The organism is Isobaculum melis, assembly GCF_900111355.1.
Taxonomy (GTDB): Bacteria; Bacillota; Bacilli; order Lactobacillales; family Carnobacteriaceae; genus Isobaculum; species Isobaculum melis.
Genome location: NZ_FOHA01000006.1, coordinates 115,343 through 157,789 on the forward strand (window position 1 = coordinate 115,343; position 42,447 = coordinate 157,789).

General features: G+C 34.9%; 42 protein-coding genes. 34 read left to right on the top strand and 8 right to left on the bottom strand.

What is annotated here, in order from left to right:
• Nucleotides 1–81 precede the first annotated feature (81 nt).
• Nucleotides 82–696 carry a DapH/DapD/GlmU-related protein gene (locus tag BMW29_RS06450; RefSeq protein WP_092651600.1) on the top strand — a complete coding sequence of 205 codons (615 nt, stop codon included), beginning with the start codon at nucleotides 82–84 and terminating at the stop codon, nucleotides 694–696.
• A gap of 78 nt (nucleotides 697–774) precedes the next feature.
• Nucleotides 775–1,755, top strand: coding sequence for an aldo/keto reductase (locus BMW29_RS06455; protein WP_092651602.1), 981 nt, complete (start codon nucleotides 775–777; stop codon nucleotides 1,753–1,755).
• 41 nt (nucleotides 1,756–1,796) lie between these two features.
• On the opposite strand, the gene BMW29_RS06460 is transcribed toward BMW29_RS06455, so the two are convergent.
• The gene (locus BMW29_RS06460; protein ID WP_218139652.1) at nucleotides 1,797–2,597 is read right to left on the bottom strand and encodes an MBL fold metallo-hydrolase; all 801 of its coding nucleotides are present in this window, start codon (nucleotides 2,595–2,597) and stop codon (nucleotides 1,797–1,799) included.
• Nucleotides 2,598–2,619: 22 nt separating this feature from the next.
• Entirely contained in the window at nucleotides 2,620–2,937 is a 318-nt protein-coding gene (locus tag BMW29_RS06465) for a carboxymuconolactone decarboxylase family protein (RefSeq protein WP_092651604.1), read from the bottom strand.
• A 124-nt stretch (nucleotides 2,938–3,061) separates the two neighbouring features.
• On the opposite strand from BMW29_RS06465, the gene BMW29_RS06470 reads away from it, so the two are divergent.
• Both BMW29_RS06470 and BMW29_RS06475 read left to right on the top strand, forming a co-directional pair.
• Nucleotides 3,062–3,454 carry a MerR family transcriptional regulator gene (locus BMW29_RS06470; protein WP_092651606.1) on the top strand — a complete coding sequence of 131 codons (393 nt, stop codon included), beginning with the start codon at nucleotides 3,062–3,064 and terminating at the stop codon, nucleotides 3,452–3,454.
• A gap of 22 nt (nucleotides 3,455–3,476) precedes the next feature.
• On the top strand, nucleotides 3,477–4,370 hold the full coding sequence (locus BMW29_RS06475; protein ID WP_092651608.1) for a MurR/RpiR family transcriptional regulator: 894 nt from the start codon (nucleotides 3,477–3,479) through the stop codon (nucleotides 4,368–4,370).
• Nucleotides 4,371–4,429: 59 nt separating this feature from the next.
• Here BMW29_RS06475 and BMW29_RS06480 read toward each other — a convergent pair whose 3' ends face one another.
• On the bottom strand, nucleotides 4,430–5,026 hold the full coding sequence (locus BMW29_RS06480) for a histidine phosphatase family protein (protein WP_092651610.1): 597 nt from the start codon (nucleotides 5,024–5,026) through the stop codon (nucleotides 4,430–4,432).
• 250 nt (nucleotides 5,027–5,276) lie between these two features.
• Between BMW29_RS06480 and BMW29_RS06485 the strand changes: the two genes are divergently transcribed.
• The 3 genes from BMW29_RS06485 (at nucleotide 5,277) to BMW29_RS06495 (ending at nucleotide 9,650) form a co-directional block, all read left to right on the top strand.
• Entirely contained in the window at nucleotides 5,277–7,124 is a 1,848-nt protein-coding gene (locus BMW29_RS06485) for a beta-glucoside-specific PTS transporter subunit IIABC (protein WP_092651612.1), read from the top strand.
• Between the two features lie 68 nt (nucleotides 7,125–7,192).
• Nucleotides 7,193–8,644 (top strand): 6-phospho-beta-glucosidase, encoded by a 1,452-nt coding sequence (locus tag BMW29_RS06490; RefSeq protein ID WP_092651614.1) that lies wholly within the window; start codon nucleotides 7,193–7,195, stop codon nucleotides 8,642–8,644.
• Between the two features lie 277 nt (nucleotides 8,645–8,921).
• A complete protein-coding gene (locus BMW29_RS06495; protein WP_092651616.1) occupies nucleotides 8,922–9,650 on the top strand; it encodes a glucosamine-6-phosphate deaminase in 729 nt (242 codons plus the stop codon).
• 48 nt (nucleotides 9,651–9,698) lie between these two features.
• On the opposite strand, the gene BMW29_RS06500 is transcribed toward BMW29_RS06495, so the two are convergent.
• Nucleotides 9,699–10,229: a helix-turn-helix domain-containing protein gene (locus BMW29_RS06500; RefSeq protein WP_092651618.1), complete on the bottom strand. Its 531-nt coding sequence runs from the start codon at nucleotides 10,227–10,229 to the stop codon at nucleotides 9,699–9,701.
• 479 nt (nucleotides 10,230–10,708) lie between these two features.
• Here BMW29_RS06500 and BMW29_RS06505 point away from each other — a divergent pair, with 479 nt between their 5' ends.
• The gene (locus BMW29_RS06505; protein ID WP_092651620.1) at nucleotides 10,709–12,247 is read left to right on the top strand and encodes an ABC-F family ATP-binding cassette domain-containing protein; all 1,539 of its coding nucleotides are present in this window, start codon (nucleotides 10,709–10,711) and stop codon (nucleotides 12,245–12,247) included.
• Nucleotides 12,248–12,270: 23 nt separating this feature from the next.
• Here BMW29_RS06505 and BMW29_RS06510 read toward each other — a convergent pair whose 3' ends face one another.
• The gene (locus tag BMW29_RS06510; RefSeq protein ID WP_092651622.1) at nucleotides 12,271–12,975 is read right to left on the bottom strand and encodes a YjjG family noncanonical pyrimidine nucleotidase; all 705 of its coding nucleotides are present in this window, start codon (nucleotides 12,973–12,975) and stop codon (nucleotides 12,271–12,273) included.
• Between the two features lie 238 nt (nucleotides 12,976–13,213).
• Here BMW29_RS06510 and BMW29_RS06515 point away from each other — a divergent pair, with 238 nt between their 5' ends.
• The 8 genes from BMW29_RS06515 to BMW29_RS06550 all read left to right on the top strand — a co-directional run bounded on the left by BMW29_RS06515 (nucleotide 13,214) and on the right by BMW29_RS06550 (nucleotide 19,990).
• A complete protein-coding gene (locus BMW29_RS06515; protein ID WP_177165699.1) occupies nucleotides 13,214–13,861 on the top strand; it encodes a TetR/AcrR family transcriptional regulator in 648 nt (215 codons plus the stop codon).
• 126 nt (nucleotides 13,862–13,987) lie between these two features.
• On the top strand, nucleotides 13,988–14,608 hold the full coding sequence (locus tag BMW29_RS06520) for a TetR/AcrR family transcriptional regulator (RefSeq protein ID WP_092651626.1): 621 nt from the start codon (nucleotides 13,988–13,990) through the stop codon (nucleotides 14,606–14,608).
• A gap of 19 nt (nucleotides 14,609–14,627) precedes the next feature.
• Nucleotides 14,628–15,041 carry a DUF2871 domain-containing protein gene (locus BMW29_RS06525; RefSeq protein ID WP_092651628.1) on the top strand — a complete coding sequence of 138 codons (414 nt, stop codon included), beginning with the start codon at nucleotides 14,628–14,630 and terminating at the stop codon, nucleotides 15,039–15,041.
• Nucleotides 15,042–15,471: 430 nt separating this feature from the next.
• The gene (locus tag BMW29_RS06530) at nucleotides 15,472–15,975 is read left to right on the top strand and encodes an HTH-type transcriptional regulator Hpr (protein ID WP_177165700.1); all 504 of its coding nucleotides are present in this window, start codon (nucleotides 15,472–15,474) and stop codon (nucleotides 15,973–15,975) included.
• A 160-nt stretch (nucleotides 15,976–16,135) separates the two neighbouring features.
• Nucleotides 16,136–16,996 (top strand): D-amino-acid transaminase, encoded by an 861-nt coding sequence (gene dat, locus BMW29_RS06535; protein WP_092651633.1) that lies wholly within the window; start codon nucleotides 16,136–16,138, stop codon nucleotides 16,994–16,996.
• Between the two features lie 185 nt (nucleotides 16,997–17,181).
• Nucleotides 17,182–17,991 carry a phosphotransferase family protein gene (locus tag BMW29_RS06540; protein WP_092651635.1) on the top strand — a complete coding sequence of 270 codons (810 nt, stop codon included), beginning with the start codon at nucleotides 17,182–17,184 and terminating at the stop codon, nucleotides 17,989–17,991.
• A gap of 103 nt (nucleotides 17,992–18,094) precedes the next feature.
• Nucleotides 18,095–18,739: a tRNA (guanosine(46)-N7)-methyltransferase TrmB gene (trmB, locus tag BMW29_RS06545; protein WP_092651637.1), complete on the top strand. Its 645-nt coding sequence runs from the start codon at nucleotides 18,095–18,097 to the stop codon at nucleotides 18,737–18,739.
• Between the two features lie 129 nt (nucleotides 18,740–18,868).
• A complete protein-coding gene (locus tag BMW29_RS06550) occupies nucleotides 18,869–19,990 on the top strand; it encodes a low temperature requirement protein A (RefSeq protein WP_092651639.1) in 1,122 nt (373 codons plus the stop codon).
• Nucleotides 19,991–20,010: 20 nt separating this feature from the next.
• On the opposite strand, the gene BMW29_RS06555 is transcribed toward BMW29_RS06550, so the two are convergent.
• Nucleotides 20,011–20,337 carry a PepSY domain-containing protein gene (locus BMW29_RS06555; RefSeq protein WP_092651641.1) on the bottom strand — a complete coding sequence of 109 codons (327 nt, stop codon included), beginning with the start codon at nucleotides 20,335–20,337 and terminating at the stop codon, nucleotides 20,011–20,013.
• Between the two features lie 229 nt (nucleotides 20,338–20,566).
• Here BMW29_RS06555 and pepA point away from each other — a divergent pair, with 229 nt between their 5' ends.
• Nucleotides 20,567–21,643 (top strand): glutamyl aminopeptidase, encoded by a 1,077-nt coding sequence (gene pepA, locus BMW29_RS06560; protein ID WP_092651643.1) that lies wholly within the window; start codon nucleotides 20,567–20,569, stop codon nucleotides 21,641–21,643.
• A gap of 12 nt (nucleotides 21,644–21,655) precedes the next feature.
• The gene (locus BMW29_RS06565) at nucleotides 21,656–21,976 is read left to right on the top strand and encodes a thioredoxin family protein (RefSeq protein WP_092651645.1); all 321 of its coding nucleotides are present in this window, start codon (nucleotides 21,656–21,658) and stop codon (nucleotides 21,974–21,976) included.
• Between the two features lie 88 nt (nucleotides 21,977–22,064).
• Here BMW29_RS06565 and BMW29_RS06570 read toward each other — a convergent pair whose 3' ends face one another.
• On the bottom strand, nucleotides 22,065–22,250 hold the full coding sequence (locus tag BMW29_RS06570; RefSeq protein WP_143047340.1) for a hypothetical protein: 186 nt from the start codon (nucleotides 22,248–22,250) through the stop codon (nucleotides 22,065–22,067).
• Between the two features lie 195 nt (nucleotides 22,251–22,445).
• On the opposite strand from BMW29_RS06570, the gene BMW29_RS06575 reads away from it, so the two are divergent.
• The 8 genes from BMW29_RS06575 to BMW29_RS06610 all read left to right on the top strand — a co-directional run bounded on the left by BMW29_RS06575 (nucleotide 22,446) and on the right by BMW29_RS06610 (nucleotide 31,607).
• Entirely contained in the window at nucleotides 22,446–22,904 is a 459-nt protein-coding gene (locus BMW29_RS06575) for a universal stress protein (protein WP_092651649.1), read from the top strand.
• Between the two features lie 23 nt (nucleotides 22,905–22,927).
• Nucleotides 22,928–23,554, top strand: a complete 627-nt coding sequence (gene ytpR, locus BMW29_RS06580) for a YtpR family tRNA-binding protein (RefSeq protein ID WP_092651651.1) — start codon at nucleotides 22,928–22,930, stop codon at nucleotides 23,552–23,554.
• Nucleotides 23,555–23,760: 206 nt separating this feature from the next.
• On the top strand, nucleotides 23,761–24,618 hold the full coding sequence (locus BMW29_RS06585) for a transporter substrate-binding domain-containing protein (RefSeq protein ID WP_245706244.1): 858 nt from the start codon (nucleotides 23,761–23,763) through the stop codon (nucleotides 24,616–24,618).
• Between the two features lie 10 nt (nucleotides 24,619–24,628).
• The gene (locus BMW29_RS06590) at nucleotides 24,629–25,321 is read left to right on the top strand and encodes an amino acid ABC transporter permease (RefSeq protein WP_092651653.1); all 693 of its coding nucleotides are present in this window, start codon (nucleotides 24,629–24,631) and stop codon (nucleotides 25,319–25,321) included.
• Between the two features lie 155 nt (nucleotides 25,322–25,476).
• Nucleotides 25,477–25,923 (top strand): flavodoxin, encoded by a 447-nt coding sequence (locus tag BMW29_RS06595; protein WP_092651655.1) that lies wholly within the window; start codon nucleotides 25,477–25,479, stop codon nucleotides 25,921–25,923.
• Between the two features lie 97 nt (nucleotides 25,924–26,020).
• Nucleotides 26,021–28,387, top strand: a complete 2,367-nt coding sequence (locus BMW29_RS06600; protein ID WP_092651657.1) for a DNA translocase FtsK — start codon at nucleotides 26,021–26,023, stop codon at nucleotides 28,385–28,387.
• Between the two features lie 137 nt (nucleotides 28,388–28,524).
• A complete protein-coding gene (gene murC, locus BMW29_RS06605) occupies nucleotides 28,525–29,856 on the top strand; it encodes a UDP-N-acetylmuramate--L-alanine ligase (protein WP_143047341.1) in 1,332 nt (443 codons plus the stop codon).
• A 254-nt stretch (nucleotides 29,857–30,110) separates the two neighbouring features.
• Entirely contained in the window at nucleotides 30,111–31,607 is a 1,497-nt protein-coding gene (locus BMW29_RS06610) for an aldehyde dehydrogenase family protein (protein WP_092651661.1), read from the top strand.
• Between the two features lie 93 nt (nucleotides 31,608–31,700).
• Here BMW29_RS06610 and BMW29_RS06615 read toward each other — a convergent pair whose 3' ends face one another.
• A complete protein-coding gene (locus BMW29_RS06615) occupies nucleotides 31,701–34,079 on the bottom strand; it encodes a LysM peptidoglycan-binding domain-containing protein (RefSeq protein WP_245706245.1) in 2,379 nt (792 codons plus the stop codon).
• A gap of 382 nt (nucleotides 34,080–34,461) precedes the next feature.
• On the opposite strand from BMW29_RS06615, the gene polA reads away from it, so the two are divergent.
• The 8 genes from polA to tnpA all read left to right on the top strand — a co-directional run.
• On the top strand, nucleotides 34,462–37,122 hold the full coding sequence (gene polA / locus BMW29_RS06620) for a DNA polymerase I (protein ID WP_092651663.1): 2,661 nt from the start codon (nucleotides 34,462–34,464) through the stop codon (nucleotides 37,120–37,122).
• Between the two features lie 23 nt (nucleotides 37,123–37,145).
• On the top strand, nucleotides 37,146–37,988 hold the full coding sequence (gene mutM, locus BMW29_RS06625; protein ID WP_092651665.1) for a DNA-formamidopyrimidine glycosylase: 843 nt from the start codon (nucleotides 37,146–37,148) through the stop codon (nucleotides 37,986–37,988).
• Nucleotides 37,989–38,002: 14 nt separating this feature from the next.
• On the top strand, nucleotides 38,003–38,596 hold the full coding sequence (coaE, locus tag BMW29_RS06630) for a dephospho-CoA kinase (protein WP_092651667.1): 594 nt from the start codon (nucleotides 38,003–38,005) through the stop codon (nucleotides 38,594–38,596).
• 277 nt (nucleotides 38,597–38,873) lie between these two features.
• The gene (nrdR, locus tag BMW29_RS06635; RefSeq protein WP_092651669.1) at nucleotides 38,874–39,335 is read left to right on the top strand and encodes a transcriptional regulator NrdR; all 462 of its coding nucleotides are present in this window, start codon (nucleotides 38,874–38,876) and stop codon (nucleotides 39,333–39,335) included.
• Between the two features lie 21 nt (nucleotides 39,336–39,356).
• On the top strand, nucleotides 39,357–40,799 hold the full coding sequence (locus tag BMW29_RS06640; protein ID WP_092651671.1) for a replication initiation and membrane attachment family protein: 1,443 nt from the start codon (nucleotides 39,357–39,359) through the stop codon (nucleotides 40,797–40,799).
• The gene (dnaI, locus tag BMW29_RS06645) at nucleotides 40,799–41,728 is read left to right on the top strand and encodes a primosomal protein DnaI (protein ID WP_092651673.1); all 930 of its coding nucleotides are present in this window, start codon (nucleotides 40,799–40,801) and stop codon (nucleotides 41,726–41,728) included. Before BMW29_RS06640 ends, dnaI begins: the two co-directional genes overlap by 1 nt.
• 35 nt (nucleotides 41,729–41,763) lie before the next feature.
• A complete protein-coding gene (locus tag BMW29_RS06650; RefSeq protein WP_092651674.1) occupies nucleotides 41,764–42,024 on the top strand; it encodes a TfoX/Sxy family protein in 261 nt (86 codons plus the stop codon).
• A gap of 215 nt (nucleotides 42,025–42,239) precedes the next feature.
• The coding region (gene tnpA / locus BMW29_RS06655) for an IS200/IS605 family transposase (RefSeq protein WP_143047342.1) at nucleotides 42,240–42,447 on the top strand (208 nt) is incomplete at its 3' end.

The window sequence follows — 42,447 nt, forward strand, 5'->3', positions numbered from 1 at the left end:
TATTGGTATTAGTTAAGTATAACTGATTCAGGTATAATTTGGATAGTGAAAAGTTAATGAATAGGTAAGGAGGGAAAGCAAATGTCAAACATAAATTTGCAGCAGAAAATTGTAGGAAAAGAGATATTAAAAGATTCGTCTTTGTTTGAAGAAATCCATTTGGTTAAACAGGATAATGAGCGATTGGTGATGTTGTTGAATGCACAGTATTATCCTAATGAGGAGGTCTTACAGTATTTAGAGAAAATTACTGGACAAACAATTGATTCATCGGTAAAAATTTCTCAACCTTTCTATAGTGATTTTGGTAGGCATATCACATTTGGCAAAGATATTTTTATTAATCAAAATGTAACGTTTGTTGATTTGGGTGGAATATCAATTGAGGATCAAGTGTTGATTGGTCCAGGCTCTAGATTAATTACAGTGAATCATTTAATTTCCCCTAAAAATAGGCGCGGAATTAAAGTAGAGCCAATTTGGATTAAGAAGAATGCATGGCTTGGGGCAAATGTGACGGTTTTACCTGGAATTACCATTGGGGAAAATTCGATTGTTGCAGCGGATTCAACAGTAACAAAGGATGTTCCTGATAATGTGGTTGTAGTAGGAAGTCCGGCCAAAGTGATTCGGAAAATTGAAGAAGATGTGAATGTTAACGAATTTACAGTGAGTCCAACTAGTCAGCCATGGTGATATAAACTTGTTAAAAAAATACTGTTTAAGTTGTATAATGAAGGATAGAACAAGGACAAAACTGAAAGGATGATAAGAATGGAGTATGCAAAATTAGGAAATACTGGACTAGATGTTTCAAGGATTTGTTTAGGTGCAATGAGCTTTGGCGATCCTAAAAATTGGATTCATAAATGGGTACTTGAAGAGGAAGAGAGTAGACCGCTAATCAAAAGAGCACTAGAATTGGGTATCAACTTTTTTGACACTGCAAATGTTTATTCTTTAGGTAGAAGTGAAGAAATTCTAGGTAAAGCCTTGAAGGACTATGCAAATCGAGATGAAATTGTGCTAGCAACAAAGGTTCACCAAAAAATGTTTGATGGCCCAAATGGACAAGGATTATCAAGAAAAGCGATTATGTCTCAAATTGATCAGAGTTTGAAACGTTTACAAACAGATTATGTGGATTTGTATATCATCCATCGTTGGGATCCATTTACCCCCATTGAAGAAACAATGGAAGCGTTAAATGACGTTGTCAAAGCTGGAAAAGCAAGATACATTGGAGCTTCTGCAATGTACACTTATCAATTTCAACAAGCAAATCATATAGCCGAAAAAAATGGTTGGGCAAAATTTGTCTCAATGCAAAACCACTTAAATTTGATTTATCGTGAAGAAGAACGCGAAATGATTCCTTACTGTCTTTCTGAGAAAATTGCACTTACACCCTATAGTCCAATGGCATCCGGCCGATTAATTCGAAGTACCACAGAGGCAACTAAACGAAGCACTACTGACGAAGCACAAAAGTCTAAATATGATGAAACAGCTGATAAAGATCAGATCATTATAGATAGAGTTGCTGAATTGGCTGCCAAATATGAGACGAATAAAGTAAATATTGCCTTAGGATGGTTACTACAAAAAAATCCAGTAGTTGCACCTGTCATTGGGGCAACTAAAATGAATCATATTGAAACAGCAGTGGGCGCTGTAGATTTTAAATTAAGCCAAGCAGATATTCTTTATTTAGAAGAACCTTATATCCCGCATAAAGTAGTAGGTCATGTTTAAAAAATACTTCCCGTTCTTCAGTGAATGGGAAGTGTTTTTAACTATTTTTCTAAAATAAAACTTTCTCCAGCAGCCATGATCTGGATTCTTTCCGGATTATCTACTCTATCCAGTAGGTCAGCTGGATTTCCATTAAAAACATTCATATGAGGTGCATCAACTGTACCCCAATGAGATAACAGCAAAGCACTATTTGGATAAGTATTTGCAAGTTTAATTGCATTGTCTAAGCCTATATGCCATTCGTTATCAGAAAAATCAAAGAGAATCGCATTTGGTTCAGGCATTTCTAAATGAGAGGGTAACAACTTGGAATCGCCAGGAATCCACAAGGTTCCATCTGGTGTTTCAATCCAAAAGCCACAAAAGTCATCTAATTTAAAGAGACGATCGTATTTTTTGCTCTCGTTTTGCCATAAATGATCAGCAGGGGTTAAAGTTATTTTTAAAGGTCCCTCCTCAAAAGAAGCGTGTATGTCATGACCAAGTGCTTCAAACATCATTTTTTCTTTGACTAACCCAGCTACATATTTTGGTGCGTGTAAAGCAGTTGTCAGCGGGAGCAATTTTCTTAAGGTTGGTATACTAAAATGGTCATTGTCAGAGTGGGTGATAAGAATGCTATCTAAATGTTGTACTTCGTCTGTTTTGATTGGCATTTCAATTAACAAAGGCAAATCAAAGCCTTCTAAAACTGGATCAACCATCATGCAATAGCCTCTACTATTTAATAATATGCCGGAATTTCCTAGCCATCTGATTTCAGTATGATGATTCTTTTGAAAAGCTTCTGCGCCAAATGGCATCGTTTTAGGTGGTGTTGCTTGCGGTAGTTCGTTCATCATTTTCTCCTTTCCAGCATAATTATTTTTCATAAATCTCTTTAGCAATCGTAAAAGCTGACCAGGATTTAGGCCATCCAATATAAAAAGCAAGATGAGTAATGATTTCTGCCATTTCTTCTTGAGTAACCCCATTTTCCTTTGCTTTACCCATATGAAAGACTAACTGTTCAAAATTACCACCAGAAATTAAGGCTGTAATCGTAACAATTGAGCGATCACGTGGATTTAATTCGTCTTCTCTCGACCAAACTTGACCAAATAAAACATCATCATTTAGTTCAGCGAATTTAGGTGCAAATTCACCGAGTTGATCACGTCCTGCTGTAATTTTTTGCATATTGATAACCTCCTAATTTAACATCTACTTAAAGTATACACCTTAAAGTACACTTTAAATCAAGAGAAACTATTGGTAAGATAGAAGGGGAAATACTTAAACTATAAAAGAGGGATTGATTACGATGAATATTTCAGAAGTTGCAGCAAAATATGATATGACACCCGCTACGATTCGATACTATGAAAGTCAAGGATTAATGCCGGCAATTACCCGTAACGAATCAGGAAATAGAGATTTTCAAGAAGAAGATTTAAACTGGGTTGAATTTATTAAATGTATGCGAGATTCAGGATTATCCATTCATTCTCTTTCAAAATATTCAGAATTATATCAAATGGGGGAACAAACATTATTGGAAAGAAAAGAAATCTTGGTGGATGAATATCAAAAACTTTTAAAGAAACAAGCATCGATTAATGCAACTGTAGCTAAATTAGAAAAGAAAATCGAGAATTATGATGTTAAAATCAGACAGTATGAGGAAGCAATAGTGACAGAAAAAGAACTAGGCTAGTTTAAAATGGAGGTAAATAAAAATGTATCTTTTTCAAAGAATTGAAGAAGCAGTCTTTAAACAAAATGATGCACGTCGAGTGATTGGCGAGTTTATTCTTGAAAATCGTGATGAACTAAAATCTTACTCAATGGAAGAGATTGCCAAACAAACGTTTACGTCTAAGCCAACCTTAGTCCGATTTGCAAAATATTTTGGCTATTCTGGTTGGAAGGAGTTTATGTATGCTTTTGCTCATGAAGTGGCATCTCATAATGACAATGCTTATTTAGATGTTGATCCTAATTTTCCTTTTTCAGCTGAGCATGATACGTTAGAAATCATTGAAAGTATTGCTACCTTAAAAATTCAGAGTATCAAAGATACTATTTCTTTGATTGCGGCAGAGGATTTTAATAAAGCCGCAAAACTTATTCATGGTGCAAACAGCGTTGCAATTTATGGGACGAGTCCAAATTATTATTACGGTGAACTGCTTAAGAGAAACTTGTTATCTATTCAAAAGAAAGCAATCATGGCTAATGCAGGTGAAAGTGGTCTTATTACGCAAACACTGAATCATAAAGATTGTGCCATTATGATTTCTTATTCAGGGAATAGCGTTGATGATAATCCAACCAGTCATGTAAAATTGTTAATGAAAAAATCTGTACCAATTATTAGTATCACAAGTGGCGGTGAAAACTATTTAAGAGATTACTCAGATGTCATACTCAATATTTCTAGTAAAGAAAAGCTATATTCTAAGATTGCCAATTTTGCGACACAGGAATCCATTCTATTTATTCTTGATGCCCTATTTGCAAAAGTATTTTCACTTGATTATGAAGTCAATAGAAAGAATAAAATTTCAAATTCAAAATTATTGGAGTCTAAAAGACAAGCTACTTTCAAAGAGCTGTCTGAAAAATTCTAATGACGAAAAGCACTTGGATAGTTTGAACCAAGTGCTTTTTAAACGATTTCATAACGATACTAAAGCATACTTTTTTTACTTGTTGGGTCAATGATATCAATGAGTTCAAAGTGATGTTTTTCATAAGTATAAATGAAAATGGCACAGTTAGGAAAATGAGTAGGGATTTTTTGATCAGAATGATGACAAATAGATTTTAAAAAATAAAAACACGCGCCATTGTGTGATACTGCCAAAACCTTTTGATGATCTTCCTGATCCATCATCGAATGAAGTGTATGGCTCATTCGATTTTGAACATCAGAAGCTGTTTCACCACCAAATTGTTCATAGAAAGTTTCAAAATTTTGAAATCCTTTTGGCTGTAGCTCCGTACTTTCACCTTCAAATCGTCCGAAATTCATTTCTTTCAAGCCTTTTTTTCGTTGATAGAAATGATTACTGTTGGTAATGATTTCCAATGTATCACAAGCACGCTCTTGGGTTGATGAGTAGTAATGATCAAAGTCAATGTGATTTTCTTGAAAAAAGGTTGCGGCTTGTTGTGCTTGTTTTTTTCCTTTAGTTGTTAATGGAGAATCACATGCACCTTGAACTTTTCCCAGCTGATTAAAAAGCGTTTCTCCATGACGCATGAGATATAATTGTTTTTTCATTTCTAGACCTCCTTATGCTCATTATAAGACTTAAAGCAGGCTTTAAGTCAATCATTTCTATTAAAAATTCAAGTAAACATGAAACAGATTTCAATAAATGCGATTTTTTTCTCTTTTTTTCGGAATATGTTTCGAGATGTTTTGAAACTATTGGAAACGCTATCACTAAATGGTAAAGTTCGATTATAAACAAGAATTGAATAACCGGTTCATTCAAAATAGAAACTTGTTACATTGAAGGGAGAAATCCATGAGTAAAAAATATGGGAAATTGGCTCAAGACATTGTTGAGAAGTTAGGTGGAAAGGAAAACATAACAGATGCTTATCATTGTCAAACACGCCTTCGTTTTAAAATAGTAGATGAACAAAAAGTAGACAAGGAAGGTCTTGGTGAATTAGAAGGAGTCGCAACGTATTTGGTAAATGCAGGTGTTCATCAGGTTGTCATAGGGACACATGTGAAAGAGGTCTTTGAAGAGATTGAGAAAAAAGTTAATGTGACTGCAAAGAATGAACCATCATCAGAGAAAAAAAGCATATTTAATCTCATTATTGAGTTTGTAGCGGGTACATTCCAGCCAATTATTCCTGCGTTATCTGGAGCTGGAATGGTAAAAGCTGTTCTAGCGTTGTTGGTTGTTTTTAATGTTGTTTCTGTAGAATCGCAAACCTATTATTTATTGAACTTATTTGCAGATGGCGTATTTTTCTTCCTACCTATGATGTTAGCTTTCACAGTTGCTCAAAAGTTGAGATGCAATCCTATCTTAGCAGCTTCTGTTGCAGCGATGATGATGCATCCAAATTGGGGAGCATTAGTTGCAGCAGGGGACCCAGTTAATTTTTTTGATATTATTCCTTTTACCTTAACTACTTATACTGGGTCTGTGATTCCGATTCTTTTAATTATTTTGGTTCAATCCTATGTGGAGAAATTACTCAATCGTGTGATACCAAAATCAGTTGAATTAGTCTTTGTACCGATGCTGACTTTCTTAATTATGGGAACTTTGGCATTTTCAGTGCTAGGGCCAATCGGCAGTATTATTGGCGGTTACCTTGCGGCGTTTTTTACGTTTTTAAGTGTGAATGCAAGTTGGGTACCAGCCGTCTTGATTGGTGGCTTTTTACCGATTATGGTAATGTTTGGTCTTCATAATGGTGTGGCTCCTTTAGGTGTCATGCAAATGGCAGAGCTTGGTTATGATAGTATTTTTGGTCCAGGCTGTGTTTGTTCAAATATTGCTCAAGCAACTGCTTCTGCAGTAGTCGCATTTAGAACAAAAGATAAAAAATTGAAGCAATTAGCTATTTCGGGTTCAATTACTGCTTATATGGGAATCACTGAACCAACTTTATATGGTGTGAATCTACCGAAAAAATACCCATTAATTGCTGCTATGATTGGTGGTGGAGCAGGTGGTTTATATGCTGGACTAACCAATACACACCGCTTTGCAACAGGATCATCTGGTTTGCCTGCAATTTTACTATATATTGGTGATAACTCGATGACTTTTTTCTGGAATATCGTGATTGCCTTGATCATTTCAGCAGTAGTTTCAGCAGTGTTAACTTATATTTTAAGTTTCAAATTTGAAAAAGAGGTAGAAATTCCATCATTTAAAGAAGTCATTCTAGAAGATACAACAATCACTAACCCTATTAAAGGAAATGTTATTCCCTTGAGTGAAGTACAGGATGGTGCCTTTGCATCAGGTGCTCTAGGAATGGGCTTTGCTATTGAGCCAATAGAAGGAAAAGTGATTGCGCCATTCAATGGGAAAGTTGAGGCTGTTTTTCCAACAAAACATGCGATTGGGCTTGTGTCAGATACAGGAATAGAGCTTTTAATTCATATAGGCTTGAATACTGTAGCATTAAAAGGTCAATATTTTGATACTTTGGTAGAGTCGGGGCAAACCGTTAAAAAAGGACAGGCAATCCTAAATTTTGATTTGGAAAAAATTAAAGAGGCTGGTTATGAAACGCAAGTGCCAGTTGTGATAACAAACAGTCTTCAATATTCTTCAATTGAATTAACAAATAAAGGACAATTAGTAAATAATGAAGAAGTGTTAACGGTTAGAGTATAAACGAACTATTTCAATGAAGAATCGTTAAGCATCACTTTTTAAATACAATGAATAGGAGCTATCAATACATGACATTAGATAAAAATTTCTTATGGGGCGGAGCAACAGCTGCGAACCAAGCAGAAGGAGGCGTGTTGGAAGGTGGCAGAAAGCTTTCCAATATTGATGTACTGCCTTGTGGTGAAGATCGCAAAAAAGTAGCTTTAGGTGAGTTAGAAATGCTGGATTGGCAGGATGGCTATTATTATCCTGCAAAAGAAGCAATTGACATGTATCATCGTTATATGGAAGATATTCAATTATTTGCAGAAATGGGATTTAAAGTTTATCGCATGTCATTGTCATGGTCTCGTATTTTCCCTAATGGAGATGATGCTGAACCAAATGAAGAAGGTCTAGCATTCTATGAAGGGATTTTTAAAGAATTAAGAAAGCATCAGATTGAACCACTAGTAACCATTGCTCACTTTGATGTCCCCATTCATTTGATTAAATCCTATGGTGGTTGGAAGAACCGTCAGTTGATTACATTTTATACGCGGTATGCTGAAACAGTTTTAAAACGCTATCAAGGCTTAGTTAAGTATTGGTTAACAATTAATGAAATCAACATTCTATTACACCAGCCTTTTGTTGGTGGGGGAATTGTCTTTAAAGAAGGCGATAATCAAGAAGAAATTAAATATCAAGCTGCACATCATCAACTAGTAGCAAGTGCTATGGCAACAAAAATTGCACATGATGTTGATTCGAAAAATCAGGTAGGTTGTATGCTAGCAGGCGGCAGCCATTATCCTTATACTTGTCGCCCAGAAGATTATCAAGAAGCGATTCATCGTGATCGTGAAGGTTACTTTTTTATTGATATACAGGCGCGTGGAAAATACCCCAATTATGCTTTAAAAAAATTAGAGAGAGAGGGCTTAACTATTGTGATGGAAGCAGGGGATGAGGAAATTCTTGCAGCATCACCAGTTGACTTTGTGACTTTTTCTTATTATTGTTCTCGGACAGTGAGTGCATATTCAGAAGATTATGAGCAATCAACAGGTAACCTTTTTGCTTCAATAAAAAATAAAAATTTACCTTCAACTGAATGGGGTTGGCAGATTGATCCATTAGGCTTAAGGAATTCCTTAAATCAATTATATGATCGTTACCAAAAACCTTTATTTATTGTTGAAAATGGCTTAGGTGCAATAGATACACCCGACAATAATGGTTATGTAGAAGATGAGTATCGCATTGATTATTTACGAAAACATATTCAAGCATTTAAAGCGGCAGTAGAAATTGATGGCGTAGAATTACTTGGATATACAACGTGGGGCTGCATTGACTTAGTAGCTGCAAGCACGGGTCAAATGAGTAAACGTTATGGATTTATTTATGTAGATCGTGATGATGAAGGAAATGGGACATTAGAACGTTCTAAAAAGAAATCTTTTTATTGGTATCAGCAAGTAATTGAGACAAATGGGGAGAATCTTTCTAGTGAGCATTTGAATGTGATGAAGTAAGTAATGTTTCATGAGGCAATAGTAGAATCAATCATGCTGAACTGATCACTGTATGGCCATTCAAACTCATTTCTTCTCCACATGAGCAAAGCTTCAAAATGTGAATAAAAACATTTTGAAGCTTTTTGTTATAAAATAAGGTTGCTTGGATAGTGAAGTACTGTATCCAATATTCATAGCGATGGCGCCATTTATAAATATAGTGTCAATGTTCCAAAGAAACATATGTTATACTTGATTTGCATGATAGTACTTACATAAAAGGAGCGAACAACAAATGAAAATCATTGTAGAAAAAGACTACGAAAGTATGAGTAGAGTGGCAGCAAATATTCTCCTAGGCGAAATGTATCAAGATAAGCGTGTAAATCTTGCAATAACAGCAGGTACGACGCCCATAAAAATGTATGAACAATTAGTGAAAGATGTAAAAGGTAAATCTTATTTGGATAATGTTCATTATTATAATTTTGATGAAATCCCTTATGAAGGTGAAACAGGGTATGGTGTTACAATGAGCAATTTGAATCGCTTATTCTTTGAACCTGCTCAAATTAAGCTAGAAAATATTCATGTGCTAGATGAAACCAATTATCAACATCAAGATGCAAGAATTAAGCAAGATGGTGGATTGGATTTAATTCTTTTAGGAATTGGCGCAGATGGTCATTTCTGTGGGAATTTACCAGGTACAACTAAATTTGAGGATGCAACTTCTTATGTTGGGGAGGATGCCATCCCTGGAATGAAGGAAATTTTATTAAGCGAAGTCGGTGGGGTAGCAGAAAAAAGACCTAATTTTTATGTCACAATGGGGCCTAAAAGTGTCATGGCTAGTCGAAAAATTGTTTTATTTGCTACTGGTAAGAAAAAAGCTGCTATTATTAAAGAAGCATTTTTTGGTCCAGTTACAGATCATGTACCCTCTTCGCTTTTACAAACACATCCCAACTTAACACTGGTTTTAGATGAAGAGGCAGCAAGTGAGATTCAAGGATTTATTTAAAAGAAGAAGTGAGCCTTTTTTTAATAGGGCTCACTTTTTTTCTTACATTTAATAATCTAGTTGAAGCAATGAAAGGACAATGCGATCTTTATTATTTTCTTTAATTTTATAGCGACGCATGTTTTTCTCAATTTCTTTTTCTTCGGCAGTTCCTTCACTAAATTTATCAAAAATGGCTAAGACAGCTGTCGATAAAATGGACATGACACCTGCACCACCAAGATCGAAGCCTAAAGATTCTGTTTCTGATAATTGACTTTTTGCAAAATGACGTACAGTTTGACAAAATTCATTTTTAATAACAATTTGCTCTTCTTTATTTTTAAATGCGATTAATAGCTCTTCCGCATTATGTGCTTCATAGATAGGGTGCTCTTTTTCTAAGAGGAATAATTCATCTAAAACAGTTCCAGGTGTTTTATTAAGTGTTTCAGCCACTGCTTTTAAGATTTTTGTTGAGTAGCGATCAATACTTTTTTTACCTGCACTTGCTAAAGTTTGTTGGCTAATACCTGTTTTTTTGTATACATCATAGCGTTTCACACCGTTTCTTTGTAAATAGACATCAAGTAAAGTCATTTTTATTCCTCCTCTTTTTTTATCTTTCTATATCTTAATGAAAGGTTACTACAAAATATTTTAGTAGTCAATTATTTTTTAGTAAGAATAGAGAATTTATTGACATTCCTAAAAAGCTATGATAAAGTGCCTTTTAAGGATGGTGCTTAAAATGTATTGCGGTAAACTAGAATTATTTATTACGAGACTTGGCTCCCTACAACTTGATTTAGATGAAGCGTTGTATGGAGCTTAATCGAGAAGGATTGCCTTCTCTTATTCATCAGCACATAGTTTATAGATAGGTGTAGGAACTACGCTTATTTGAATTGAGCTATTTTTGCTGAAGAATATATAGATTAAAGGACCCTAGACATTGCTTTTGTCTGGGGTCCTTTGTTTTTGTATTTTTTGGCAAATGAAATTTGAACCAAAAGCAGAGGACAACGTATTTTACGTTTGCTTCTGCTTTTTTTATATAAGGAAAAGAGGAATAAGAAATGGGATTATTAAAAGTAGAAAATTTATCACATCGTTTTGCAGATAAAGTGTTGTATGAAAATGGGTCATTTAATTTATATAAAAATGACCATATGGGTATTGTTGGACAAAATGGTGCAGGTAAGAGTACCTTGATGGAGATTATTATTGGACAAGTCTTACCAGATGAAGGGAGTATTAAGTGGCAGGCAAATGTGAAAATTGGACATTTAGATCAATATGCTGATGTTGATCGGGAATTAAAGATCAATGATTATCTACAATTAGCCTTTAGTGAGCTATTTGCCATTGAGCAGCGCATGACTGCATTGTACGAAGAAAGCGCAGTTTCTGGTGATGACGAGCCCCTACTAAAAGCAGCAGAATGTCAAGAACAGCTTGAAATGCATGATTTTTATGCGATTGAAAGTACGATCAATAAAATTGTTGTAGGGCTAGGGATTGATGCAATTGGGATTGATCGACAAATGAAAACGTTAAGTGGTGGGCAGCGCGCAAAAGTCATTTTAGCGAAATTATTGTTGGAAAAACCAAATGTTTTACTATTAGATGAGCCAACCAACTTCTTGGATAAAGAGCATGTTGAATGGTTAGCTAGCTATTTAAATGAGTTTCAAGGTGCTTTTATTGTGATTTCTCATGACTATGAATTTTTAGAAAAGATCGCCACCTGTATTTGTGATATTGAATTTGGTACCATTAAAAAATACAATGGTAAATACTCAGCCTTTCTAAAACAAAAGGAACATTTAAGAGAAGATTATATTAGACAATATAGTGCACAACAAAAGAAAATTAAAGAGACAGAAGAATTCATTCGCAAAAATATTGCAGGAATTAATACGAAGATGGCGCAAGGACGTAGAAAGCATCTTGAAAAAATGGACCGCTTAACTGAACCTAATTTTACACAAAAGCCAACCATTAAGTTTAAAGAAGTGCCTTTGGCGTCCCACAAAGTATTGACTGTCAATCATTTATCTGTGGGATATGATCAGCCACTATTAAAAGATTTAAACTTTTCAGTGCTAGGCAATCAAAAGATTGTCATCACAGGATTTAATGGGATTGGTAAATCGACCTTGCTCAAAACATTAGTTGGTGTGAATCCATCACTTGCTGGCGGGTTTCAATTTGCGCCACAAGTGAAGGTAGGGTATTATGAACAGGATTTGATTTGGGAAAATGGTTTATTAACACCTATTCAAGTGGTTTCCGATGCACATCCTAAGTTAACTGTGAAAGAAATTAGACGTCATTTAGCGCAATGTGGTGTGAATGATAAGCATGTGACACAAGCCGTTGGTACATTAAGTGGTGGCGAACAAGCAAAAGTGAAATTATGTATTTTAACATTAAAATCAGTAAACTTTTTGATGATGGATGAGCCAACAAACCATCTGGATGTTGATGCAAAAGAAGCTTTACAAGAAGCCTTGATTGCTTTTCAAGGTACCGTATTGCTTGTTTCCCATGAAGAGAAATTTTATCGTGATTGGGCTGATAAGGTGTTATCCATTGGACAGGATTTTGAATAAAAAAAACAAGCATTTGAAGCGCTTCAAATGCTTGTTTTATCTGGTTTTAGAAGTGTCAATAATTCACTTAATTGCTGAATCTCTATGGTTGGGATAAAAGAGGTTGGATTGGCTAGAGAATGTGGATTAAACCAACAAGTATCAATTCCAGCTAAATTTCCTCCCTGAATATCTGAAGTCAAGGAATCCCCGATAATCAATGTTTTATCAAGCACTAAATGAGGGATTCGATTAAAAACATAATCGAAATATTCCTTCATTGGTTTTTGATAGCCTGTATCCTCTGAAACAAAGACATCTTTAAATAAAGGCAGTAATTGGGCGTCAGTTAAGCGTTGATATTGTGTTTTAGAGACACCGTTTGTAACGACATATAAGTCATAGTCTTGCTGTAAAGTCTGAATAAGTGAGAAGGCACCAGAAATAAGGTGATGCCCTTGATTTAAATAAGTACGGTATTTTTTTTCAAACAAGGCACCATCTACTTGTTGGCCATATGCTTCAAATAAAAGAGAAAAACGTGTATTAAGAACCTGGCTACGCGAAATTTGCTCTTCTTCAAAGGCTTTCCATAAACCTTGGTTAATCACTTGGTATTGCAGCTTAATATCATCCGTTAAAGGGATTTGTTGCGCATCAAAAAGTGCTTGTAGTGCAAAAGCTTCAGAAGCTTGAAAATCTAATAAGGTATCATCAATGTCAAATAGTAAGGTTTGATAAGTTTTCAAAATATCCCTCATTTCATTGTAGTCGCTTCATCATTGTAGCATGATTTTATGCTATTGTTTAGAAATAAGCAATCGGACGTTGCTTTAATTTGTTTTTGAAAGAGGAAATAATTCCTTGATTAGTTTATATATATTGTTTGTTTTCTGTTTTATAACTAAAATATTACTAGTTATTTATTAAAAAACTATTTAGTGATATAATAAGATGGTCAAAAAACATAGGAGATTACAGACAAAAATGCCAAAAGTTGATGAAGCATACATAGAAAAAAAAGTAACGATGATTTTAGATGCCGCAGTTCATATTTGTAAGGACAAACCAATTTATGAATTAACGATGAAGGATATTGTGGATGCTTGTTATATGAGTAAAGGAAACATTTATCGTTATTTTCCAGATATTAATGCCATTATTGTTGCAATGGTTAACCGCTCTCGGCGTGAAGCGGTTGTGTCTTTGGAAGAAGTTGGGCTATTTGAAGAAGATGATTCTTTGACGATTATTACTAAAATTATTGACTATATTGTGATTTATTTAGAAGAGAATATGTACACCCTTGGAAAAATTCAAATGGAATTGATGATTTTAATGACCTGCAAGAATAAGAATTGCCATGAATTGATGAAAGTTGTTGAAATAGATGCAGGACTAATTATCTTTAAGCGCGTCATAGAAGAGCTGGTTAAATGTGTTGGGGAAGAAAAGGCTGCTGAATTTTCTGCATTTTTACGTTTCACAGTTGAGGGGATTGTGATGAGTACCGTTTTTCATGAGTATTATAAAGAAGAAAATCAGCTTGGATTAAAGCCGGTCTCAATCAAATGTTTATTGCGAATTTTTAAAGAAACCGCTTATATGATGATTTCTGAGGCACTGATTTCATAGAACTGTGACAGCCATTTATACATAGAAGGATTTTTATTAAAAATAAGTTGACAGACCTGTAGTTATTTCTTATACTACAAGAAGTGACACTATGTCACTTTGCTGTTTGAAGGAGGAAGAGGAATTATGCCAAAAGAAACTTTTAATAATTTATCAGAGGATAAAAAAGAAAGAATTATGGAAGCAGCTAGAAAAGAGTTTTCGCTACATCCTCTTCATGAAGCATCAGTAGCCAATATTATTAAAGATTTGGGAATTTCAAGAGGGAGCTTTTATAAATATTTTGAAAATTTAGAGGAGCTCTATATTTATTTTTATCACAAAGTGAAAATTGACTTTCACCAACTGATTTTTGAATCAATTGCAGAAAAAAAAGGAGATTTATTTGCGGGATTGGAGCTGTTTTTTGAGCGAATGGTGCATAAGCTATTAGATGATGAGTATGCGGCTTATTTTAAAATGACATTCACACATATGGACTATGAAATTGGCAATAAGCTAACGCCAGAGCTCTATGCAACTGGACAACATCACCAGCCAACAACGAGCGATCAACTGATAGCGAGCATTCAAATGGATCGGTTAAAATTAAAGAGTGAAGTGGAGCTTTTTAAATTTATTAAAATGTTAATGTCAATTTTGCATGAGTTATTAAATGAAGCACTGACGAATGATTGGTCCAAGGAGAAAATATTAGCAGAGTTTCAATTAAGAATGAATTGGTTACGAAATGGATTAGAAAAATAAGGAAAAGAGGGTTTATTTCATGAAAAAATTAGTGAGAGTTTCTGCTTTTTATGCAATATTTGGTTTACTATTTGGTGTGTTTTACCGAGAATTCACAAAAATACAAGGATTTACTGGGGAAACCCAATTATCAGTACTTCATACACATGCATTTATTTTAGGGATGTTTTTCTTCTTAATCGTGTTGTTACTAGAAAAGAATTTTAGTTTAATGAAAGAAAAACAATTTAAACTATTTTACAGCTTTTATAATGCAGGTTTAGGAATCACATTGCTGATGTTATTGGTTCATGGTAGTATGACGGTTCTTGGAAAAGAAGCAGGTGCAGCGATTGCTGGGATTGCAGGAATTGGGCATATTTTAATAACGATTGGTTTATTCTTCTTTTTTAAAGTCTTAGCTCAAACTGTTACTGAAACCGATAAAAAATAATAAAGTAAAATTGCTACTAACTAAAAAATGAAAACATCATTTATTGAATTCTAGTAAAAAGAATTCAGTAAATGATGTTTTTTACTAGTTTTTAAGAAAAAGTAATTACTGGAAAGCTAACCTATTTTTATGGCATCAATATTTCTGTTATTTAAAGTAGCTTTTGCAATTTATTGAGTATGTATATCATTAATGATTTTCCTGTTATCACTGATTTAATGTGTTTTTTAAGGGAAGTTCTAAGAGAAAATAGCGAATGACTTTTTTTATTTACTAAAAAAAAGAAAAAAGAAAATAGCTTTTTTTAATAAACACTATATATCTTTATTAACTATTAGAGTATAATGATGGTTGTGTTTAAATGAATACTAATGATTATCTGTTACAGCTTATAGTAAGCATCAAAAGAAATGCGAAAGGAAGTTTTAGTATGGAAAAAGAGAGTTATCCAAAAAATAGTAGAAATAATTACCATCATAAGATCTTTCAATTAAGTAAAGCTTTTTGGAAAATTGTTGAAAAAGATTGGAATGATTGGTTAAGTAAAAGTGGACTAAATATCAATGAGCATAATACTTTATTGGTTGCCTATTCAAAGGAGTGTTGTACGATAACAGATATTGCTTTATTAGGTACCATGCATATCTCAACTGCAGTAAATTTTTCAAAAAGCTTAGAAAAGAAAGGCTTACTAAGGTTAGAAAAAAATAATGAAGACAAGCGCGTCACAATGGTATACATAACAGAAAAAGGTAGAAAACTTGTAGAAGACATTGAAGCACAATGGGAACCAAATAAAAGTCTATTCTATGATGCAGTTGGGGAAATAGAAGAAGTTTATGGCTCAAAACCGCATTTTGGTGATATTCAAGCGATTGTTAAGAATTTTTATGGGGATGAAGTTTTAGATCATATTCGTCACTTTAACCAATAAGAGGAAATAAAGAAGCTCAAAAATGAGGGATGAACCTTATTTTGAGCTTTTTTAGTTTTTACTCAAAAAATCTTTCAGAGATTCTATAAAAAAATTTTTATTATTGACTTGAAGCATGTATAATAGAAAAATAGAATCAAGTGAAGGGTAGGTTGGGAAAATGAAAGTAATCTGGAATAAAGAAATTGTAGATAGAGCCTCTGTTAAAATTGATTTAGAGGATCGAGGGTATCAGTTTGGTGATGGACTTTATGAAGTGATTCGCGCATATAATGGCACACTTTTTACAATTGATGAGCATATTGATCGGATGTTTCGTGGAGCAGATAAAATTGACTTAAAGATGCCTTTTACTAAAGAAGAACTAAAACAACTGATTATCTCATTGATAAAAGAAAATCAAATTGACACTGGCAATATTTATTTTCAATTAACAAGAGGGAATGGTAGCCCAAGAAATCATGCCTATCCAGATCCTGAAAAAGTAACACCTGTCTTTACTGCTTCAACAACCGTTGTTCCAAGAGATGCAGTATTGATGAGCAAAGGAGTTGCAGCAATTACGATTCCTGACATGCGCTGGCTGCATTGTGATATTAAATCAATTAGTCTGCTTGGAAATGTAATGGCAAAACATGAAGCTCATAAAGTAGGTGCTTTTGAAGCAATTCAACATCGTGATGGAATTGTGACGGAAGCTTCTTCTTCAAATAGCTGGATGATTAAAGATGATGTGATTTATACCCATCCTGATGGAAATCTTATTCTAGCTGGGATTACAAAACTTGTGATTTTAAAAATAGCTCGTGAAGCTGGTTTGAAGGTAAAAGAAGAACCTTATACTCTTGAACAATTAAAACAAGCAGATGAGGTTTTTATTTCAAGTACAACATTGGAAGTCATGCCTGTTGTGACACTTGATGGTGCATCTGTTGGCGATGGGAAAGTAGGTCCTATTGTAACAAAATTACAAGAACTTTATGCTCAGGAAGTAACACGTGTTTGTGGCGAGCTTGTTTAAAAAAATGACATGCTTTAAAAGGTAAGACTGTCTATTGCAGGCAGTTTTATTTTATTGAACAGAAAATAATTTTCCAAAAGAACGTATGTCTACTTGACGAAATGCGCGAACAGCCCTAAAATAAACATACATGATTAAAATACCATTTTAGTTTTACAATATAAAACATAGAAGGATGAGCCATTGTGGAATTTGACTTAGATACAGGCTGGCAATTATTACCAGCTGGTGGTGACACTGGAAGAGCATATATTGGTATTCGAGCTGAAGAAAAAGTTTTTTTAAAACGAAATTCTTCACCTTTTTTAGCTGCGCTTTCTTTAGAAGGTGTAACACCTAGATTAGTCTGGACCAAGCGAATGGGCAATGGAGATGTTTTAACTGCACAAGAATGGTTAAATGGACGAGTTTTACTGAAAGAAGAAATGGATTCACCACAAGTAGCGAAATTACTTCGAAAAATTCATACCTCTTTACCTTTAAAGAAAATGCTTAAAAGAGTTGGTGGCGTTAAAACAACACCAGCAGACTTTTTAGAATTATTTCAAATGGATTTAGATCCTGAGTTAAAAGGACATCCTCTGATTAAAAAAGTGCAACAAAAACTTACTGAAGAAAGCAAGAGCCTGCCTAATGTTTCCGTTTCAGTTTGTCATGGTGATATTTATCGCAAAAATTGGTTGCTATCTGATGAAAGTAAGCTTTACTTGGTTGATTGGGATATGGCACTATTAGCTGATCCTGTTATTGATATTAGTATGCTGCTTTATCAATATGTTGCAAGAGAAAAATGGTCAGAGTGGTTACTTGAATATGGTGAGCCCTTAACGCCAGATTTATTAAAACGAATTAGTTGGTATGGCATGATTAATTTGTTAAATCGTATTAAACAGTATCATCAAAAAGGTCGTTTCCATGAAATGAATCATGATTTAATGTTATTGGAAAAAGTTTTTCAACCAACGGAATCATTTCCGAACCTATCAGTAGATTGATAGGTTCGTTTTTCTTATGAAAAATCCTTTATTCAAAACAATAACAGACGAAAGCTTCCCTTTGTGGTAGAATAATCATATCTTAAAAAATAGGAGAGACATTATGCGTTTAAGAAATAAACCAGGTTCAGATGAAAAAATTGCAAAAAATACAAAATATGTAGTACCCAATCCTGAAAGTTGGAAGGGAAAATGGCAAGAGCGTTTTGCTAAAGAACAGCCTATCCATATTGAAGTTGGAACAGGAAAAGGTCGTTTCATTACAGAGATGGCAAAAGCACATCCGGAAATTAATTATATTGGTGTAGAGCTACAAATGAGTGTTGTAGTGGTTGCTTTAGATAAGTTAATTGAAGCGGATTTACCAAATTTACAATTACTTCATGCAAATGGTGGCTCACTGGCTCAATATTTTGAAAAAGGGGAAGTCAAACGTGTTTATTTAAACTTTTCTGATCCTTGGCCAAAGACAAGACATGAAAAAAGAAGATTAACCTATAAGGACTTTTTACAAGCTTATGAAGAGGTTTTAATCCCAGAAGGTGAGATTCACTTTAAAACAGATAATCAAGGGTTATTTGAGTATTCCTTAGCAAGTATGTCTCAATATGGTATGTTACTACAGCAAGTTTGGTTAGATTTGCATACAAGTGACTATGAGGGGAATATCATGACTGAATATGAAGAAAAATTCTCTTCAAGAGGGCAGCGTATTTATCGTTTAGAAGCGCGTTATCCTAAGAGATAGTACAAATAAGTAATATCCAATCATCTTTAGGTGGTTGGGTATTTTTTGTATGCAGATTGGTTCTTTTCTTGAGAGAGGATAAGGGATGATAAAATAAAGCTGAATGCATAAAAAGGGGAACTGAAGCTTATGAAAAAAGAAAGAAAAGTTACGTGGCTAGAGCTATTTTTTGACCTAGTCTTTGTAGTAGGTGTTTCATCAGCCAATCATCATGTACTACAAATTGGTCAAGAGCCTGAAAAGACTTGGTTTTACTTACTAGAATATTTATTAATGATTACCCCAATGTGGTGGGCATGGGTAGGGCAAACAATGTTCTTTAATCGTTATGGGGAAGATTTGAAGTATCCACAAATTTATATGATGATTCAAATGGCTTTATTAATTTTAATGACGGCTAGCTTTAATTTAAATTTTGATAAAACCTATTTTAGCTTTATCCTTTGTTATCTGGGCATTAGGCTTGTTACAGTGATTGAGTATTTCAGTGTATCTAAGCATTGCAATCCGATTTATACTCAGACAGCGATTTTACTTGGGAAATTATTCTCAATCGGAATTGTGGTTGCTGGTATGTCCATGCTTTTTGAGGGAACGATTCGTTATAGTGTGATGTTCTTAGGTATTTTCTTGGATATTTTATTTCCCTTACTTTATAAAAATCATCTCAAAAAATTTGCGGTAGATTTTCCGCATTTAGCCGAGCGTTTTGGCTTGTTTGTCATTATTACATTTGGAGAAAGTATCGTTGTGATTACTGGTATTTTAAGTACAAACACTTATGATGTCTCTGTGATGTTGAAAGTCTTGTTGCTATTTGGTTTAATTTGTACCATGTTTTGGTCGTATTACGATAATGCAGAAAGTCTGATGGATAACCAGCTTAAAACAAATGGACAACTGCTTCTTTATGGGCATTATTTTATCCTTGTGCCTCTGATGATTTTTGCAGTAGCTAGCCATTTTCTGATTGTTGATACAATCAACCCAGTGCTTACCTTAACGCTGTTTTATAGTTCAGCGACTATTTTCTATCTTACAAAGCACCTTATCTTTTATTACCATCGGAAAAAAACAATGAATTTCAGTTTAACAACGGCAATTTTCATGCTTTTAGGTTTTGTTCTAAGCTATAGTGTTCTATTATTTTTCCAATTACCAAATGAAGTAGCTCTGCTCTTTTTAATTCTTTTATTTGGTTTAGATATCAGTCAATTCAATCAAATAAAAAACAACCATGTAAAGAAGTAATTTTCTTTACATGGTTATTTTTATAGTCTATACAAATCTAACACAGCGCCTGTATAGGCATCTGCATAAAATTCATATTGAACAAGCTCATCATTTTCTTTACGAGTGATGCCACCATAATAAATATCTGTATGCAGCGCATATTTATTAAAAGGAACTTTTTTTAATTCAATCCAAGAGCCTTCAATGGGGCCTTCCTTTAAGAACATATTTTTGACACGAATTAAAATATCATCTCCGTGAATTCCTTTTTTATTTCGAATAAACCAGCTAGCACCCCAACTTGCAGCAGCACCAATAACTAGTCCACCAAGGAAAATTAAACCATTTTTATTTTTCTGAGACATGTGTTCAGTCCTCCCTTTAGATCAATCTTGACTTAAGTATAGTATACACAATTTTTTATGAAAGATAACTAAATATCTACTTTTTTTCAAAAAAATAATAGAATGATTAAAATAAATCGCTTTTCTTTAAAAAAATAGGAAATTTCATGTATAATAAATGGTGTTATGAATTCAATTGAAGGAGGGGAGTGTATTTATTTCTCAGCAAATGAAATAAATACAATACCAAATGACAGACAAAACGTTTGATTTAATCAAAAAAATGACAGAATTACAAGGAACTAGTGGCTTTGAACACAATGTTCGCGAAGTCATGCGTGCAGAAATGACACCGCTTGTGGATGAAATTGTCCAAGATGGCTTAGGTGGTATTTTTGGGATTAAGCATAGTAAAGTTGAAAATGCACCACGTGTGATGGTTGCGGCACACATGGACGAAGTAGGGTTCTTAGTGGCTCAAATTACAGAGCAAGGCTTATTAAGAGTTGTTCCTTTAGGTGGCTGGAATCCATATGTTGTTTCAGCACAGCGTTTTACTTTGCAAACAGCTAAAGGGGATTATCCAGTTGTTTCGTCTTCAATTCCTCCACATTTATTAAGAGATAAAGGGCCTCAAGGAACATTGGATGTCAAAGATATCTTATTTGATGCAGGCTTTGATTCAAAAGAAGAAGCCATATCTTATGGCGTGCGACCTGGCGATTCAATTGTACCAGATGTTGAAACTCGTCTTATGGCAAATGGTAAGAAAATCGTTGGAAAATCATGGGATAATCGTTATGGTTGTACAGTTGTGATTGAAACATTGCGTGCTTTAAAAGATGTTGAATTACCTATTACTTTAATTATGGGTGCTAATGTCCAAGAAGAAGTGGGCCTACGTGGAACAAAAGGTGCGGTTCATCAATTAAAACCAGATTTATTCTTTGCTGTTGACTGTTCAGCTGCAGATGATTTAACTGGAGATAAAAGTAAGTATGGTCATTTAGGAGCAGGCTTCTTACTAAGAATCTTTGATCCAGGGATGATTACACTGAAAAGTATGCGTAACTTCTTAATTGAAACTGCGGAAGCAAAAGATATTCCTTATCAATATTTTGTTTCACAAGGTGGAACAGATGCTGGTGCATCACATATGATGAATAATGGGATTCCAAGTGCGGTAATTGGTGTTTGTGCACGTTATATTCATACACATCAAACGGTTTATCATCTAGATGATTATATAGCTGCAAAAGCGATGGTACTTGAAGTTGTTCAAAAACTAGATCGAAAAACAGTGGATGCAATCATTCAAAATGCTTAAGGGGAGATTGAAATGAAAAGTTTAACTTCAATGGAAGCTTATCAAGAACAAATCAAGCATGGAAAAACAATTTTGCTATTTACAGCAGACTGGTGCCGGGATTGTGTATTTATTAAACCTTTTATGCCAGAAATTGAAGAAAAATTTACAACCTATCAATTTCTAAGTGTTGATCGTGACGAAATGATAGATTTATGTAGCGATTTAGCCATTTTTGGGATTCCCAGCTTTGTAGCTTTTGAAGCTGGCGAAGAAATTGGTCGTTTTGTGAGCAAAGATCGTAAAACACAAGAGGAGATTGAACAGTTTATTGCGTCTCTTCCTGTAAAATAACATGCTGCCAGCTATGATAAATAGCTGGTTTTTTATGCTATTAGTCAACAAAAAATCTTGAGACAGTATGTTATCTCAAGCTCATTGCTTATTTTCCTTCTTTTTCACGTCTAGCTTCTTCTTTCAAATTCCGCTTTGCTTCTTTCTCTTCTTTTTCTTTTGCAACCTGTTCTCTTTGTTTATCAATGGATGCTTCAAAGATTTCTTTATTTTTAGCTTCTTTAAAGGAAGCTCTGTTTTCTTCTTCTCCGTGGCGTTTTGTTGACATATTCATCAAACCCCTCTCTTGTATGAGATAATTGTAGACCTGATTCAAGCAAATAGCCAATGAAACGATTGCTTAGATATATTTTAATCAATACAGAAATAAGCTGATTTTCTATTTGAAATTTTATGCCTGAAGCTTGTGGCAATGCCTGCTTGGTGGTATGATAATAGAGGAAGAACACTAATCTAAGGAGTGATAGAAATGGTAGAAACCTTGCATGAGTATCATAAAGTAATGGTAGCAATTGATGGTAGTGATCAGTCAGAACAAGCTTTTGAGAAAGCGGTGCATGTTGCCAAAGTAAATCACGCTGCATTATTACTGTGTCATGTTGTAGATATTCGTTCATTTAGTTCGGAAACTTCAATTATGGATGCAGGAATGTTTGAGGAGCTTCATCAAAGTATGCAAGTAAAGCTAGATGCTTATGCTGACTTAGCACATCAAAAGGGGATAGAAGAGATTCAAACAATTGTTGAAACAGGTTCACCAAAAGAATTGTTGGCACAAGATATTCCTAAGAATGAACAGGTTGATTTAATTCTTTGTGGACAAAGTGGCTTGAGTGCTGTAGAGCGCTTTTTAATGGGAAGTGTTAGTAGCTTTATCATCAGTCATGCACCTTGTGATGTATTAGTTGTTCGTAGTGAAGAAACATAAATAGAAAATGAGGTTAAAACAGAATGAATATTGCTTTTTATAATGAAAATGGTGTAGGAGATACACTACTTGTAACTTTAGCTAAAAGCTCATATGCTGAGCAAGAATTTGATCGTGTAGGAGATGTTGCACGTATTTATCAAACCGAAACTGACCAAACTGTTGGCTATAACTTTTTTAATATCTCACAATTAACAAAAATTTCAGAAGTAGGACAAGTTAAGTTAGATGAAGCGCTTGTCACTTTATTAAATGAGCAAATTGCTAAAGCTGGCTTTAAAGAGTTGCTAGCTGTAGATGATCAACCTAAATTTGTGGTTGGCTTTGTCAAAGAATGTGTGCCACATGAAGATTCTGATCATTTATCAGTGACGCAAATTGAATTAGATCAAAATGAAGTGGTTCAAATTGTTTGTGGTGCAAGTAATATTGCCCAAGGCCAAAAGGTTGTTATTGCTAAAATTGGTGCGGTTATGCCATCTGGTATGATTATTTGGGATGGTGAGTTACGTGGGAAACGTAGCCAAGGAATGGTCTGCTCTGCTAAAGAATTAGGCTTAGCAAATGCACCGGCAGTAAAAGGTATTTTAGTATTAGACGATACTGTTGCAACAGGTAAAGCATTTGATCCTGCAACCGATGTAAAATAAATAGTGGACGAATAAGGCGCATCTTAATGATGCGCCTTATTTATGTGGTTAGGCAAAATAATTGCTTCTCCTCATGAATTCTTATAAACTTAAGAGGTGCGAATTTGTCAAAAGTAATATGAGAGCGCAAACATAGAGCTGATATACATAAAAATTGCTTTTACAAAAATAAAATCGCAACAATCATTTATAAAGGAGTTTTGAAAGTGGCAAAGAAATTTCGTTTCATGTTGGTTGCATGTTTAAGTATGATCGTATTAGCAGGTTGTTCAGGGGATAAGAAAGAAACCGCAACTAAAAAAGAAGACGCTTCAGATAAAATTGTAGAAAATGGCATACTAAAAGTAGCGACTTCTGGTACTTTATATCCAACGTCTTTTCATGACCAAGAAACAAGCGAGTTAACTGGTTATGAAGTTGAAGTTGTTAAAGAATTAGCAAAGCGTTTAGATTTAGAAGTAAACTTTGAAGAAATGGGTATTGATGGCATGTTTTCAGCAGTTAATAGTGGACAAGTAGATATGGCTGCTAATGATATCGATATTACAGAGAGTCGTAAAGAAAAATTTGACTTCTCAACACCACATAAATATTCTTATGGAAGTATGATTGTTAGAGAAGACGATTTATCCGGAATTCATAAAATGGAAGATTTAAAAGGCAAAAAATCTGCTGGTGGTGCAACAACCATCTATATGCAAATTTCTGAAGGTTTTGGTGCAGAACCAATCATTTATGATAATGTAACCAATGATCAATACTTAATGGATGTAGGAAATGGCCGCACAGATGTGGTGTTAAATGATTTCTATTTACAAAGCATGGCAGTGAAAGCTTTTCCAGATTTAGGTGTAAAAATTCATCCAGATTTATTTTATAATCCAACAAGTGCAGGTTTAGTCATCAAAAAAGGTAATACTAATTTATTAGAAAAAGTCAACGATACCTTAGCTGAAATGGAAAAAGATGGCACATTAAAAGAATTATCTGAAAAATTCTTTGGTGGCGCAGATGTTTCTGTTGAGCCAGATGTTGAAATTACTGCTGATGTAAAAGTAGATTAGGTTGCTAAATATGGGAGCGATTCAATGGCAATATGTATTTAATCCTCAGTTAGCAATTGATTCTTTTCCTTTTGTGTTACAGGGAATAGGATATACCTTACTCATAGCAGTAGTGAGTATGACAATTGGCATGATACTGGGCTTATTTTTATCCTTAGCTAGAATGTCAAAATCAGCTATTTTAAGAATCCCAGCTAGATGCTATATTTCCTTAATGAGGGGAACACCAATGCTAGTGATTTTATTTATTCTCTATTTTGGTTTTCCGTTTATCGGTATTCAATTTAAGGCCGTTACAGCAGCTTTAATCGGGTTCAGTTTAAATAGTGCAGCATATCTTGCTGAAGTGAATCGCGCAGCCATTGGCTCAGTAGATAAAGGCCAGTGGGAAGCAGCTTATGCCTTAGGAATGCCCTATGGTTTTATCTTAAAGAAGATTATTTTACCACAGGCAATTCGAGTGGCAATGCCTGCTATGGGAAATATTATGTTAGATATGATAAAAGCAACCTCATTAGCAGCGATGATAACAGTCCCAGAAATCTTTCAACAAGCTAAAATTGTCGGTGGACGAGAATTTGATTATATGACCATGTATATTTTAGTCGCGTTGATTTATTGGGCAATTTGTACATTGTTTAGTGTTGGTCAGCAGGTATTAGAAAGAAAATTTAGTGCGTATGATCCACTAAGTTTAAAGTGATTCATTCAAGAAGCGTCCTACTTAGGGCGCTTTTTTTATGAAATAAGATAAAATATTAATTTTTTACAAATAAAAAGCAGATTTCAAGTATTCTTTGTTGATTTCATGTAAAATGGAGAGTGGAGCAATGAATAATTACGAAATGAGGAAGAAGAATGAAAGTTAAAATTGTTTATGGTTCAGTGACCGGAAATACTGAGGAAATGGCTGAATTTATTAAAGAAGGATTAGAAGAAAAAAATATAGAAGTGGATTTAGAAGAAGGTGCAATGGTGGATGATGTGCAATCATTAGAAGCCTATGATGGCGTACTTTTAGGAAGCTGTACTTATGATGGTGGTTATTTTCCAGGAGACTATCAAGATTTTTATGAAGATTTAGCAGATATTCAGTTATCAGGAAAAAAAGCAGCAGCCTTTGGTTCTGGCGATACCTTCTATGAGCAATACTATTGTGTTGCAGTAAATTTCCTTGAAGAACGTTTGAAGGAAATAGGAGCAGAAGTTGTTTTACCTGGTTTAAAGATTGATTTACAGCCGGATGATGAGATGATAGAACAATGTAAACAGTTTGGTCGAGATTTTGGAGATATGTTAAGATAAAATTAAAAAAGGGATAATTATCCCTTTTTCTTTTTGGCTTTTTCTTGTAGTATGGTAAACTTAAATGGAAAGATACTAAGAAAAAGGGGTAATGACTATGAGTGGATATGAAGGTCCAAGCTATCATCAAAGTGAGCGTAAAAAAAGAGATGTCCTGCTGGCAGATAATCAACAATCAGACTCTACAACATTAGTGCCCAATACAGAACCATTAACCAGTTTTTCTCGTAGTAAAAAGAAAAGAAAAAGAAAAAATATTCCAGATCCTCTTTTTAGCAAACATGGGGAGCATTCTTATCTTACAACTGAAACTAAACAACCCGTTGATGTTTTTGAAGAAGCACAACGTTATCGTACGTTAGAAAATAAAAAAGAAGAAACAACCTTTGAACGTAGCTTGAAGCAACAGGAGCAGCGTATTCAAGAGCGCCTTCAAAATAGAGAGACATTAAACCAGCATAAAAAAGAAACAGCTTATGAAGAAAAGCGTACATCAACGCCCTTTAGAGCAAGTGCTGTCCCCTCACCAATGTATGGATTTCTGAAAGAAGAGCAGCAAGAAGTAGATTATGAAGAACTTGAAAGCTTATTTTTAAAAGAGAAAGATACTTATTTATTATTTGAAGAAGAATCTGACTTATCCAATATGTCTGAAATAAGTAAAGCTGAGGCATTAGCAGTTGAACCACTGGAAGATTTACCGCTTGATTGTGAGCCAGAAACAGTATTATCAGAAGAAGCAGAACTTGATGAGCTAGAATTAGAAGCTAGCATTCAACGCTTAGAAGCTGTTTCTCTCGAGATGCATAGCCAACATGTTGCGATAACACAAACTGAAGCGTTATCAGAAGCAATCGCAGTTAGTGAGGAAGCACATGTTGAAGCTGAAGCTTTAGTTGAAGTTCCTTTGGCAGAAGCTACTGTGATAGAAGAAACACTAGAAATAGAAGATGAAGCAACAGACGAAGCAACCCTGACCCATTATCAAGAGGAAATTGCACCTGCTTTTGATGCAAGTCAGCAACATACAGCGGCGTATCTATTTCCCTCATTGCAATTATTAAAACCACCAAGTAATGCGCTAAATGATGAACAAGATGAGTGGGTTTTAACACAAGCAACCTTATTAAATGAATCATTAAGTGCTTTTGGCGTGGAAGCGCAAGTTGTCAGCTGGACAGTTGGTCCTGCTGTCACACAATTTGAATTACAGCTTGGTCGAGGAGTAAAAGTAAATAAAATTACCAATTTAAGTGATGATTTAAAACTGGCTTTAGCAGCTAAGGATATTCGGATTGAAGCACCCATACCTGGTAAAAGTACAGTAGGGGTCGAAATTCCTAATTTAAAAATGCGTGCGGTAATGTTATCTGAGGTAATGAGCAGTAAACAATTTATGCAAAGTACCTCGCCTTTAACAGTTGCTATTGGGGTTAACTTATCTGGAGAAGCAGTTGTATCGACCTTAGATAAGATGCCACATGGCTTAATTGCAGGGGCAACTGGCTCAGGTAAAAGTGTCTTTATTAACTCATTACTTGTTAGTTTACTATATAAAGCTAATCCAAGTGAGCTTAAACTCATTTTAATTGATCCAAAAGCAGTTGAATTAGCACCTTATAATGATATTCCTCATTTATTATCGCCGGTTATTTCTGAACCAAAAGCTGCAGCCGAAGCCCTTAAATGGGCTGTAGATGAAATGGAAACAAGGTATCAAAAATTAGCAGCTGCAGGGGTTAGAAATATTGAGAAATTTAATGAAAAAGCCGAACAAGCAGAAGAGCATGGCTTAAAGCTTCCTTATATTGTGATTATCATTGATGAATTAGCTGATTTAATGATGGTGGCAAGTAATGAAGTGCAGGATTATATTGCCCGTATTACACAAAAAGCCAGAGCTGCAGGCATTCATTTGATTGTTGCAACTCAAAGACCAAGTGTAGATGTGATTACTGGAACCATTAAAAATAATATTCCAACAAGGGTTGCTTTTATGGTATCTAGTCAAGTAGATTCCAGAACCATTATTGATGTTGGAGGAGCAGAACGGTTACTTGGAAGAGGGGATATGCTGTTTCTTGAAAATGGGATTGGTCAACCAATACGTGTACAAGGTACCTATGTTGAGGAAGAAATTGATCAAATTGTACAACATGTGAAGGATCAGCGCGCTCCACAATATTTATTTGAGCCTGAAACCTTATTAGCAAGAATTTCTGATAATGAGAGCCAAGATGAATATTATGATCAAGTCTTGGAATTAATGGTTGAACAAGGAAATATCTCTGTTTCTGTTTTACAAAGAAAATTTAATATTGGCTATAATCGAGCTGCACGAATTGTTGATCAGCTAGAAGAGCAAGGTCTTATCTCTGGTAATAATGGCTCAAAACCACGTGATGTTTATTTAACAAAAGATGAATTAGCCAAACGACAGTATACAATTTCAGATGATTGTTAGTTAGTGATTTAAAATGGTAAATGAAAAATGTTGTTTTTTACAGAAAAAAAAATAAAATCATGGTATACTGGTATGCGTTCATATAAAGATAAAATAAAACGATGATAAATATAGATTATATTGAAGGGGTTTTTTTGATGATTAAGGATACAATTTACCATTTTGTTGGCATAAAAGGTTCGGGTATGAGTGCATTGGCGCTTATTTTACATGATAAAGGATTTAAAGTACAAGGCTCTGATGTTGAAAAATACTTTTTTACACAAAAAGGTATTGAAGAGGCAGGGATTCAAATTTTTCCATTTGGAGAAAAAAATATTGTCCCAGGCTTAACTGTTATTGCGGGAAATGCATTTCCAGATAATCATGAAGAAATTCAAGCAGCGATGAACCAAAATATTCCAGTTATTCGTTACCATAAATTTTTAGGAGATTTGATTCAACAGTTTACAAGTATTGCAGTAACTGGTTCTCATGGTAAAACCAGTACAACTGGTTTGCTCGCTCATGTGTTGCGCAATATTGCGCCTACTAGCTTTTTAATTGGTGATGGTACTGGACATGGTGAAAAAGGGGCACAATTTTTTGCGTTAGAAGCATGTGAATATCGTCGACATTTTTTATCTTATGTCCCTGATTATGCCATTATGACAAATATTGACTTTGATCATCCAGATTATTTTACTGGCTTAGATGATGTTTTTAATGCTTTCCAATCTTTGGCTACTCAAGTAAAAAAAGCAATTATTGCTTGTGGTGATGATGCAGAGTTAAGAAAAATAAAAGCAGATGTTCCTGTTGTTTTCTATGGCTTAGGAGAAGACAATCAATTCCAAGCTAAAAATATTTCTCGGACAGTTACTGGTTCAAGCTTTGATGTTTATGTAAATCAAGCATTTTATGAGCATTTTGAAATCCCTACTTTTGGGACACATAATGTCCTAAATGCACTAGCTGTTATTGCAGTTTGTCATTACGAAGGCCTAGATAAAGCTTTAGTCAGAGACAATTTAACAACATTCCAAGGTGTAAAACGTAGATTTAGTGAAAAAACGATGGGAGATATGACCATTATTGATGACTATGCTCACCATCCAGCAGAAATTCGTGCAACCCTTGATGCTGCAAGACAAAAATATCCAACTAAAGAAATTATTGCGGTTTTCCAACCACATACATTTACAAGAACTGTTGCTTTATTAAGCGAATTTGCTGAAGCTTTAAACTTGGCTGATAGTGTTTATTTATGTGATATCTTTGGTTCTGCTAGAGAAGATCAAGGCAGTGTATCCATTCAAGACTTAGCAGATCGTGTCAAAGGACCTGCTGAAGTTTTAAGCGAAGAAAATATGTCTCCATTGTTAGAGCACAAAGATGCTGTTGTTATTTTTATGGGAGCAGGAGATGTTCAAAAATTTGAATACGCTTATGAAACTTTGTTAAGTCGTAATATTTTACAAAATAATTAGTGGTGACTTATATTTATTTTCAAATGTACTTCTCTTTAGAGGTGAAAGTTGGACAACTAGAAAGAAGCTAGCAGTTATTTAAAAAGCGATTAGATAGTCAATCTATCTAATCGCTTTTTTATATGCACTATTTTTTTAGATATACCAATTTAATTAGTTGTTAAAAATCTCTTACGTTTCCCTTGAATCTATTTACTTATCCTCAATAAAGAATATAATGAAAGCGTAACCAAAATAAGAAAGGTGGATTCTTAATGAATAGACCAATTGAGTTTGATAACGTAGTGGATAAGCAGTATCAATTATATATTGATGGTGTGTGGACGAAAGGTTCTGGTGAACGGACAATTACTAGTTTCAACCCAAGTAATGGAGAGAAGCTAGCAGATTTTGTGGATGCAACACATGAGGATGTAGACCAGGCAGTTAGCGCAGCCCAAGAAGCATTTAAATTATGGAAAGATGTCGATGTTCTGACGCGTAGTAACTTACTATTACAAATTGCTGATTTAATTGACGCTAACAAAGAGCACTTAGCACTTATTGAAACATTGGATAATGGCAAGCCGTTACGAGAGACATTGACAATTGATGTACCAGCTACGGCTGATCATTTCCGTTATTTTGCAGGGGTTATTCGAGCTGAAGAAGGATCTGTGAAAGATTTTGATCAAGATACATTATCAATTGTTATTAAAGAACCAATTGGTGTAGTGGGACAAATTATTCCTTGGAATTTTCCTTTATTAATGGGCGCATGGAAATTGGCGCCAGCTATCGCGGCTGGTAATACAGTAGTGATTCATCCATCTTCAACAACCTCATTAAGTTTGCTGGAATTATTTAAGCTACTTGATCAAGTGCTTCCCAAGGGGGTTGTCAACTTAATCACAGGACGTGGCTCTGATTCTGGAAATTATATGTTAGAGCATGAAGGCTTTGATAAATTAGCATTTACTGGTTCAACAGAAGTTGGCTATACAGTCGCAAAAGCGGCCGCTGAAAAACTCATTCCTGCAACGCTAGAATTAGGTGGTAAGTCAGCGAATATTATTTTTGATGATGCAAATTGGGAAAGGGCTTTAGAAGGTGTACAATTAGGTATTTTATTCAACCAAGGACAAGTTTGTTGTGCAGGATCAAGAGTCTTTGTACAAGAAGGCATCTACGATAAATTTGTTGCAGCTTTAAAAGAAAAATTTGAACAAATAAAAGTTGGTTTGCCGTGGGAATCAGGTGTTCAAATGGGCGCACAAATCAATGAAAAACAGCTAAAAGATATTTTGAAATATGTTGAAATTGGGACAAAAGAAGGGGCAACTTTAGTGACTGGTGGCTATCAGCTAACTGGCAATAACTTGGAGCAAGGGGCCTTTTTAGCACCAACATTATTAGCAGATGCGAATAATACGATGTGTATTGCCCAAGAAGAAATTTTTGGTCCCGTTGCAACTGTCATGAAGTTTAAAACTGAAGCAGAAGTGATTGCTTTAGCAAATCAGTCTAATTATGGTTTAGGTGGCGCTGTTTTTTCACAAAATATTAATACTGCAATACGAGTAGCACGTGGTGTTCGAACTGGACGAATGTGGGTCAATACGTACAATCAATTGCCAGCAGGCGCACCATTTGGTGGATATAAAAAATCAGGAATTGGCCGTGAGACACATAAGTCAATGCTAGATGCCTATACTCAGATGAAAAATATCTATATTGTGACAAAAGAAGAGACTGATGGTTTATATCATTAAGCGAAGAGCGAGCAGTTTATATCAGCTAAGTTAAATACCAAAAATACCGTTTCAATTAGGCAATAAAGCTAATTGAAACGGTATTTAGTTTAATTATTTAACACGTAAAGTTTGTCCAATCACAATAATATCAGATTTTAAGTTGTTCATTTGTTTTAACTTCGCAACTGAAGTATTAAACTGATGGGCAATTGACCATAATGAATCACCTAAAACAACTTTATGGGTTGTTGCTTTAGAAGGGGCAGGAGTGGTTGTACTGCCACCGTTTTGGCTTACTTTAAGTGTTTGACCAATCGAAATGATATCTGATTTTAAGCCATTCCAAGTTTTAATTTGAGCAACAGTTACTTTAAATTTATTGGCAATGGCCCATAAAGAGTCACCCTTAGCAACTTGATAAGTTTTGTTAGTTGTAGCAGAAGGAGGTGTAACTGGTGAAGTTGTCGTACCGCCGCCATTTGTATTGCTACCACCATTTGCACTAACCGTTAATTTTTGGCCAATCACAATCATATCAGAAGATAATTTATTCCAAGCTTTCAGCTGTGCAACAGAAATGCCAAATTTATTGGCAATGGCCCATAGAGAGTCGCCTTTAGCTACCGTATAAGTTTTGCCGTTTGTAGCAGGAGGTGTCGTCACTGGAGGCGTAGTTGTACCACCAGTGTTGTTATTGCCGCCGCCATTCGCACTAACGGTTAATTTTTGACCAATGACAATGATGTCAGAAGACAGTTTATTCCAAGCTTTTAATTGTGCAACAGAAATACCAAATTTATTGGCAATGGCCCATAAAGAGTCACCTTTAGCTACCGTATAAGTTTTTCCGTTTGTAGTAGGAGGTGTCGTCACTGGAGGAGTAGTTGTTCCACCACCAGTGTTGTTATTGCCGCCGCCATTCGCACTAACGGTTAATTTTTGACCAATGACAATGATATCAGAAGACAATTTATTCCAAGCTTTTAATTGTGCAACAGAAATACCAAATTTATTGGCAATGGCCCATAAAGAGTCACCTTTAGCAACTGTATAAGTTTTGCCGTTTGTAGTAGGAGGTGTTGTCACTGGAGGCGTAGTTGTACCACCACCACTATTGTTACCAGTGTTCCCACCACCAGTTGCACTAACCGTTAATTTTTGACCAACCATAATCATATCAGAAGATAATTTATTCCAAGCTTTTAGCTGTGCAACAGAAATACCAAATTTATTGGCAATCCCCCATAGAGAGTCGCCTTTAGCTACCGTATAAGTTTTGCCATTTGTAGTAGGAGGTGTTGTCACTGGAGGCGTAGTCGTACCGCCACCATTATTGTTACCAGTATTCCCACCACCAGTTGCACTAATAATTAATTTTTGACCAACGATAATGGTATCAGAGGTTAGCTTATTCCAAGCTTTAAGTTGAGCCACTGTTACATTAAATTTATTGGCAATGCCCCATAAAGAATCACCACTTACAACGGTATAAGTTTTGCCATTTGTAGTAGGAGGTGTCACTGGAGGCGTAGTCGTGCCACCACCATTGTTGTTGCCACCGCCATTTGAACTACCAGTGTCATATTGTGTTAAATTATAGGTTGTAATTAAATTGTTTAATTTTGATGCATAGGCAGTATCTGTTGCATAACGACCAGTTAACCATGCAGTTGCATCTTTATAAGAGTTTGTTTTACTTTTCCAAGCGCCAGAATAATAGTTTGGATTCCATGAAGGACCTGTTTTAAGCACTTGTGCATAATCTTCTAATGATTGATGATAAGAAGGGTATTTACGGAAATGTGCAATAATTTCATAATAATTGCCGCGTCCATCATCTTCTAATGTTTTCATTGGAACAGATTGTCCATTATAATAACCTTTAATACCAAATAAATTATAGTTTGGTGCAGAAGCTAGAGCACTTTGTCCATAAGCACTTTCTAAGACAGCTTGTGCAATCATAACAGATGCATATAAATCATTATTTGCAGCGATTTGTGAAGCAGAACCTGAAATGGAATCAATAAAACTATTCACAGCGAAAGTACTTCTAAACATTGAAGCTCTTTCAACAGCGAGATAATTTGCTTCAGGTGAGAAAGTTTCTTTGATATCAACTTCTTCTAATTGTTCTTCTGTAATAACAGGTGTTTCAGCCGTTACTTCTTCAGAGACCGTTTCATTGGTTACTTCTGGTTGAGTTTGTTCTGTTGGCACAACTGTTTCAGGTACAGTTTCCACAACTTCCTCAGTTTGTGGTGTTTCAGAAGCAGCAGTTTCTTGATCCGCTTGATTTTCAATATTTTTTTGGCTAGTCGTTGCAGCTTCATTTGCACTTGCTAAGACAGAAAAAGTAGGGAGCACAAATGAACCCATTACCACTGTTGTACTAATAAGTGTCATACTTTTCTTTACAATAGGATTTGCACCTTTTTCAGCAAGTAGCTGCTGTTTGTCCTCTATAATACGTTCAGTTCTTGATTTCAATTTTCTTATTCCTCCTCCAAGTATATATTTCCAGTATTTTATGCTGTCTATCTTTAATATGTCCATATCTAAAATTGTCTTTTTAAGACTCCGTACTAAATTATAACAGGTTTTATAGAAAGTTATCCACAAAATCATACTTTGTATTGAGATTGAAATATTTCTGTCATATAAAAGTATTTTTTTAAACTTAAACTTGTTGATAAAATGCTGTTTTTGACTGTTTTTCATTTTAATGTATAACATAAGAGGCTTTTTTTAATAAATAATACGATTGTTTTCCTATCTTCTCTTTTTTTTGGTAAAATAGAAGAGGATGATTTAAGAAGAATAAAAATGGGCTAGAGATTATCACGTAAAGTAAAAATGAGGAGTCAATAAAATGAAAAAGAAAAACAAATTATTATTAATAGATGGAAGTAGTATTGCTTTTAGAGCCTTCTATGCCATTCCAGGTTCGTTAGATCGCTTTATGAATAAAAATGGGCTGCATACGAATGCCTTATTTAGTTTCCATAGAATGTTGGAAAATGAAATGGATAAAGAAAAGCCAACACATGTACTTGTTGCATTTGATGCTGGAAAAACCACCTTCAGACATGCGTTTTATCAAGAATATAAAGATGGACGCTCTAAAACGCCTAGTGAATTTAAAGAACAAATGCCTTATTTACGTGAACTCTTACAAGGATTTGGGATTCCTCATTATGAATTAGATAATTATGAAGCAGACGACATTATTGGCACCTTAGCCACACATGCAGATCCAGCAGAGTTTGAGGTTGTCGTGGTATCTGGCGACCGAGATTTGACACAGCTTGCTAAAGAAAATGTTCGAGTAGATATTACCATTAAGGGTGTTAGTGAGATTGAAGAAAATACACCTGCTTATTTGATGGAAAAATATGGCCTAGCTCCACATCAAATTATTGATATGAAGGGCTTAGCTGGAGATTCTTCAGATAATATACCAGGTGTCACAAAAGTAGGAGAGAAAACGGCTCTTAAATTATTACAAGAATTTGGCTCAGTTGAAGGCGTTTATGAAAACGTTGAAGACATGAAGAAAAGCAAGCTAAAAGAAAATTTAATCAATGATAAAGAAAAAGCTTTTTTAAGTAAGAAATTAGCAACTATTGATACAGATTCTCCAATTGAAGTTAAGGTTGAAGACTTAGCTTATAAAGGAAAAGATATTAGTAAGTTAATTGAATTTTATAAAGAAATGGATTTTAAATCATTTTTAAGCAAGCTTGATACCACAGCTCATGATGCTGAAAATCAAGTGAAAAGAGAAGCGATTGATTATGAAGTCGTAACAGAAGTAACCAAGGAAATGTTTGGCGAAAAAGGTGCAGTCTATCTTGAAATGCTAAGTGATAATTATCATCTAGCAGATATTGTGGGAGTAAGCTGGACAAATGGTGCCAAAATCTATGTTGCAGAGCCTGATGTGGCACTATTTTCACCTATTTTTCAAGAGTGGGCTAAAAATCCTAGTAACGTAAAGCAGGTATTTGATGCAAAACGCACTTATGTTGCATTAAAGCGCTATGACATTGATTTGGAAAGCATTCACTTTGATATTTTACTTGCCTCTTATATTTTAGATACAAATGATAATAGTAAGGATTTATCAGAAGTTGCAATGGAGCATGATTATTATGATGTGGCATCTGATGAAAGTGTTTATGGCAAAGGAGCTAAAATTAGTATTCCTAATGATGCAAATGTCCTCTATGAGCATTTAGCACGAAAAGCGAAAGCCATTGCATATTTAAGTGAACATTTAATTGCTGAATTAGAAAAAAATGAACAAATTGAGCTTTTCTATCAAATGGAGTTACCCTTATCAATGGTCTTAGCTGAAATGGAATTAACAGGTGTGAAAGTTGATGCACCGCGTCTATTGGCAATGAAAACTGAATTTACAGCAAGATTACAGGATATTGAGCAACGCATTTATCAAGAAGCTGGAGAAGAATTTAATATTAATTCACCTAAACAGCTAGGTGTGATCTTATTTGAAAAAATGAACTTACCAGTTATCAAAAAAACGAAGACTGGCTACTCAACAGCTGTTGATGTATTAGAACAATTAAGCGCACAAGCTCCAATTGTTGATGATATTTTACAATATCGCCAAATTGCCAAAATCCAGTCAACTTATGTTGAAGGCTTACTAAAAGTCATTCATGGGCATACTGGTAAAGTGCATACACGCTATGTACAAACGTTAACACAAACAGGACGCCTTAGCTCAGTGGACCCAAATCTACAAAATATTCCTATTCGTTTAGAAGAAGGACGTAAAATTAGACAAGCTTTTGTGCCAAGTCATGAAGGTTGGAAAATGTTTTCTTCAGATTACTCTCAAATTGAATTAAGAGTCTTAGCGGATATTTCTGGTGATGCGCATATGAAGCAAGCCTTTATTGATGGGGAAGATATTCATACAAGTACAGCGATGCGTGTCTTTGGCATTGAAAAAGCAGAAGATGTGACCAGCAATATGCGTCGACAAGCAAAAGCAGTTAACTTTGGAATTGTTTATGGCATTAGTGATTACGGTCTATCTCAAAATTTAAATATTACAAGAAAGCAAGCACAACAATTTATTGACACCTATTTAGATAAATATCCTGGTGTCAAACAATATATGGAAGACATTATTAAAGAAGCTAAGAAAGATGGCTATGTGACGACTTTATTCCATCGTAGAAGATATTTAAAAGATATCAATGCAAGAAACTTTAATTTACGTTCATTTGCTGAAAGAACAGCTATGAATACGCCAATTCAAGGTAGTGCAGCAGATATTATTAAAGTCGCAATGATTGAAATGGCTAAGGAATTAAAAACGCATCAATTAAAAGCTAAAATGCTTTTACAAGTACACGATGAATTGATTTTTGAAGCACCAGAAGAAGAAATCCCTGCTTTAGAAAAGCTTGTCCCTGAAGTCATGGAAAAAGCGGTGAAATTATCTATTCCATTGAAGGTCGATAGCAGTTTTGGTGATACTTGGTATGATGCAAAATAAAAGGATAAAGGATGTTGATAAAGATGCCTGAATTACCAGAAGTTGAAACAGTCAGAAAAGGCTTAGTGCATCTTGTCAAAGGCAGCAAGATTCAAGCGGTTGATGTTTATTGGGACAATATCATCACGCCTGCTACTGAAGTGATGCAATTCAAAGAGCAGCTACAGGGTCAAACCATTCAAGACGTAAAAAGAAGAGGAAAGTATTTAATTTTCCTCTTTGATGATTTAGCGATGATTTCTCATCTACGAATGGAAGGTAAGTATGAAGTTGAGGAAACGAATACGCCCTTGAAAAAGCATACCCATGTTGTTTTTCATTTAACCGATGGACGTGATTTACGTTATCTGGATGTGCGCAAGTTTGGTCGCATGCAGCTAGTACCATTAGCAACAGCAATGGAAGCAGGAGGCCTTAAAAACTTAGGTCCTGAACCTTTACCAGATACTTTCTTATTGAAAGATTTTATTGCTTATTTAGCCACCAGGTCTCGTCCCGTTAAACCCTTATTGCTTGAGCAAAAGGTTGTTGTTGGATTAGGGAATATTTATGTAGATGAAGCACTGTTTGAAGCAAAAATCCATCCACTTAGACCAGCAGATTCACTCACAAAAGCAGAAGCTAAAAAGTTACGTTTAGCGATTATTGATGTATTAGGTCGTGCTGTGGAAGCAGGAGGAACAACCATTCGAACCTATCAAAATGCTTTAGGTGAAGCAGGGAAATTCCAAGTAGCCTTGAATGTTTATGGTCAAACAGGAGCGCCTTGCCCTCGTTGTGGTACACCAATTGAAAAAATAAAAGTTGCACAACGTGGCACACATTTATGTCCACATTGTCAAAAGTTACCCATGAAATATCGTTAAAAGTAGGTGTCATTATGACAAAAGTCATTGGTTTAACAGGAAGTATTGCTTCTGGGAAATCGACAGTCAGTGAGTTTTTAAAAGCACAACATATTCCACTGTTAGATGCAGATGTGATAGCCAGAGAAGTTGTTGAAAAAGAAAGTGAGGGACTCCAAAAGCTGGTGCTAGCTTTTGGCAAAGAGATTCTTCAAGCAGATGGCACACTGAATCGTAAAAAATTAGGCCAGCTGATTTTTAACCAAGAAGAAAAACGAAAAACACTGAATCAAATCCTTCATCCACTCATACGAGAAGCCATGCTCAGAAAGCGAGATGAAGCAAAAGCGCAGAATATTCCTTTACTAGTGATGGATATCCCTTTATTATTTGAAACAAATTATGCAGATGAAGTAGATGAAATTGTAGTGGTTGCAGTCAGCCCAACAGTTCAGCTACAAAGATTGATGGATAGAAACCAATTAAGCCAAGCAGAAGCAACTGCAAGAATTGCTACACAATGGCCCATTACACAAAAAATGGTTTTGGCAGATGTGGTGATAGACAATAATGGTACAAAAGAAGAAACAAGAGAACAAGTAGAAGCTTGGCTAAAAAAACTTTCCTAAAAAGAGGAAAGTTTTTTTATATTTTCTCTAGCTTTTCATGTACTAGACTCCTGTGTTATAATGAATAAAATAGGTTTATTGTATCTATTTAAAGAATCTACCTGCAAATAATTGCTTAGGATAGGTTTGAAAACGACAGTGGTAAATAGGGCGTAATGATGATGCTATGTATTGTCAGAAATATCCAACCCTATTGCTGGAAATTTCTAAGGCCACCATCGTTTTTTAGACAGATCTTATTAAAATAGAAATTAAACAAGTGAAAAGGATGATGACCATGCAGTGCCCACGTTGTCAGAATAATAATTCTCGTGTCGTTGATAGTAGACCTGCTGATGATGGTCGTGCTATTAGAAGACGTAGAGAGTGTGAAGATTGTCATTTTAGATTTACAACATTTGAAAGAATAGAAGCAGCCCCATTACTTGTGGTTAAAAAAGATGGGACTAGAGAAGAATTTAGCCGAGAGAAAGTCTTAAGAGGGCTGATTAGATCTTGCGAAAAACGTCCAGTTGCTTTAGAGCAAGTTGAAAGAATCGTGGATGATGTTGAAAATAGAGTCAGAAATCTTGGAGAAAATGAAGTGTCAACCACAATTGTTGGTGAATTTGTGATGGAGGACTTAGCCAAAATAGATGAAGTTGCTTATGTTCGTTTTGCTAGTGTCTATAGACAATTTAAAGATATGAATGTTTTTCTACAAGAATTAAAAACAATGGTAGAAAAAGAGCGTGAATAAAGTCGTAAAGGAAGTGTAAAGGTGGAAAATCCATGGCAATTATTGAACCCAAAGGATCGTTTTTCAGTAAAGTTATCAGGTACTTTGACTGCTAGTGATCAGAAATATCTATCCTTTTTGTATCAGCCATTAATTGGCCATACAGCTTATAGCCTTTATATGACTTTATGGACAGAAATTAATGAAGAAAAATATTGGAGTGAGCCTTTGCTTCATTCTGAACTATTAATGTTGTTGAATATTGGCATTCCAGAGCTTTATCAAGCAAGAGTTCGCTTAGAAGGAATAGGTCTGTTAAAAACCTATCAACACTTACATGAAGATGCTTATGTTTATGAACTATTGGCACCTCTTGATAGTGAACAATTTTTTAAAGAGGATTTATTAAATATGTCCTTATTTGAAATGGTTGGCGAAAGGAAGTACCAACGTTTAAAACAGCGTTTTGCAATTGAACAAATCGATAAAACCCAGTACCATAATGTGACAAAATCTTTTTTAGATGTTTATCGTTTTGGCAATACGAGTCAGACACATTTTGATGCAAAACAAACCCTTACAATAGCAGGAAAAGCAAAAGTGCAAGCACCCGTTTTAGATCAAGCAACTTTTGATTGGCACTTTTTCTATGAAGGACTTGCCAGCCAATATGTTAATAGAGATCAAGTTACTGCTGAGATCAAAGAAACGATTATAGTGCTTCATGAAATGTATGGAATTGATGAATTAGAGATGCAACGTTTTGTTGCTAGAGCGAGTCATCCTCAAACGGGAGAAATAGAAGCCCAAAAGCTGAAAAAAAATGTTTATGCAGCATATCATCAACAGGAGCAATCACAGCTTACCTTACATGATGTGGTTGGCTCAGAAATAAAAGCAGATGAAGGCAAAGAATTGTTCCGTAAAAATGAATTGCGTCATCAAGGATTTTCAGAAGCAGATATCACATTGATTCAAAGTGCGAAGAGTTTCTCGCCATATGATTTTATTTCATCGATTAAAGAGCAAAAAGGTGGCTTTGTTTCAAAAACAGAAACATGGGTTTTAGATAGTTTAGTCAAAAATGCTAAGCTGCCAACCTCAGTGGTTAATTTGTTGATTCATTACATTCTTGTTGTGAGAGGTGATGTGACCTTAACACAGGGGCTAGTTGATAAAATTGCTAACGACTGGAGCCAAGATAAGATTTCAACACCAGAAAAAGCGATGCAAAAAGTGCAACAAATGTATGATGAAACGGCTAAAAAGATTCAAGAAAAAGAAAGCAAACAACAGAATCGTACTCAAAATAATCGTTCATCTTATCCACAGAAAAACCAATCAAATCGTAAAGAAACCTTGCCAGATTGGGCATTGGATTCAGCTATTGAAGTGGAAGAAAAACCATTATCAGCAGAAGAGCAAGCAGCATTTAAAGAGAAATTAAGGAAAATTCAAAATTTTGGAAAAGAAGGTGATGCATAATGGAAGATATGGGACAAAATTTAACGCGCTTGATTAAGGAACGCCAGCTAGATCATCAATATAGTGAATTAATTGAAGAAGTTTTAAAAGACCCAGATGTTCAAGCTTTTTTAACGGATCATCAAGACCAATTAACTGAAGAGATGGTTGCTAAAAGTTATGCAAAGCTCTATGAATTTGTTCATGAAAAGAAAAAATTTGAACGAAATGATGGGATGATGGCACCAGGCTATAAGCCAGCACTTGTGATGAACTTTAAATTTATTGATGTGACCTATGTCCCAACAGCCGAATTAGTGGCTAGACAAAAAGAAAAAGAAATTCGAGATCGCGTTCGTTCAATGGATATGCCAAAAGATATTCGGAGTGCTACAATGGAAAAGTTCGAGTTAACGGATGCAAGACGTGAAGCGATGGCTGAAGCTTTGACTTTTACTTCAAATTATATTGAAAACCCTAAAGATTTCCATAAAGCACTTTATTTACAAGGTTCATTTGGTGTCGGAAAAACCTATTTATTAGGCGCAATTGCTCATGATTTAGCGAAGCATGGTCATGTTTCAACATTGGTACACTTTCCATCTTTTGCAGTTGAAATGAAGCAATCAATTGCTAAAAATAATATGGGCGAAAAATTGGATGCAGTGAAAAAAACACCAATTTTAATGCTAGATGATATTGGGGCAGACTCCATGTCAAGTTGGATTCGTGATGATGTATTAGGTGTGATTTTACAATATCGGATGCAAGAACAGTTACCAACCTTCTTTTCTTCAAACTTTAATATGCAACAACTTGAAAGTGAGCATTTACGCACAACGCAACGTGGTGAGGATGAGCCACTTAAGGCAAAAAGAATTATGGAACGGATACGTTATTTAGCAAAAGAAATTCAAATGACAGGTAAAAATCGTCGTCATAGTTCATAAATAATTCAAACAACATTAGGGTGGAGCGAAGAGGGATGAATACATTAACAACATTACCTAATATTGGAAAAGAATTAGAACGAAAATTAAAAAGTGTAGGCATTACTTCAGTTGATGAATTGAAAGCGTTAGGTAGTGAGAGAGCTTTTTTGAAGCTTAAACATCAGTACTCAAATGTTTGTTTAGTCCATTTATATTGTTTGCAAGGCGCAATTGACTCAATTGCATATGATCAATTATCAGCTGATTTGAAAATTCAATTAAAGAAATTTTCTGATAGCTTAAAAACAGCCTAAAGATTTGTGAATAAAATTGGCGCAGTAAAAAAAGAAAATGTTAAAGGTAAACTGACCTTTAACATTTTTTTTATTGTATCTTTTGAAAACCACGAGCTATGCTTGTGGTTCAGTAGAGCTTCAAGCGGTGTCTCAGGGTTTTAAGAAACCTCCCAAAATGCTAAAGTTAGATTGGTTCGTCAACCACTAACAAAAGATTAAGGGAGGAATATCCAATGAAGGACAAAGCCAGTTTAGCACACACAAAGTGGAAATGTAAGTATCATATAGTATTTGCACCAAAATACAGAAGACAAGTGATTTATGGAAGATTAAAAAAAGACATAGGAGCAATATTACGTCAGCTATGCGAAAGAAAAGGAGTAGAAATACTGGAAGCAGAAGCTTGTATAGATTATATTCATATGTTAGTAAGCATTCCAC

Excerpts from the sequence above, each read along its gene's own strand:
- BMW29_RS06450 (WP_092651600.1), top strand. The coding sequence starts at position 82 with ATGTCAAACATAAATTTGCAGCAGAAAATTGTAGGAAAAGAGATATTA.
- BMW29_RS06455 (WP_092651602.1), top strand. The coding sequence starts at position 775 with ATGGAGTATGCAAAATTAGGAAATACTGGACTAGATGTTTCAAGGATT.
- BMW29_RS06460 (WP_218139652.1), bottom strand. The coding sequence starts at position 2,597 with ATGAACGAACTACCGCAAGCAACACCACCTAAAACGATGCCATTTGGC.
- BMW29_RS06465 (WP_092651604.1), bottom strand. The coding sequence starts at position 2,937 with ATGCAAAAAATTACAGCAGGACGTGATCAACTCGGTGAATTTGCACCT.
- BMW29_RS06470 (WP_092651606.1), top strand. The coding sequence starts at position 3,062 with ATGAATATTTCAGAAGTTGCAGCAAAATATGATATGACACCCGCTACG.
- BMW29_RS06475 (WP_092651608.1), top strand. The coding sequence starts at position 3,477 with ATGTATCTTTTTCAAAGAATTGAAGAAGCAGTCTTTAAACAAAATGAT.
- BMW29_RS06480 (WP_092651610.1), bottom strand. The coding sequence starts at position 5,026 with ATGAAAAAACAATTATATCTCATGCGTCATGGAGAAACGCTTTTTAAT.
- BMW29_RS06485 (WP_092651612.1), top strand. The coding sequence starts at position 5,277 with ATGAGTAAAAAATATGGGAAATTGGCTCAAGACATTGTTGAGAAGTTA.
- BMW29_RS06490 (WP_092651614.1), top strand. The coding sequence starts at position 7,193 with ATGACATTAGATAAAAATTTCTTATGGGGCGGAGCAACAGCTGCGAAC.
- BMW29_RS06495 (WP_092651616.1), top strand. The coding sequence starts at position 8,922 with ATGAAAATCATTGTAGAAAAAGACTACGAAAGTATGAGTAGAGTGGCA.
- BMW29_RS06500 (WP_092651618.1), bottom strand. The coding sequence starts at position 10,229 with ATGACTTTACTTGATGTCTATTTACAAAGAAACGGTGTGAAACGCTAT.
- BMW29_RS06505 (WP_092651620.1), top strand. The coding sequence starts at position 10,709 with ATGGGATTATTAAAAGTAGAAAATTTATCACATCGTTTTGCAGATAAA.
- BMW29_RS06515 (WP_177165699.1), top strand. The coding sequence starts at position 13,214 with ATGCCAAAAGTTGATGAAGCATACATAGAAAAAAAAGTAACGATGATT.
- BMW29_RS06520 (WP_092651626.1), top strand. The coding sequence starts at position 13,988 with ATGCCAAAAGAAACTTTTAATAATTTATCAGAGGATAAAAAAGAAAGA.
- BMW29_RS06525 (WP_092651628.1), top strand. The coding sequence starts at position 14,628 with ATGAAAAAATTAGTGAGAGTTTCTGCTTTTTATGCAATATTTGGTTTA.
- BMW29_RS06530 (WP_177165700.1), top strand. The coding sequence starts at position 15,472 with ATGGAAAAAGAGAGTTATCCAAAAAATAGTAGAAATAATTACCATCAT.
- dat (WP_092651633.1), top strand. The coding sequence starts at position 16,136 with ATGAAAGTAATCTGGAATAAAGAAATTGTAGATAGAGCCTCTGTTAAA.
- trmB (WP_092651637.1), top strand. The coding sequence starts at position 18,095 with ATGCGTTTAAGAAATAAACCAGGTTCAGATGAAAAAATTGCAAAAAAT.
- BMW29_RS06550 (WP_092651639.1), top strand. The coding sequence starts at position 18,869 with ATGAAAAAAGAAAGAAAAGTTACGTGGCTAGAGCTATTTTTTGACCTA.
- BMW29_RS06555 (WP_092651641.1), bottom strand. The coding sequence starts at position 20,337 with ATGTCTCAGAAAAATAAAAATGGTTTAATTTTCCTTGGTGGACTAGTT.
- pepA (WP_092651643.1), top strand. The coding sequence starts at position 20,567 with ATGACAGACAAAACGTTTGATTTAATCAAAAAAATGACAGAATTACAA.
- BMW29_RS06565 (WP_092651645.1), top strand. The coding sequence starts at position 21,656 with ATGAAAAGTTTAACTTCAATGGAAGCTTATCAAGAACAAATCAAGCAT.
- BMW29_RS06570 (WP_143047340.1), bottom strand. The coding sequence starts at position 22,250 with ATGAATATGTCAACAAAACGCCACGGAGAAGAAGAAAACAGAGCTTCC.
- BMW29_RS06575 (WP_092651649.1), top strand. The coding sequence starts at position 22,446 with ATGGTAGAAACCTTGCATGAGTATCATAAAGTAATGGTAGCAATTGAT.
- ytpR (WP_092651651.1), top strand. The coding sequence starts at position 22,928 with ATGAATATTGCTTTTTATAATGAAAATGGTGTAGGAGATACACTACTT.
- BMW29_RS06590 (WP_092651653.1), top strand. The coding sequence starts at position 24,629 with ATGGGAGCGATTCAATGGCAATATGTATTTAATCCTCAGTTAGCAATT.
- BMW29_RS06595 (WP_092651655.1), top strand. The coding sequence starts at position 25,477 with ATGAAAGTTAAAATTGTTTATGGTTCAGTGACCGGAAATACTGAGGAA.
- BMW29_RS06600 (WP_092651657.1), top strand. The coding sequence starts at position 26,021 with ATGAGTGGATATGAAGGTCCAAGCTATCATCAAAGTGAGCGTAAAAAA.
- murC (WP_143047341.1), top strand. The coding sequence starts at position 28,525 with ATGATTAAGGATACAATTTACCATTTTGTTGGCATAAAAGGTTCGGGT.
- BMW29_RS06610 (WP_092651661.1), top strand. The coding sequence starts at position 30,111 with ATGAATAGACCAATTGAGTTTGATAACGTAGTGGATAAGCAGTATCAA.
- polA (WP_092651663.1), top strand. The coding sequence starts at position 34,462 with ATGAAAAAGAAAAACAAATTATTATTAATAGATGGAAGTAGTATTGCT.
- mutM (WP_092651665.1), top strand. The coding sequence starts at position 37,146 with ATGCCTGAATTACCAGAAGTTGAAACAGTCAGAAAAGGCTTAGTGCAT.
- coaE (WP_092651667.1), top strand. The coding sequence starts at position 38,003 with ATGACAAAAGTCATTGGTTTAACAGGAAGTATTGCTTCTGGGAAATCG.
- nrdR (WP_092651669.1), top strand. The coding sequence starts at position 38,874 with ATGCAGTGCCCACGTTGTCAGAATAATAATTCTCGTGTCGTTGATAGT.
- dnaI (WP_092651673.1), top strand. The coding sequence starts at position 40,799 with ATGGAAGATATGGGACAAAATTTAACGCGCTTGATTAAGGAACGCCAG.
- BMW29_RS06650 (WP_092651674.1), top strand. The coding sequence starts at position 41,764 with ATGAATACATTAACAACATTACCTAATATTGGAAAAGAATTAGAACGA.